The 56,226-nt window shown below is 73.3% G+C and carries 52 protein-coding genes (2 of these 52 only partly in view); 19 read left to right on the top strand and 33 right to left on the bottom strand.

Annotation, left to right across the window (positions count from 1 at the left end; genetic code table 11):
* Positions 1-4,248: the 5' portion of a HAMP domain-containing protein gene (locus E4U91_RS03095; protein WP_137305091.1), read on the bottom strand. Its footprint begins 39 nt before the window's first position; only the first 4,248 of its 4,287 coding nucleotides appear in the window; its start codon is at positions 4,246-4,248; its stop codon lies beyond the left edge, outside the window.
* A gap of 422 nt (positions 4,249-4,670) precedes the next feature.
* Here E4U91_RS03095 and E4U91_RS03090 point away from each other — a divergent pair, with 422 nt between their 5' ends.
* On the top strand, positions 4,671-5,036 hold the full coding sequence (locus E4U91_RS03090; protein ID WP_323179329.1) for a PRC-barrel domain containing protein: 366 nt from the start codon (positions 4,671-4,673) through the stop codon (positions 5,034-5,036).
* Positions 5,033-5,593 (top strand): ATP-binding protein, encoded by a 561-nt coding sequence (locus tag E4U91_RS03085; protein ID WP_241678496.1) that lies wholly within the window; start codon positions 5,033-5,035, stop codon positions 5,591-5,593. The genes E4U91_RS03090 and E4U91_RS03085 overlap by 4 nt, the downstream gene beginning before the upstream one ends.
* Before the next feature lie 71 nt (positions 5,594-5,664).
* On the opposite strand, the gene E4U91_RS03080 is transcribed toward E4U91_RS03085, so the two are convergent.
* Together E4U91_RS03080 and E4U91_RS03075 are read right to left on the bottom strand one after the other, a co-directional pair.
* The gene (locus E4U91_RS03080) at positions 5,665-6,099 is read right to left on the bottom strand and encodes an ATP-binding protein (protein ID WP_137305089.1); all 435 of its coding nucleotides are present in this window, start codon (positions 6,097-6,099) and stop codon (positions 5,665-5,667) included.
* A 199-nt stretch (positions 6,100-6,298) separates the two neighbouring features.
* Entirely contained in the window at positions 6,299-8,200 is a 1,902-nt protein-coding gene (locus E4U91_RS03075; RefSeq protein ID WP_137305088.1) for an AMP-dependent synthetase/ligase, read from the bottom strand.
* 165 nt (positions 8,201-8,365) lie between these two features.
* Here E4U91_RS03075 and E4U91_RS03070 point away from each other — a divergent pair, with 165 nt between their 5' ends.
* Positions 8,366-8,599 carry a DUF6480 family protein gene (locus E4U91_RS03070; RefSeq protein ID WP_067228907.1) on the top strand — a complete coding sequence of 78 codons (234 nt, stop codon included), beginning with the start codon at positions 8,366-8,368 and terminating at the stop codon, positions 8,597-8,599.
* A 156-nt stretch (positions 8,600-8,755) separates the two neighbouring features.
* On the opposite strand, the gene E4U91_RS03065 is transcribed toward E4U91_RS03070, so the two are convergent.
* The 6 genes from E4U91_RS03065 to E4U91_RS03040 all read right to left on the bottom strand — a co-directional run bounded on the left by E4U91_RS03065 (position 8,756) and on the right by E4U91_RS03040 (position 17,646).
* Positions 8,756-9,919: a glutamate--cysteine ligase 2 gene (locus E4U91_RS03065; RefSeq protein ID WP_137305087.1), complete on the bottom strand. Its 1,164-nt coding sequence runs from the start codon at positions 9,917-9,919 to the stop codon at positions 8,756-8,758.
* Positions 9,920-9,976: 57 nt separating this feature from the next.
* Entirely contained in the window at positions 9,977-12,178 is a 2,202-nt protein-coding gene (gene glgB / locus E4U91_RS03060; protein WP_137305086.1) for a 1,4-alpha-glucan branching enzyme, read from the bottom strand.
* A gap of 3 nt (positions 12,179-12,181) precedes the next feature.
* Positions 12,182-13,546, bottom strand: coding sequence for a maltokinase N-terminal cap-like domain-containing protein (locus E4U91_RS03055; protein ID WP_137305085.1), 1,365 nt, complete (start codon positions 13,544-13,546; stop codon positions 12,182-12,184).
* A gap of 28 nt (positions 13,547-13,574) precedes the next feature.
* Positions 13,575-15,293, bottom strand: a complete 1,719-nt coding sequence (gene treS, locus E4U91_RS03050; RefSeq protein WP_137305084.1) for a maltose alpha-D-glucosyltransferase — start codon at positions 15,291-15,293, stop codon at positions 13,575-13,577.
* Positions 15,290-17,266: an alpha-1,4-glucan--maltose-1-phosphate maltosyltransferase gene (locus E4U91_RS03045; RefSeq protein ID WP_137305083.1), complete on the bottom strand. Its 1,977-nt coding sequence runs from the start codon at positions 17,264-17,266 to the stop codon at positions 15,290-15,292. Before E4U91_RS03045 ends, treS begins: the two co-directional genes overlap by 4 nt.
* A 128-nt stretch (positions 17,267-17,394) precedes the next feature.
* Positions 17,395-17,646 carry a DUF5133 domain-containing protein gene (locus E4U91_RS03040; protein ID WP_137310643.1) on the bottom strand — a complete coding sequence of 84 codons (252 nt, stop codon included), beginning with the start codon at positions 17,644-17,646 and terminating at the stop codon, positions 17,395-17,397.
* 249 nt (positions 17,647-17,895) lie between these two features.
* Here E4U91_RS03040 and E4U91_RS03035 point away from each other — a divergent pair, with 249 nt between their 5' ends.
* Complete coding sequence (locus E4U91_RS03035; protein WP_137305082.1) at positions 17,896-18,393, top strand: pep a2; 498 nt, start codon at positions 17,896-17,898, stop codon at positions 18,391-18,393.
* A complete protein-coding gene (gene glgX / locus E4U91_RS03030; RefSeq protein WP_174867743.1) occupies positions 18,390-20,552 on the top strand; it encodes a glycogen debranching protein GlgX in 2,163 nt (720 codons plus the stop codon). The genes E4U91_RS03035 and glgX overlap by 4 nt, the downstream gene beginning before the upstream one ends.
* A gap of 97 nt (positions 20,553-20,649) precedes the next feature.
* On the opposite strand, the gene E4U91_RS03025 is transcribed toward glgX, so the two are convergent.
* Entirely contained in the window at positions 20,650-21,453 is an 804-nt protein-coding gene (locus E4U91_RS03025) for a VOC family protein (RefSeq protein ID WP_137305081.1), read from the bottom strand.
* Between the two features lie 104 nt (positions 21,454-21,557).
* On the opposite strand from E4U91_RS03025, the gene E4U91_RS03020 reads away from it, so the two are divergent.
* On the top strand, positions 21,558-21,890 hold the full coding sequence (locus E4U91_RS03020; RefSeq protein ID WP_137305080.1) for an ANTAR domain-containing protein: 333 nt from the start codon (positions 21,558-21,560) through the stop codon (positions 21,888-21,890).
* 13 nt (positions 21,891-21,903) lie between these two features.
* On the opposite strand, the gene E4U91_RS03015 is transcribed toward E4U91_RS03020, so the two are convergent.
* The gene (locus E4U91_RS03015) at positions 21,904-22,695 is read right to left on the bottom strand and encodes a SigB/SigF/SigG family RNA polymerase sigma factor (protein WP_137305079.1); all 792 of its coding nucleotides are present in this window, start codon (positions 22,693-22,695) and stop codon (positions 21,904-21,906) included.
* 127 nt (positions 22,696-22,822) lie between these two features.
* Between E4U91_RS03015 and E4U91_RS03010 the strand changes: the two genes are divergently transcribed.
* Both E4U91_RS03010 and E4U91_RS03005 read left to right on the top strand, forming a co-directional pair.
* Positions 22,823-23,002 (top strand): hypothetical protein, encoded by a 180-nt coding sequence (locus E4U91_RS03010; protein WP_137305078.1) that lies wholly within the window; start codon positions 22,823-22,825, stop codon positions 23,000-23,002.
* Between the two features lie 107 nt (positions 23,003-23,109).
* Positions 23,110-23,634: a hypothetical protein gene (locus tag E4U91_RS03005; protein ID WP_137305077.1), complete on the top strand. Its 525-nt coding sequence runs from the start codon at positions 23,110-23,112 to the stop codon at positions 23,632-23,634.
* Between the two features lie 27 nt (positions 23,635-23,661).
* Here E4U91_RS03005 and hemC read toward each other — a convergent pair whose 3' ends face one another.
* The 5 genes from hemC to E4U91_RS02980 all read right to left on the bottom strand — a co-directional run bounded on the left by hemC (position 23,662) and on the right by E4U91_RS02980 (position 29,712).
* The gene (gene hemC, locus E4U91_RS03000; RefSeq protein ID WP_137305076.1) at positions 23,662-24,597 is read right to left on the bottom strand and encodes a hydroxymethylbilane synthase; all 936 of its coding nucleotides are present in this window, start codon (positions 24,595-24,597) and stop codon (positions 23,662-23,664) included.
* Between the two features lie 61 nt (positions 24,598-24,658).
* Positions 24,659-25,435: an NPP1 family protein gene (locus E4U91_RS02995; protein ID WP_137305075.1), complete on the bottom strand. Its 777-nt coding sequence runs from the start codon at positions 25,433-25,435 to the stop codon at positions 24,659-24,661.
* 181 nt (positions 25,436-25,616) lie between these two features.
* Positions 25,617-26,597 (bottom strand): ATP-dependent DNA ligase, encoded by a 981-nt coding sequence (locus tag E4U91_RS02990; protein ID WP_137305074.1) that lies wholly within the window; start codon positions 26,595-26,597, stop codon positions 25,617-25,619.
* Between the two features lie 152 nt (positions 26,598-26,749).
* Positions 26,750-29,176: an ATP-binding cassette domain-containing protein gene (locus tag E4U91_RS02985; protein WP_137305073.1), complete on the bottom strand. Its 2,427-nt coding sequence runs from the start codon at positions 29,174-29,176 to the stop codon at positions 26,750-26,752.
* Positions 29,177-29,268: 92 nt separating this feature from the next.
* Entirely contained in the window at positions 29,269-29,712 is a 444-nt protein-coding gene (locus tag E4U91_RS02980) for a VOC family protein (protein ID WP_137305072.1), read from the bottom strand.
* Between the two features lie 166 nt (positions 29,713-29,878).
* On the opposite strand from E4U91_RS02980, the gene E4U91_RS02975 reads away from it, so the two are divergent.
* The 5 genes from E4U91_RS02975 to E4U91_RS02955 all read left to right on the top strand — a co-directional run bounded on the left by E4U91_RS02975 (position 29,879) and on the right by E4U91_RS02955 (position 32,204).
* Positions 29,879-30,253 carry a helix-turn-helix transcriptional regulator gene (locus E4U91_RS02975; protein ID WP_241678818.1) on the top strand — a complete coding sequence of 125 codons (375 nt, stop codon included), beginning with the start codon at positions 29,879-29,881 and terminating at the stop codon, positions 30,251-30,253.
* Between the two features lie 10 nt (positions 30,254-30,263).
* Positions 30,264-30,677 carry a VOC family protein gene (locus E4U91_RS02970; RefSeq protein WP_137305071.1) on the top strand — a complete coding sequence of 138 codons (414 nt, stop codon included), beginning with the start codon at positions 30,264-30,266 and terminating at the stop codon, positions 30,675-30,677.
* 100 nt (positions 30,678-30,777) lie between these two features.
* The gene (locus E4U91_RS02965; RefSeq protein WP_137305070.1) at positions 30,778-31,281 is read left to right on the top strand and encodes a MarR family winged helix-turn-helix transcriptional regulator; all 504 of its coding nucleotides are present in this window, start codon (positions 30,778-30,780) and stop codon (positions 31,279-31,281) included.
* 78 nt (positions 31,282-31,359) lie between these two features.
* The gene (locus E4U91_RS02960) at positions 31,360-31,740 is read left to right on the top strand and encodes a MauE/DoxX family redox-associated membrane protein (RefSeq protein WP_137305069.1); all 381 of its coding nucleotides are present in this window, start codon (positions 31,360-31,362) and stop codon (positions 31,738-31,740) included.
* The gene (locus E4U91_RS02955; protein WP_137305068.1) at positions 31,737-32,204 is read left to right on the top strand and encodes a peroxiredoxin; all 468 of its coding nucleotides are present in this window, start codon (positions 31,737-31,739) and stop codon (positions 32,202-32,204) included. The genes E4U91_RS02960 and E4U91_RS02955 overlap by 4 nt, the downstream gene beginning before the upstream one ends.
* An 18-nt stretch (positions 32,205-32,222) precedes the next feature.
* Here the strand turns inward: E4U91_RS02955 and E4U91_RS02950 are convergent, their stop codons facing one another.
* Positions 32,223-33,053, bottom strand: a complete 831-nt coding sequence (locus E4U91_RS02950) for an aldo/keto reductase (protein WP_137305067.1) — start codon at positions 33,051-33,053, stop codon at positions 32,223-32,225.
* Between the two features lie 139 nt (positions 33,054-33,192).
* Here E4U91_RS02950 and E4U91_RS02945 point away from each other — a divergent pair, with 139 nt between their 5' ends.
* A complete protein-coding gene (locus E4U91_RS02945) occupies positions 33,193-34,197 on the top strand; it encodes a TauD/TfdA dioxygenase family protein (RefSeq protein ID WP_137305066.1) in 1,005 nt (334 codons plus the stop codon).
* Positions 34,198-34,342: 145 nt separating this feature from the next.
* Positions 34,343-35,680: a DUF1254 domain-containing protein gene (locus E4U91_RS02940; protein WP_137305065.1), complete on the top strand. Its 1,338-nt coding sequence runs from the start codon at positions 34,343-34,345 to the stop codon at positions 35,678-35,680.
* Here the strand turns inward: E4U91_RS02940 and E4U91_RS02935 are convergent.
* From E4U91_RS02935 to E4U91_RS02925, 3 genes are all read right to left on the bottom strand, one after another.
* Entirely contained in the window at positions 35,673-36,317 is a 645-nt protein-coding gene (locus E4U91_RS02935) for a GAP family protein (RefSeq protein WP_137305064.1), read from the bottom strand. The genes E4U91_RS02940 and E4U91_RS02935 overlap by 8 nt on opposite strands.
* Before the next feature lie 331 nt (positions 36,318-36,648).
* Complete coding sequence (locus tag E4U91_RS02930; protein WP_137305063.1) at positions 36,649-37,680, bottom strand: LLM class flavin-dependent oxidoreductase; 1,032 nt, start codon at positions 37,678-37,680, stop codon at positions 36,649-36,651.
* Between the two features lie 152 nt (positions 37,681-37,832).
* On the bottom strand, positions 37,833-39,338 hold the full coding sequence (locus tag E4U91_RS02925; RefSeq protein ID WP_137305062.1) for a metallophosphoesterase family protein: 1,506 nt from the start codon (positions 39,336-39,338) through the stop codon (positions 37,833-37,835).
* A 362-nt stretch (positions 39,339-39,700) separates the two neighbouring features.
* Here E4U91_RS02925 and E4U91_RS02920 point away from each other — a divergent pair, with 362 nt between their 5' ends.
* Positions 39,701-42,103 carry a M4 family metallopeptidase gene (locus E4U91_RS02920; protein WP_137305061.1) on the top strand — a complete coding sequence of 801 codons (2,403 nt, stop codon included), beginning with the start codon at positions 39,701-39,703 and terminating at the stop codon, positions 42,101-42,103.
* Positions 42,104-42,178: 75 nt separating this feature from the next.
* Here E4U91_RS02920 and E4U91_RS02915 read toward each other — a convergent pair whose 3' ends face one another.
* From E4U91_RS02915 to E4U91_RS02905, 3 genes are all read right to left on the bottom strand, one after another.
* Entirely contained in the window at positions 42,179-43,339 is a 1,161-nt protein-coding gene (locus E4U91_RS02915) for a glycoside hydrolase family 64 protein (protein ID WP_241678495.1), read from the bottom strand.
* Positions 43,340-43,554: 215 nt separating this feature from the next.
* Positions 43,555-44,319 carry a dienelactone hydrolase family protein gene (locus E4U91_RS02910; RefSeq protein ID WP_137305059.1) on the bottom strand — a complete coding sequence of 255 codons (765 nt, stop codon included), beginning with the start codon at positions 44,317-44,319 and terminating at the stop codon, positions 43,555-43,557.
* Between the two features lie 123 nt (positions 44,320-44,442).
* Entirely contained in the window at positions 44,443-45,063 is a 621-nt protein-coding gene (locus E4U91_RS02905; protein WP_168218059.1) for an L-threonylcarbamoyladenylate synthase, read from the bottom strand.
* Positions 45,064-45,207: 144 nt separating this feature from the next.
* Here E4U91_RS02905 and E4U91_RS02900 point away from each other — a divergent pair, with 144 nt between their 5' ends.
* Positions 45,208-46,719 carry a helix-turn-helix domain-containing protein gene (locus E4U91_RS02900; protein ID WP_137305058.1) on the top strand — a complete coding sequence of 504 codons (1,512 nt, stop codon included), beginning with the start codon at positions 45,208-45,210 and terminating at the stop codon, positions 46,717-46,719.
* Positions 46,720-46,848: 129 nt separating this feature from the next.
* Here the strand turns inward: E4U91_RS02900 and E4U91_RS02895 are convergent, their stop codons facing one another.
* The 9 genes from E4U91_RS02895 to E4U91_RS02855 all read right to left on the bottom strand — a co-directional run bounded on the left by E4U91_RS02895 (position 46,849) and on the right by E4U91_RS02855 (position 55,010).
* On the bottom strand, positions 46,849-48,066 hold the full coding sequence (locus tag E4U91_RS02895; RefSeq protein ID WP_137305057.1) for a cytochrome P450 family protein: 1,218 nt from the start codon (positions 48,064-48,066) through the stop codon (positions 46,849-46,851).
* Entirely contained in the window at positions 48,063-49,301 is a 1,239-nt protein-coding gene (locus E4U91_RS02890; protein WP_137305056.1) for a cytochrome P450 family protein, read from the bottom strand. Before E4U91_RS02890 ends, E4U91_RS02895 begins: the two co-directional genes overlap by 4 nt.
* Positions 49,298-49,918, bottom strand: coding sequence for a GTP-binding protein (locus E4U91_RS02885; protein ID WP_137305055.1), 621 nt, complete (start codon positions 49,916-49,918; stop codon positions 49,298-49,300). The genes E4U91_RS02890 and E4U91_RS02885 overlap by 4 nt, the downstream gene beginning before the upstream one ends.
* Entirely contained in the window at positions 49,893-50,252 is a 360-nt protein-coding gene (locus E4U91_RS02880; RefSeq protein ID WP_137305054.1) for a DUF742 domain-containing protein, read from the bottom strand. Before E4U91_RS02880 ends, E4U91_RS02885 begins: the two co-directional genes overlap by 26 nt.
* Positions 50,249-50,671, bottom strand: a complete 423-nt coding sequence (locus E4U91_RS02875; RefSeq protein ID WP_067228206.1) for a roadblock/LC7 domain-containing protein — start codon at positions 50,669-50,671, stop codon at positions 50,249-50,251. The genes E4U91_RS02880 and E4U91_RS02875 overlap by 4 nt, the downstream gene beginning before the upstream one ends.
* Positions 50,668-52,185 (bottom strand): ATP-binding protein, encoded by a 1,518-nt coding sequence (locus E4U91_RS02870; protein WP_137305053.1) that lies wholly within the window; start codon positions 52,183-52,185, stop codon positions 50,668-50,670. The genes E4U91_RS02875 and E4U91_RS02870 overlap by 4 nt, the downstream gene beginning before the upstream one ends.
* Positions 52,186-52,428: 243 nt before the next feature.
* A complete protein-coding gene (locus E4U91_RS02865; protein ID WP_137305052.1) occupies positions 52,429-53,469 on the bottom strand; it encodes an NAD(P)-dependent alcohol dehydrogenase in 1,041 nt (346 codons plus the stop codon).
* A gap of 25 nt (positions 53,470-53,494) precedes the next feature.
* Positions 53,495-54,328 carry an SDR family NAD(P)-dependent oxidoreductase gene (locus tag E4U91_RS02860; protein ID WP_137305051.1) on the bottom strand — a complete coding sequence of 278 codons (834 nt, stop codon included), beginning with the start codon at positions 54,326-54,328 and terminating at the stop codon, positions 53,495-53,497.
* Between the two features lie 7 nt (positions 54,329-54,335).
* Positions 54,336-55,010 (bottom strand): TetR family transcriptional regulator, encoded by a 675-nt coding sequence (locus E4U91_RS02855; protein ID WP_168218058.1) that lies wholly within the window; start codon positions 55,008-55,010, stop codon positions 54,336-54,338.
* Positions 55,011-55,135: 125 nt separating this feature from the next.
* Here E4U91_RS02855 and E4U91_RS02850 point away from each other — a divergent pair, with 125 nt between their 5' ends.
* Together E4U91_RS02850 and E4U91_RS02845 are read left to right on the top strand one after the other, a co-directional pair.
* Positions 55,136-55,489: a VOC family protein gene (locus tag E4U91_RS02850; RefSeq protein WP_137305049.1), complete on the top strand. Its 354-nt coding sequence runs from the start codon at positions 55,136-55,138 to the stop codon at positions 55,487-55,489.
* Between the two features lie 169 nt (positions 55,490-55,658).
* Positions 55,659-55,994, top strand: a complete 336-nt coding sequence (locus E4U91_RS02845) for an SCO0607 family lipoprotein (RefSeq protein WP_137310640.1) — start codon at positions 55,659-55,661, stop codon at positions 55,992-55,994.
* A 36-nt stretch (positions 55,995-56,030) separates the two neighbouring features.
* Here the strand turns inward: E4U91_RS02845 and E4U91_RS02840 are convergent, their stop codons facing one another.
* Positions 56,031-56,226, bottom strand: partial view of a hypothetical protein gene (locus E4U91_RS02840; RefSeq protein ID WP_137305048.1) — the 3' portion only. Its footprint extends 299 nt past the window's final position; 196 of the gene's 495 nt are visible here — the last part of the coding sequence; its start codon lies beyond the right edge, outside the window — the gene reads right to left on this strand; the stop codon is at positions 56,031-56,033.

The raw sequence follows: 56,226 nt of genomic DNA, 5'->3' as shown, positions 1-56,226 counted from the left end.
GTGCGTGTCCACGGGCTTGGTGACGTAATCGCTCGCTCCCGAGGCGAGGCTCTTCTCCCGGTCCCCGGGCATCGCCTTGGCGGTGACCGCGACGATGGGGAGCTCCGCGTACTCGGGCAGCTTGCGGATCTCGGCCGTGGCCGTGTAACCGTCCATCTCCGGCATCATCACGTCCATCAGCACGAGCGCGATCTCCGGGTTGTTGCGCAGCGTCTCGATGCCCTCGCGGCCGTTCTCCGCGTGCAGCACCCGCAGGCCGTGCAGCTCCAGGATGCCGCTGAGGGCGTACAGGTTGCGCGCGTCGTCGTCGACCACGAGCACCGTGCGCCCCACCACCGCGTCGTCGACCACCTCGGGGGCGATGTGGTGCGGCTCGTCGGCGCGGACCAGGGCGAGCACGTCGCCCGGCTCCTCGGCGGACAGGTGCAGGGTGATGCGCTCGCGGAGCTCGTCCAGGCTGGACAGGAACTCCAGGGGCCGGCCGGCGGCCCGCGCCCGCAGGGTCTCCTCCTGGGCCAGCTCCACCCGGTGGCCGGTGTGCACGAGCACCGGCACGCTCGCGAGCGCCGAGTCGCCCTCCAGCGCCTCCAGGAAGCGGGAGGCCTCACCGCCCGGCATCGTCAGGTCCAGGACCACGCAGTGGCACGGCTCGGCGGCCAGCGCCCCGGCCGCCTCCTGCGCGCCGACCGCGGTGACCAGGTCGACCGGGAGCGGCATCGCCCCCTCGTCCCGGCCGCGCCCCAGGTCGGCGGCCACGCTCTCGGAGACCAGGGTGAGCAGCCCGCGCGGCCGCTCCTCGACCACGAGCAGCCGGCGCGGACGCGGCCGGGCCGCCGTGGACACCGGCAGGGGGCCCAGCGGGATCCCGGTCGGGACGCTGTCGGCGCTCTCCGCGCCGTCCCCGCTGCGCTCCAGCACCCGACCGCCCGCGTGGAGTTCCTCGAAGTCCCGCCGGGCGACGGGCAGGTAGAGCGTGAAGGTGCTGCCGTGCCCGGGCGTGCTGTCCACCGTGACGGCGCCGCCCAGCAGGTGGGCGATCTCCTTGGTGATCGACAGGCCCAGGCCGGTGCCGCCGTATTTGCGGCTCGTGGTGCCGTCGGCCTGCTGGAAGGCGCCGAAGATGCTCTCCAGGTGCTGCTCGGAGATGCCGATGCCGGTGTCCTTCACCCGGAACGCCACGATGGTGCCGCCCCGGATCACGCCCTCGGGCACCTCGTCGTCGCCGGCCGGCTCCACGATCAGCTCCACACCGCCCTGCTCGGTGAACTTCACCGCGTTGGACAGCAGGTTGCGCAGGATCTGCCGCAGCCGGGAGTCGTCGGTCAGCAGGTCGGCGGGCGCCCCGGGCGCGGTGCGCACCTCGAAGTCGAGGCTCTTCTGCGTCGTCAGCGGACGGAACGTCGCCTCGACGTAGTCGATCAGCTGCTTGAGGGACACCCGCTCCGGCGAGATGTCCATCTTGCCGGCCTCCACCTTGGACAGGTCGAGGATGTCGTTGATCAGCTGGAGCAGGTCGGAACCGGCGGAGTGGATGATCCCGGCGTACTCGACCTGCTTGGGGGTGAGGTTGCGGGACGGGTTCTGCGCGAGCAGCTGGGCCAGGATCAGCAGGCTGTTGAGCGGGGTGCGCAGTTCGTGGCTCATGTTCGCCAGGAACTCCGACTTGTACTTGGACGCCAGCGACAACTGCTGGGCGCGGGCCTCCAGTTCCTGCCGGGCCTGCTCGATCTGGAGGTTCTTCGCCTCGATGTCGCGGTTCTGCGCGACCAGCAGCGAGGCCTTCTCCTCCAGCTCCGCGTTGGAGCGCTGGAGCTCCTCCTGCTGCGACTGCAACTCGGCGGACCGCGCCTGGAGTTCGGCGGTCAGCCGCTGCGACTCGTCGAGCAGCTCGTCGGTGCGGGCGTTGGCCACGATGGTGTTGACGTTGACCCCGATGGTCTCCCGCAGCTGCTCCAGGAAGTCCATGTGGATCTGGGTGAACGCGGTGACCGACGCCAGCTCGATCACGCCGAGGACCTGTCCCTCGAACACGATCGGCAGCAGCACCAGCGCGCTGGGCTCGACCTCGCCGAGCCCGGAGGAGATGGTCACGTACCCGGCCGGCAGCTCGTCGACGACGATCGTACGGCGGCTGCGCGCGGCCTGGCCGACCAGCGAGCGGCCGAACGGGATCCGGGTCGGGCGGCGGTCGTCGTCGGGGTAGCCGTACGCCCCGACCAGCCGCAGCTCCGGCCTGCTCTCGCTGTCCTCGGCGAGATAGAAGGCGCCGTACTGGGCCGCCACCAGCGGCACCAGCTCGTCCATGATCAGCTCCGCGACCACCGGGAGGTCGCGGTGGCCCTGCATCAGGCCGGCGATGCGCGCCAGGTTGGTCTTGAGCCAGTCCTGCTCCTGGTTGGCCATGGTGGTGTCACGCAGGGACTCCACCATGGAGTTGATGTTGTCCTTGAGCTCGGCGACCTCGCCGGACGCCTCCACGGTGATGGAGCGGGTCAGGTCGCCCTCGGCCACGGCGCTCGCCACCTCGGCGATGGCCCGCACCTGCCGGGTCAGGTTCCCGGCCAGCTCGTTGACGTTCTCCGTCAGGCGCTTCCAGGTGCCGGAGACGCCCTCCACCTCGGCCTGGCCGCCGAGGCGTCCCTCGGTGCCGACCTCGCGGGCGACGCGGGTGACCTCGTCGGCGAACGCGGACAGCTGGTCGACCATCGTGTTGATGGTCGTCTTCAGCTCCAGGATCTCGCCGCGCGCGTCGACGTCGATCTTCTTCGACAGGTCGCCCTTGGCCACCGCGGTCGTCACCAGCGCGATGTTGCGCACCTGGCCGGTGAGGTTGTTGGCCATCGAGTTGACGTTGTCGGTGAGGTCCTTCCAGGTGCCGGCCACGTTGGGCACGTGCGCCTGGCCGCCGAGGCGTCCCTCGGTGCCCACCTCGCGGGCCACGCGGGTGACCTCGTCGGCGAACGCGGACAGCGTGTCGACCATCGTGTTGATCACGTCGGCCAGCGCGGCGACCTCGCCCTTGGCCTCGACCGTGATCTTCTGCGACAGGTCGCCGCGGGCCACGGCGGTGGCGACCTGGGCGATGGACCGCACCTGTCCCGTGAGGTTCGACGCCATCACGTTGACGTTGTCGGTGAGGTCCTTCCAGGTGCCCGAGACACCCCGCACGGTGGCCTGGCCGCCGAGGTTGCCGGCCGTGCCGACCTCGCGGGCGACGCGGGTGACCTCGTCGGCGAACGCGGAGAGCTGGTCGACCATCGTGTTGATGGTGTTCTTCAGTTCCAGGATCTCGCCGCGGGCGTCGACGGTGATCTTCTGGGAGAGGTCGCCCTGGGCGACCGCGGTCGCCACCTGGGCGACGTTGCGGACCTGGGCGGTCAGGTTGCCCGCCATGAAGTTCACCGAGTCGGTGAGGTCGCGCCAGGTGCCCTTGACGCCCTTCACGTCGGCCTGGCCGCCGAGGCGTCCCTCGGTGCCGACCTCGCGGGCGACGCGGGTGACCTCGTCACCGAATGCGGAGAGCTGGTCGACCATCGTGTTGATGGTGTTCTTCAGTTCCAGGATCTCGCCGCGGGCGTCGACGGTGATCTTCTGGGAGAGGTCGCCCTGGGCGACCGCCGTCGTCACCTGGGCGATGTTGCGGACCTGGGCGGTGAGGTTGCCCGCCATGAAGTTCACCGAGTCGGTGAGGTCGCGCCACACGCCAGCGACCCCGCCCACCTGCGCCTGGCCGCCGAGGCGTCCCTCGGTGCCGACCTCGCGGGCGACGCGGGTGACCTCGTCGGCGAACGCGGAGAGCTGGTCGACCATCGTGTTGACGGTCTCCTTCAGCTGCAGGATCTCGCCCCGGGCCGGCACGTCGATCTTCTGCGACAGGTCGCCCTTGGCCACCGCCGTCGCCACCTGGGCGATGTCGCGGACCTGGGTGGTGAGGTTGCCCGCCATCGCGTTGACCGAGTCGGTCAGGTCGGCCCAGGTGCCGGACACCCCGGGCACCTCCGCCTGCCCGCCGAGGGTGCCCTCGGTGCCGACCTCGCGGGCCACGCGGGTGACCTCGGACGTGAACACCGACAACTGGTCGACCATGCCGTTGAAGACGGTGGCGATGTCCCGGACCAGCCCCTCGCCCTCCTCGGGCAGCCGGATGCCGAAGTCGCCGTCCCGCACGGCCGTCAGCCCGGCGAGGAGCTGTCTGAGCTCCTGGTCGCCCGGTGCCGATTCGACGACCTCGGTCCTCTTGCTGGTCATGCGCAGCCTCGTTCCGCTCCCCAGGAGCCCCCGCCCCGGGGACTCGGAACCGGGCCGCCCGTGAGGACGGACGAACCCGCCTGCCGTGTGACGAAACCGCCGGTGACGGCCCCGCCGATGAGAAAAATACGCCGCAGGCTAACCCGCGGATCGGGCCCGGAACAAAGCCGCGCGTCATCTCCCGCAGCGCGCTGGACCGGGGGAAGGACGCCGCGCATGCGGTGACGGGAACAGGGTATGCGACGGGGTTTCGCCCGTGTACCCGGCATGGCCGCCCGACGGCCCGCGGAGCCGCCCCGCGCCGTGCGGGAACGGGGCACGGGGCCGCCCGGACACCGGGCGCCACGGGCGCCCGCGACCGAATGGGCCAGCCGTGTCAGGGTATTTGGTGCTGAGGGACGCGAGAAGGGAGCAGCGTGACGATGCTCGCACTGTGGTCGTACACGGTGGACAGCGGTCGGACCGAGGAGCAGGACCTGACGGGCTGGACGGTCGAGGCCGCCGACGGCACCGTCGGCCACGTGGACCGGGAGGCGGCCCCGCACGGCATGCGCCACCTGGTCGTCGACACCGGCGTGTGGGTGTTCGGCCGCAGCGCCGTGGTGCCGGTGGGCGCGGTCACCACCGTCGACCCGGCGGAGCGGCGCGTGACCCTGGCCTGCACCAGGGACCAGGTCAAGGACGCCCCGCGGTTCCGCACCGACAGCGAGACCATGAACCACGAGTACCTGTCGGCGGTCGGTGACTACTACGCCCGGCTGGCGGCCCGCGGAACCACGCCCGCGTGACCGGCGCGTCGCGTCCGCGGGACGAGGGTGGCAGGCACCCGGGCGACCTCACGGCCCGGGTGCCGTCGCCCGTCCCGCCGACCGGAGCGACCGCCGCGTCGGCCCGTGCCCACGCACGGGCGGCGGTGGAGGAGGCGTGGGGCGCGGCCGGTGAGCGGCCCCGCGAGGAGGACCTGATCGACCTGTCGCTCGTCGTCTCCGAGATGGTCACGAACGCCATCCGGCACGGCGGGGGCCTGACGGGCTTCGAGGTGTCGGTCGAGCGGGACGGTGTCCGGCTGGCGGTGAGCGACCGCAGCGACGCCGTCCCCGACGGCGCGTACGGCATCGGCGGCTTCCCCCGCACCCACGGCGGCAACGGCTACGGCTGGCCGCTGATCAACCGCCTCGCCGAAGAGGTCACCGTCCGGCACCGGCCGAGGGGCGGGAAGACGATCAGCGCGCGCGTGCCGCTGCGCCCGGCCCTCGCCCAGGACCCGACCGGACCCGCCCGAGCCCGCAGCGGGGCCGCCGGGGGTTCGTCCCCCTCCGAGGACGCCTCGGCCGGACACGCCTGATCGGCGCGCCCGGCCGTCACCCCCGCTGGCCGCTGCCGTGCCGGTTCGCACACCGGCTCTCCTGCCGGCTCTCACCACGGCAGGAACACGTGGATGTCCTTGCCCCCGTCGGTGGGCACCACGCTGACCTGTTGGCACAGCGTGTGCACCAGATGCCAGCCGATGCCGCCGGCTCCGCTGTCCGGCCGGAAGGGCCGCGGCGCGGGAAGCGTAGGGCTGGTGTCGTGGACCGTGACGTGCACCCCGTCGAAGGTGCGGCGCAGCTGCAGTTCGAAGGGGCCCGGCGCGTACTGGACCGCGTTCGACGTCAGCTCGTCCACGATCAGCAGGATGTCGTGCCAGTACTCCTCGGCGGAGGGCGGCACGGCCCGCGCCAGGCTCTTCAGGAACTCCTCCGCGGCCATCCGCGCGCCCGTCACGTCGTGCGGCTCACCCGCGAAACGGACGGTACGGGGCTGCGGTCCCCAGGAGGTCAGTTCGTCTCCCCTGTTCGGCTCGATCGCCATGTCGTGGTGCGGCCCGCGGGGCGGGCCGGCGTCCTTTCTCCTACAGAACTGTCCGTGACCACCTTCAGGGTTCCCGGGCCCGCGTGGCCTACGCGTCCTGTACGAGGGCGGCACCGTACACCAGCGGCCCCGGGCGTCACACCCGGGCCTACGCCGATGGAGTGCGTCCGGGGCGGGCGCGGCGCCGGCCGGCCCGGACTCAGCGGAACACGTCGTCCGCGTCGTCCCAGGCGAGGACCTCCTCCGGCGGCCCCTGCCGGGGCAGCGGACGGCGGACCGCGTACATCGCGTCGATCTCGGTGGCGTAGTGCTGGACGATCGAGTCGCGGCGCAGCTTCATCGACGGCGTCAGCAGCCCGTTGGTCTGGTCGAACGGCTGGGGCAGCACCCGGAAGACCCGGATCGACTCCGAGCGGGACACCGCGCTGTTGGCGGCGGCGACGGCCCGGCCGAGCTCGTCGCGCAGGGCGTTCTCCTCGCGGGCCTCGCGGCTCGGCGCGTCACCCTGGAGCATCAGCCCGCCGCGCCAGTGCGCCAGGAAGTCCGGGTCCAGCGTGATCAGCGCGCCGACGCAGGGCCGGTTGTCGCCCACGACCACCGCCTGGTGCACCAGGGGGTGCATGCGCAGCCGCTGCTCCAGCAGGGCCGGCGAGACGCTCTTGCCGCTGCTGGTGATGATCACGTCCTTCTTGCGGCCGGTGATCGTCAGGTAGCCGTCCCCGTCCAGGTGCCCGAGGTCCCCGGTGGCCAGCCAGCCGCCGCGCAGCGCGGCCCGGGTGGCGCCGTCGTCGTTGACGTAGCCCTGGAACACCGACGGGCCGCGCACCAGGATCTCCCCGTCGTCGGCCACCCGGATCTCGGTGCCCGGCAGCGCCTGCCCGACCGTCCCGGACCGCTCCCGGCCCAGCGGCTGCATGGTGAGGCCGCCGCTGGTCTCGGTGAGCCCGTAGCCGTCGTGGACGTAGATGCCGATGCCCTCGTAGAACAGGGACAGGTCCCGGTGCAGCGGTGAGCCGCCGGACGTGGCGCGGTGCACCCGCCCGCCGAGCGCGGCGCGCAGCTTGCGGTACACGGTCCGCTCGAACACGGCGTGCTGGAGCCGCAGGTCGAGCCCCGGTCCCGAGCCGCGGCCGAGGCGCTGGCGCTCGACGGCGGTGGCGAAGTCCCGCGCGGTCTGCGCGGCCCGCTCGAACAGCGCGCCGCGGCCGGCCTGTTGGGCGGCGCGCAGGAAGTTCTTGTAGATCTTCTCGTAGACCGACGGCACGGCGTGCAGGTAGGTCGGCCGGAACGACGCCAGCGCCGCGACCAGCGCCTCCTGGCTGAGGTCGGGCTCGTGGCCCATGAGGATGCCGCCGCGCACGCACAGCCCCTGGATCATCAGCCCGTAGACGTGCGAGAACGGCAGGAAGGCGAGGACCGACGGCTGCTCGCCGGGCGGCGCCGCGGTGTGCCCCCAGCCGGCGAGCAGGGTGTCGCACGGGCTCGCCAGCCCGCGGTGGCTCAGCGCACAGCCCAGGGGGCGGCCGGAGGTGCCGGAGGTGTAGGCGACCGCGGCGGTGGAGTCCGGCAGCACGATGCGGCGCAGCGAGTCCACGGTGGTGAGCGGGATGTGCTCGCCGCGCCGGGCGAGCTCGTCGAGGGCGCCGGAGTCCAGCTGCCACACGTGCCGCAGGGCGGGCAGCGAGGCGCACACCGAGCCGACCGTCATCACGCTCTGCTCGTCCTCGACGACCACCCCGACGCAGCCGGAGTCGCGCAGGATGTAGGCGACCTGGTCGCGCGAGGAGGTCGGGTAGATCGGCACGATCTCGGCGCCCACGGCCCACAGGGCGTAGCTGAGCACCGTCCACTCGTACCGGGTGCGGGCCATGATCGCGACGCGGTGGCCGGGTGAGATCCCCGAGGCGACGAACCCCTTCGCCAGGTCGACCACCTCGTCGCGCAGCTCGACGGCGGTCACCTCCTCCCACGCGGCCGTGCCCGGGCGGCGGCGGGCGAGGACCGGGAGCGTGGGCGTGCGGGCCGCCGTCTCGAAGACGCTGTCGGCGAGACCCGCCGTCAGGGGCGGGGCGGCTGGGGGAGCCATCGCGGTGTCGCGCATGCGGTGCTCCTGACGGGAACGAGGTGGCGCGCGGCCGACCTGGACCGTTGTCGGCGCTGGTCGAATCTAGCCGAGGCCGGACCACTTGTGGCCGGGAACGGGCAAGTAATCCGAGCGGATGATCCCGGGGCGGTGATCCTGCCCGGATCGGGGGACTCGGACGGCATGACGCACATCAACCCCGACCCCGAACCCGAGCGCACCACCGGACTGGAACCCGGTGGCGGCGTCCCCCCGGGCGAGACCCCGCCCGCCGAGAGCAGCATGCCGGAGGCGGGCCCGCTGGAGACGCACAACCCGACCACGGGCTGGGCCAAGGGCCCGCTGGTGATCATCATCGGGCTGTGCGTGCTGGTCGCCGCGTTCTTCCTCGCCTACGCCCTGGTCCTGGCCCTGTGAGCCCGCGTGCCCCGTGCGGGTGCGCACCGCCGACAGGGGCGTGATTCGGCCACGGGCCCGGCACCCGGTGCGCCCCGCGCCGGGTGCCGCGGGCGCCTGCCCCGGCCCGCCGGGCTGATCGGCCCGGGGCGCCGTGCCGCCGTGCGTCGCCTGTGCTCAGCCCTGGGTGCGCCGCACGCACTCCGCGACCACCTCGCGCAGGTTGCCGCCGGTGCGCTCCCACACCTCCCGCTGCACCTGGGCGCCGTTGCCGTGCGCGAGCAGCTCGGCGCAGGACGCCTCCACCCGGTCGAGGTCGCCGTGGTCGGCCAGCGCCTCCCCGACGTGGTCCAGCAGCGCCCGTACGACCGTCTTCACCGGGGCGCGGCGCATGCCGGCCGGGTGCAGCAGCTCGCCGGTCAGCCCCGAGCGGGCCGCCTGCCAGCCGGCGAGGCGCAGCAGGCTCACGCTGTGGTCCACCGGCTCGCGGCCGGCCCGCCACTCCCGCGCGGCCGTCTCGACGAGGCCCCGGACCAGGGCGGCGATCAGCACGGGGGTGCCGGGCTCCAGGCAGACGTCGGCCACCCGGACCTCCACCGTGGGGTAGCGCGGGGACAGCCGGGCGTCGAAGTAGATCATGCCGTCGTCGAGGATCGTCCCCGTGGCCACCATGTCGGCCACCCGGCGGTGGTAGCGCTCCGGCGTGGCGAACAGCTCGGTCGGCCCGGCCGAGGGCCACCGCTGCCAGACCCGGCTGCGGTAGCTGTGGTAGCCGGTCTCGCGGCCCTGCCAGAAGGGCGAGTTCGCGCTGAGCGCGGTCAGCACCGACAGCCAGGGCCGGATGCGGTCCACGACCGCCACGCCCTCCTCGTCGGAGTCCACGGACACGTGGACGTGGCAGCCGCACACCATCTGCTCCCGGGTGGCGATGCCGTACTGCTCCTCCATCCACCGGTAGCGCCGGCCCATGCCGACCGACGGCTGCACCGGCAGCGGGGACGAGGCCAGTGCGGCCACCTCGCAGCCGGTCTCCCGCGCGAGCCGGGACGCCTCCGCGCGGCACCGGACGATCTCCGCCGCCAGCTCGGCCATCGAGGACTGCGGCTGGGTGGCGAACTCCAGCATCTGCTCGTGCAGTTCCTTCTCGAAGACGTCGTCGGCGTCCCCGGCGGCCTCAGCGGTGGAGCCGCCTTCAGCTCCGTTGTCGCTGTCGGTGCCGTTCTCCTCCTGGTCCCCGGCTGCCCGGGCGGCCCGGGCCAGGACGGCGGCGGACATCGCCTTCGGATCGCCGCTGTCCGGGTCCACCAGGAGGAGTTCCTCCTCCACTCCTACGGTGCGCACGCGTTGCAGCCTTTCTCCCGCTGGTCGTACGCACCCGCTTTCCCGCCCGGGCCGGGTTCACACGGCGGGCGCCAGCCACACTGTCGCCAGCGGCGGCAGGGTGAGCCGGATCCGTCCGTCCTCCGGCTTCACCGGGTCGGGGCAGGTGACGTCGCCGCCGCCGTAGCGGGCCGCGTCGGTGTTCAGCACCTCCTGCCACGCCGTGACCTCGTCCCCCACGGCGAGGGCGTAGTCGTGGCGCACGACGGGCGAGAAGTTGCTGATCGCCAGCAGCGGCGCGCCGTCGGCGGCGAAGCGCAGGAAGGCGTACACGTTGTCCTCGGCGGCGTCGCAGGCCACCCAGCAAAAGCCCGCCGGGTCGGTGTCGCGCTGCCACAGGGCCGGGGTGGTCCGGTACAGCGCGTTGAGGTCGCGGACCAGGTCGCGCACGCCGCAGTGGTCGGCCCCGGCGCCGTAGGCCGGGTCGAGCAGCCACCAGTCGGGGCCCTGTGCCTCGGACCACTCGGCGCCCTGGGCGAACTCCTGGCCCATGAAGAGCAGTTGCTTGCCCGGGTGGGACCACATGTAGCCGAGGTAGGCGCGGTGGTTGGCGCGCTGCTGCCACCAGTCGCCCGGCATCTTCGACACCAGGGCCTGCTTGCCGTGGACCACCTCGTCGTGGCTGATGGGCAGCACGTAGTTCTCGCTGTACGCGTACACCATCGCGAAGGTCATCTCGTGGTGGTGGTACTTGCGGTGCACCGGCTCGTGGCTCATGTACTGCAGCGAGTCGTGCATCCAGCCCATGTTCCACTTCAGCCCGAAGCCCAGTCCACCGCCGTCCGTCGGCCGGGTCACCCCGTCCCACGCGGTGGACTCCTCGGCGATGGTCACCACGCCCGGGTTGCGCCGGTACACCGTGGCGTTCATCTCCTGCAGGAACGCCACCGCGTCCAGGTCCTCGCGGCCGCCGAACACGTTCGGGGACCACTGGCCGGAGTCCCGCGAGTAGTCGAGGTAGAGCATCGAGGCGACCGCGTCCACGCGCAGCCCGTCGATGTGGAACTCCTCGCACCAGTACGTGGCGTTCGCGACCAGGAAGTTGCGCACCTCGGTGCGCCCGAAGTCGAACTCGAAGGTGCCCCAGTCCGGGTGCTCGGCCCGCCGCTCGTCCCCCGGCTCGTACAGCGGGTCCCCGTCGAAGCGGGCCAGCGCCCAGTCGTCCTTGGGGAAGTGGGCCGGCACCCAGTCCATGATCACGCCGATGCCGGCCCGGTGCAGGGCGTCGATCAGGTGCTTGAGGTCGTCCGGGGAACCCAGGCGGGCGGTCGGCGCGTAGAAGCCGGTGATCTGGTAGCCCCACGAGCCGCTGAAGGGGTGGTGGGCGACCGGCATGAACTCCACGTGCGTGAAGCCGAGTTCCTTGACGTAACCGGGCAGCTCCTCGGCGAGCTCGCGGTACGTCAGACCGGGGCGCCAGGACGGCAGGTGGACCTCGTACACGGAGAACGGGGCCTCGTGCACGGGCACGTCGCCGCGGTGCGCCAGCCAGTCGGCGTCGCCCCACTCGTAGTGCGAGACGTGCACGATGGACGCCGTGTCCGGCGGCACCTCCGCGCGCCGCGCCATCGGGTCCGCCTTGAGGAACCGGCCCCCGTGGCGGGAGGTGATCTCGAATTTGTACCGGGTGCCCTCGCCGATCCCCGGCAGGAACAGCTCCCAGACGCCGGAGGCGCCCATCGAGCGCATCGGGAACGCGGTCCCGTCCCAGCAGCAGAAGTCGCCGGTGACCCGCACCCCGCGGGCGTTGGGCGCCCACACGGTGAACCGGGTGCCGGCCACCCCCTGGTGGGTCATGGGCTGGGCGCCGAGCGCCGTCCACAGCTGCTCGTGCCGCCCCTCGCGGACCAGGTGCAGGTCGAGCTCGCCCAGCGCGGGCAGGAAGCGGTACGGGTCGTGCACCTCCTGCTCCGGGCCGTCGTACGCCACCCGCAGGGTGTAGGCGGGCACCGCGTCCAGCGGCAGCACGACGGAGAAGAAGCCGTCGCCCTCGGAGTCGAGCGGCACGGGCGCGCCGTCGACCACGACGCTCACCGCCCGCGCGAACGGGCGCAGCGCCCGGAACACCACCCCGCCGGGCACCTCGTGGGCGCCCAGCACGGCGTGCGGGTCGTGGTGTTCGCCGGCCAGCAGCCGGGCACGGTCGGTCGGGTCGAGCGGCGCGGTCCGGGTCGGGACCGGGCCGGCGCCCTCGGGCGGGGACGTGTCACGCAGAGCCACGGGTCATCCTCCTCGGACGGCGAGTCGTTCGATCGCGGCCATCGGCACCGCCAGCCAGTCGGGCCGGTGCCGGGCCTCGTACAGCACTTCGTAGACCGCCCGGTCGGTCTCGTGGGCGCGCAGCAGGGCGTGCTTCTTGCGCGGGTCCCAGCCGGCCCGGGCGGCGTAGCCGGCGCAGAACGCCTCCCGGCAGCGGCGGGCCCACTCCGGGCGCCAGGGACGCCGCTGCCGGGCCGCGTAGTCGAAGGAGCGCAGCATCCCGGCGATGTCCCGCACGGGGGAGTGGGCGCTGCACCGCTCGGCCAGCGGGCGGGACGGCTCGCCCTCGAAGTCGATGACGAACCACTCGCGTCCGGCGCGCAGGACCTGTCCCAGGTGCAGGTCGCCGTGGATGCGCTGGGCGGGCGGGCCCGGGTCGCAGGAACCGAGCGCCGCGAACGCGGTCTTCAGGCCCGGGACGTAGGGCCGCAGGGCCGCCACGTGGTGCGCGGCGGCCTCCAGCCGTTCGGTCATCGCGGCCGCCAGCGGTCCGTTCTCGCCCTCGGGGCCGAGCGGGAAGGCGGCCGCCAGCGCGAGGTGCACCTCGGCGGTGGCGCGGCCCAGCGCGTGCGCCTCGGCGGTGAAGTCGTCGCCGCGGCCGAGCGCGTCGAGCGCCAGCGTCCACCCGTCCGAGGCGTCCGGCAGGAACGGCTGGAGCACGCCCAGCGTCGCCTCCTGCGGGTGCGTCGTGCGGAACCAGGCGACCGGCGCGGGCACCTGGGCGCAGCCCTGCCCGGCCAGCGCGACCGGCACCTCCAGGTCGGGGTTGACCCCCGCCTGGATGCGCCGGAACACCTTCAGGATGAACGCGTCCCCGTACACCAGGGAGGTGTTGGACTGCTCGGCCTCCAGCAGCCGGGGCGCGAGGCCCGCGGGCACCGGCGGCGCCTCGGGGTGCGCCTCGAACACCAGCGGGCCGAGGGCGCCCGGGTGCCGCATCCGCTCCAGCAGGAGCTGGGTGGAGCGCGGGTCCTGCAGCGCGTCGTACACCGTGTACCCGGCGAGCGGTCCCTCGGCCACGCGGCCGATCATCGCCCGCCCCAGCCGCGGTGACAGGTGCTGTTGCAGGCCCAGCAGCAGCTGGTAGCAGTCCCCGGTGGGGGCGGCCCCCACGGGCGGCGGGACGCTCTGGTGCCCGGCCTGGATCAGCACGTGCAGACAGCCCGGGTACAGCTCCGTCATGGACAGCAGCCGCAGGTCGGTGACCGGCCGGTCCTTGCCGGCGAACCAGCGCTGACCCGGCAGCCACTCGCGCAGCAACGCGCCCAGCGGCCCGATGGTACGGGTACCGACGGGCGTTCTCGTCATCAGCGGTGTGGTCTTCGGCATGGTGACGCGTCCTTTCCCCGGCGCACGCTCACACGCGCCGGCCGGTGCGGGATGCGACTCGGGCGAGCCGGAACCAGTAGAAGCCGTGGCCCGCCAGGGTGAGCAGGTAGGGCAGCTCGCCGATGGCGGGGAAGCGCACCCCGCCGAACAGCTCGACCGGGTGGCGGCCGTCGAAGCGGCGCAGGTCGAGTTCGGTGGGCTGGGCGAAGCGGGAGAAGTTGTGCACGCACAGCACGAGGTCGTCCTCGTACTCGCGCAGGAAGGCCAGCACCGCGGCGTTGGAGGAGTGCAGTTCCGTGTAGCTGCCGAGGCCGAAGGCGGGGTTCTGCTTGCGGATCTCGATCATGCGGCGGGTCCAGTGCAGCAGCGAGGAGGGGCTGCTCATGGACGCCTCGACGTTGGTGACCTGGTAGCCGTGGACCGGGTCCATGATCGTCGGCAGGTAGAGGCGGCCGGGGTCGCACGAGGAGAAGCCGGCGTTGCGGTCGGGGGTCCACTGCATCGGGGTGCGCACCGCGTCGCGGTCGCCGAGCCAGATGTTGTCGCCCATGCCGATCTCGTCGCCGTAGTAGAGGATCGGCGAGCCGGGCAGGGACAGCAGCAGGGCGGTGAACAGCTCGATCTGGTTGCGGTCGTTGTCCAGCAGCGGCGCGAGCCGGCGGCGGATGCCGATGTTGGCCCGCATCCGCGGGTCCTTGGCGTACTCCGCGTACATGTAGTCGCGCTCTTCGTCGGTGACCATCTCGAGCGTGAGCTCGTCGTGGTTGCGCAGGAAGATGCCCCACTGGCAGCCCGACGGGATCGCCGGCGTCTTGGCCAGGATCTCCGAGACCGGGTAGCGCGACTCGCGCCGCACCGCCATGAAGATGCGCGGCATCACCGGGAAGTGGAACGCCATGTGGCACTCGTCGCCCCCGGAGGCGTAGTCGCCGAGGTACTCGACGACGTCCTCCGGCCACTGGTTGGCCTCGGCCAGCAGGACGGTGTCGGGGTACATGGCGTCGATCTCGCGGCGCACCCGCTTCAGGAACTCGTGGGTCGCCGGGAGGTTCTCGCAGTTGGTGCCCTCGGCCGCGTAGAGGTAGGGGACGGCGTCGAGGCGGAAGCCGTCGATGCCGAGGTCGAGCCAGAACCGCAGGGCGGCCAGGATCTCCTCCTGCACGGCCGGGTTCTCGTAGTTGAGGTCCGGCTGGTGGGAGAAGAAGCGGTGGAAGAAGTACTGGCCCCGTACGGGGTCGAAGGTCCAGTTGGAGACCTCGGTGTCGACGAAGATGATGCGGGCGTCGGGGTACTGCTTGTCGTCGTCGGCCCACATGTAGTAGTCGCCGTAGGGGCCGTCGGGGTCCTTGCGCGACTCCTGGAACCACGGGTGCTGGTCGCTGGTGTGGTTCATGACGAAGTCGATGATGACGCGCATGCCGCGCTGGTGGGCGGCGTCGGCGAACTCCACGAAGTCGGCGAGGTCGCCGAACTCGGGGAGCACCGACGTGTAGTCGGAGACGTCGTAGCCGCCGTCGCGCAGCGGGGACTTGAAAAACGGGGGGAGCCACAGGCAGTCGACGCCGAGCCACTGGAGGTAGTCGAGCTTGGCGGTGAGGCCCTTGAGGTCGCCGACGCCGTCGCCGTTGCTGTCCTGGAAGGAGCGGACCAGGACCTCGTAGAAGACGGCGCGCTTGAACCAGTCGGGATCGCGGTCCTTGGCGGGTGTGTCCTCGAACTTGTCCGCTACGGGCGAGTTGACGGTCATGACGATCTGGACCCTCCGTTCAGGACGTGGAGCACGTGGGCCGGTGTGCGGCCCGGCTCCAGGCGCACGTAGTTGGACCCGCCCCAGGCGTAGGTCTCACCCGTCAGTTCGTCGCGGACGGACAGGGAGGCGCCGTACTCCAGGCCGAGGTGCGGCATGTCCAACGAGACCGTGCCCTCCTGGGTGTGGTGGGGATCCAGATTGACGACCACGATCACCGTGTCGGACCCCTCGCGCTTGCTGTAGGCCAGCAGCGCGCCGTTGTCCGTGGGGTGGAAGCGGAGGTTGCGCAGCCGGCGCAGTGCGGGGTGCGCCCGCCGCACGGCGTTCAGCCGGGTGATGAGGGGGGCGATGGTGCGGCCCTCGCGGGCGGCGGCCTCCCAGTCGCGGGGGCGCAGCTGGTACTTCTCGGAGTCGAGGTACTCCTCGCTGCCCTCGCGCAGCGGGGTGTTCTCGCACAGCTCGTAGCCGGAGTAGATGCCCCAGGTCGGCGACAGGGTCGCGGCCAGGACCGCGCGGACCTCGAAGGCGGGGCGTCCGCCGTGCTGGAGGTAGGCGTGCAGGATGTCGGGGGTGTTGGGGAAGAAGTTGGGCCGCATGTACGCGGCCGCCTCGCCCGACAGCTCGCCCAGGTACTCGGTGAGCTCCTCCTTGGTGGTGCGCCAGGTGAAGTAGGTGTAGGACTGCTGGAAGCCGACCTGGGCCAGGGTGTGCATCATCGCCGGGCGGGTGAACGCCTCGGCCAGGAAGATCACGTCGGGGTCGGCGGCGTTGATCTCGCCGATCACCCGCTCCCAGAAGACGACCGGCTTGGTGTGGGGGTTGTCCACGCGGAAGATGCGCACCCCGCGGTCCATCCAGTGCCGCAGCACCCGCACCGTCTCCGCGACCAGGCCGTCCATGTCCTGGTCGAAGGCGATGGGGTAGATGTCCTGGTACTTCTTGGGCGGGTTCTCCGCGTAGGCGATGGTGCCGTCGGGACGGTGGTGGAACCACTCCGGGTGCTTGGACACCCACGGGTGGTCCGGGGAGCACTGCAGGGCGAAGTCCAGGGCGACCTCCAGGTCCAGGGAGCGGGCCTGCTCCACGAACCACTCGAAGTCCTCCAGCGTGCCCAGCTGCGGGTGCACCGCGTCGTGCCCGCCCTCCGGCGAGCCGATCGCCCACGGCACCCCCACGTCGTCGGGCGTCGCGCTCAACGCGTTGTTGGGTCCCTTGCGGAACGTGGTGCCGATGGGGTGGATCGGCGGCAGGTAGACGACGTCGAAGCCCATCTCGGCGATCGCCGGCAGCCGGCGCGCGGCCGTGCGGAACGTGCCGTGCGGCTCCTCGGGCGTGCCCTCCGAGCGCGGGAAGAACTCGTACCAGGACCCGAACAGCGCCCGCTCCCGCTCCACCAGCAGCGGCAGCGGCGCGGACGTGGTGACGAACTCGCGCAGCGGGTGCCGGGACAGCACCTCGGCCACCTCGGGCACCAGCGCCCCGGCCAGCCGGGCCGCGACGGGCCGTTCGTCGTCCCGCAGCGCCTCGACCGCCTTGAGGACCGTGGCGCGGTCCGGCCCCTCGGGGACCCCCGCCGCCGCCCGCTCGTAGAGGTCGGCGCCCTCCTCCAGGACCAGTCCGGTGTCGATGCCGGCGGGGATCTTGATGCAGGCGGTCTTCCGCCAGGTGGCGACCGGGTCGCTCCAGGCCTCCACCCGGTAGGTCCACCGTCCTTCGGCGTCCGGGGTCACGTCGGCGCCCCAGCGGTCCGAGCCGGGGGCGAGCTCGCGCAGGGGCGTGAAGGGTCCGTGGTGCCCGTCGGGGCCGGTCAGCACGACGTTGGCGGCGACGGCGTCATGGCCTTCCCGGAACACCGTCGCGGTGACCTGGAACGTTTCTCCGACGACCGCCTTCGCCGGGCGCCCGCCGCACTCCACCGCGGGCCGGACGTCCCGGACGGGAATGCGGCCGATGGCCGGGGTCGAACTCATGGGTCTCTCACCTCCGCCGCTCGCGTTCGGGTCCGGGACTGGCCCGGGTGGGGGTCCTGCGCCGGACGGGGCCTACGGCTCCGTCCGGGTGTCCGGCGAACGCCTGGTCGGCGGACGGCCGGGCCGGGTCAACGGACGGCCGTGTCCACGAGGGCCGGCTCCTGGGGGAGAGCAGCCGTCCCGAGCGGGCCGAGGAAGTGCTCGGCGGCGTCCGCGGCCTCGCGTGCGCACCGCTTTCCCATCAGCACGCACAGGGTGTAGCCGGAGTCCTCGAACGCCGTGCGCACGGCCCGGTCGGCGGGGGACGCGAGCATCATCCGCTCCCACGTCCGGTACCGCCGCAACTGCCGGGTGACTTCGGCCTTCGAGGGCAGCAGCATGACGCCGCCGTCCGCCTGGCGAGGCTCGCGAGGTTCCATGGCTACTCATGGTGCACGGACCATGACGCCGCGTCTTGTTGGTTCTTCAACCACCTCGTTCGCCCCAGTGGCGTGCTCGTGTTGCACGAATGGAGCAAGAGCCCCACTGTGGAGGTGACTCAGAAGCGAACAGTGCTCACGCTCCGTAGGAAACCCTCCGCCCACCCGGGCGTTCCCGGAGTCAGAGTCTCGCGGTGAGGAGCCACAGAGATGAAGACCGCAGTGCCCTGCTACTACCACCTCGACGTGGAAGTCAGCCCCGAACGGGTCGGACAGGTCAGGCGCATCCTGGCCGCTCACCTCCGGTTCTGGGACCTCGACGCGTTGGTGGAGCCCGTCTGCAACGGCGCCGAGATGCTGCTGAAGGCCATCGACGAGCACGCCACCGACAAGCACACGTCGATCGAGATGTGGTGGAACGGCCAGCACCTCATCACGGCCGTCGGGGACCACGACAGCGACCTGCGCCCGGACCAGGACCTGCGGTCCTGCCTGGAACACATCGCCGAGATGAGCGACGGCTGGGGGTGCTGCGCCACCGTCGGCGGCGGGAACGTCATCTGGTTCTCGCAGCGGGCCCGCGCCGGGGAGCGCGTCCCGCTGGTGCCGGTCGCGCCCTCGCCCAGCCTGCGCGAAGGGCTCCAGGTGCCCCGGGCGGTCCCGGTGGCCGTGCTGGCCGCTCCCGTGGCGGCGGGGGAGGCGCGGTGACGCGCAGGCGCGCACGCAGCGCAGGGGTGCCCGTGTGGAGCGGGCACCCCTACCCGTTGGGGGCCGAGTTCGACGGCGACGGCACCAACTTCGCGCTGTTCAGCGAGGTCGCCGAGCACGTCGAGCTGGTCCTCGTGGACGACTCGGGCCCCGCCCGGACCGTCCCGCTGACCGAGGTCGACGGGTTCGTCTGGCACGGCTACGTGCCCGGCGTCGGCCCCGGCCAGCGCTACGGCTACCGGGTGCACGGCCCCTGGGCCCCGTCGGCGGGCCACCGCTGCAACCCGGCGAAGCTGCTGCTCGACCCGTACGCCCGGGCGGTGGACGGACAGGTCGACAACCATCCGTCGCTGTTCGAGCGGGCCGGCGACCGCCCCGACCCGGCCGACAGCGCCGGGCACACCCTGCTCGGCGTGGTCACCGACCCGGCGTTCGACTGGGGCGACGACCGGCCGCCGCGCCACCCGTACGCCGACACGGTCGTCTACGAGGCGCACGTGCGCGGGCTGACCCGCACCCACCCGGACGTCCCGCCGGAGCTGCGCGGCACGTACGCCGGCCTTGCGCACCCGGCGGTGATCGAGCACCTGACCTCGCTGGGCGTCACGGCGGTCGAGCTGATGCCGGTGCACCAGTACGTCCAGGACGGCGTGCTGCTCGACCGCGGCCTGTCCAACTACTGGGGCTACAACACGATCGGTTTCTTCGCCCCGCACAACGCCTACGCCGCCCACGGCACCCGCGGCCGGCAGGTCGACGAGTTCAAGGCGATGGTCAAGGCGCTGCACGAGGCGGGCCTCGAAGTGATCCTCGACGTGGTCTACAACCACACCGCCGAGGGCAACGAGATGGGGCCCACCCTGTCGTTCCGGGGCATCGACAACGCCTCGTACTACCGCCTGGTGGACGGCGACTGGTCGCACTACTACGACACCACCGGCACCGGCAACAGCCTGCTGATGCGCCACCCGTACGTGCTCCAGCTCATCATGGACTCGCTGCGGTACTGGGTGACCGAGATGCACGTCGACGGCTTCCGCTTCGACCTCGCGGCCACCCTGGCCCGGCAGTTCCACGAGGTGGACCGGCTGTCGGCGTTCTTCGACCTCATCCAGCAGGACCCGGTGATCAGCCGCGTCAAGCTGATCGCCGAGCCCTGGGACGTGGGGGAGGGCGGCTACCAGGTCGGCAACTTCCCGCCCCTGTGGTCGGAGTGGAACGGCCCCTACCGGGACGCCGTACGGGACTTCTGGCGCGCGGAGCCGGGCGCGCTCGGCGAGTTCGCCTCGCGTCTGACCGGCTCCCCCGACCTCTACCAGCACAGCCGGCGCCGGCCGCGCGCCAGCGTCAACTTCGTCACCGCGCACGACGGGTTCACGCTGCGCGACCTCGTCTCGTACAACGACAAGCGCAACGAGGCCAACGGCGAGGACAACCAGGACGGCGAGAACCACAACCGGTCCTGGAACTGCGGCGTGGAGGGCGAGACCGACGACCCGGCGGTGCTCGCCCTGCGCGGCCGCCAGCAGCGCAACCTGCTGGCCACGCTGCTGCTGTCGCAGGGCATCCCGATGCTCTGCCACGGCGACGAGCTCGGCCGCACGCAACGCGGCAACAACAACGCCTACTGCCAGGACAACGAGGTCTCCTGGATCGACTGGGCGCTGACCGACGAGCAGCGCGGCCTGGCCGACTTCACCCGTCGGCTGCTCGCGCTGCGCTCCGCCCACCCGGTGCTGCGCCGACGCCGCTTCTTCCTCGGCGAGACGGTCCTGGACGCCGACCAGCGCCTGCCCGACCTGGTGTGGCTGCTGCCCGACGGGCGCGAGATGAGCGAGGCCGACTGGCAGGAGCCGGACGCGCACTGCCTGGCCGCCTTCCTCAACGGCGACGCCATCGCCGAGCTGGACCAGCGCGGCCGGCCCGTCGTCGACGACTCCTTCCTGCTGCTGGTCAACGGCTTCTGGGAGCCGGTGACGTTCCGGCTGCCGGGCGCCGCGTACGGGGAGCGCTGGACGGTGTGCGTCGATACGGCGGAGCCGGACGGCGGCCCGGACGAGGTCGAGTACAAGGCCGACGCCCGGGTGCGGCTGACGGATCGCAGCCTGGTGGTGCTGTCCCGGCCCGCCCGGAAGGCGCGGTCCCCGAAGGACGGGTGACGCCCGGACGGGCGCCTGCACGAGGACGGCCGGTCGGAAGCACTTCCCGACCGGCCGTCGCCGTGCGCCGTGCGTCGTGCGGCCGCGTGGGCAGGGCTCAGCGCCGCGAGCCCCACGTCACCGTGAACTGGGCCCCGTCGGGGTCCCGCAGCACCGCCTCGTCCGCCGTCAGGTCCAGCACGCTGCCGCCGTGCTGTTCCGCGGTCCGCGCGCAGGCGGCGACGTCGGACACGGCGAAGTGCACCTGCCAGTGCGGCCGGACCCTCGGATCGGGGGCCGCCTCCAGGGCGCCGGACACGATCCGGGCCACCACGTCGCCGTTGCTGCGCAGCACCACCTCGTCGCCCTCGTAGTGCACCTCGCAGGAGCCGGGCACGTCGGACGCCCAGTCGAGGATCTGGCCGTAGAAGATCGCGGAGGCGAAGGCGTCCCGGGTGCGCAGCCGGACGAAGGCCGGCGCCGCGCGCCGCCAGGACTCCCAGTTGCCGATGAGCCGGCCCTCCCACACCCCGAAGCTCGCGCCGTCCGGGTCGGCCAGCAGGGCCGCCCGGCCCGGCGGCAGGGAGATCGGCCCCACCGCCGTCGTACCGCCGCGCTCGCGCACCCGCGCCGCCGCGTCGTCCGCGCTCGGCACCGCGAAGTACGGCGTCCAGGCGACCGCCACCTGCCACATCGTGGCGACCGCGGCGATGCCCGCCACGGGCACGTCGTCCGCGAGCGCGATGCGGAACCGCTCGCCGAGCTGCGCCTGGCGCCACCGCCAGCCGAGCACGGCGCCGTAGAAGTCCTGTGTGGCCTCCAGGTCCCGGCTGGTCAGGCTCACCCAGCAGGGGGCGCCGAAGACGGAGTGCGTGGAGACGACCCCGGCGCTGCCGGGGGCTGTGATCGGGTGGTCGTTCATCGCCCTCGCGTCCTGATCTGTCGCCGGCAACGGGGAACTCCTCCCAGTGTCGGACGGAATGCCCTCGGGGCGCCCGCCGAGAGGGCCGGTGGCACGATGGCGGGATGCAACCGGTTCCGCGCGGGTCATCCGCCGCCACGCGCCTGCGGGAGCTGCAGGCCGAGGTCGACCAGCTCAGGGAGGCGGTCTCCTCGCACGCCGTCGTGGACCAGGCCATCGGCATGGTGATCGCCCTCGGACGGGTCTCCCCGGACGTGGGCTGGGCGGTGCTCAAGGAGGTCTCCCAGCACACCAACGTCAAGCTGCGCAGCGTCGCCGAGCTGGTCCTCGTGTGGGGCCGCACCGGGCAGCTGCCCGAGGAGATCCGCACCGCGCTGGAGGACGCCGTCGACCGGCACGGGCCCGTGCAGCTCCCGGGCGCACCGGCGGCCGGCTGAACCCCGGGCGCCCTCACCGCCGCTCGGCGAGCACGTCCTCCCGCAGCTGGGCGAAGCAGCCGCTGAGCAGCCGCGAGACGTGCATCTGCGAGATCCCCAGCTGCTCGGCGATCCGGCTCTGGGTCATCCCGCCGAAGAACCGCAGGTAGAGGATGGTCCGCTCGCGCTCCGGCAGGGAGCGCAGGCACGGTGCGACGGCCACCCGGTCCACGACCGTGTCGTAGCCCGGGTCGCGCTCGCCCAGCGCGTCCTCCAGGGCGTACCCGTCGGTGCCGGGCAGCTCGGCCTCCAGCGACAGCGTGGAGAAGCACTCCAGCGCCTCCATGCCGGTGCGCACCTCGTCCTCGCTCAGCTGGGCGTACGCGGCGACCTCCGCGACGGTGGGAGCGCGGCCCGGGGTGGTCGCGGAGAGGTCCTTGAGGGCGTGCCGGACGCGGTTGCGCAAATCCTGGACGCGACGGGGCACGTGCAGCGTCCACATATGGTCGCGGAAGTGGCGCTTGATCTCGCCGGTGATCGTCGGCACGGCGTACGCCTCGAAGGCCCGCCCGCGTCCCGGGTCGTAGTGGTCGACCGCCTTGACCAGGCCCAGCGCGGCCACCTGGTAGAGGTCCTCGGTGCTCTCGCCGCGGCCGCGGAAGCGCACGGCGATGCGCTCGGCCATCGGCAGCCACGCCTTCACGAGGTCGTCCCGCAGCGCCTTGCGCTCGGGGCCGTCGGGCAGGCGGGAGAGGCGGAGGAAGTCGGCACCCGTGTCGGGGGCGTCGTCGTGCGGGTGCTGACGGGTCCTGACGGTGGTACGCATGCGCGACCCTCCCTCAGCGGAGTGCCGGGTGGACGGACCATCGCGGGTCCCTGCGGGGCCCCGCGCATGTGCCTCCGGTCCGAAGCACTGTCGGCATCATTCCCCCAACAGGGTGATATGAAACCAAATGCCGGTATTGCTCCACCGGGGTGGCGGGGCCCGTGCCGGCCGCCGCCGGGCCCTCGCCGCGCTCGGCGCCCCCACTGCGCCGCCGCCCCCGCTGATCCCGCCCGGCGACGTGATGTGCGGCACGCCCGCGCGACGCCCCCGGCGGACCGCGGGCGAGTTCTTCCAGCGCACGGCTTGATCGACGATCAAAGGGGCTGATTCCCCAGGCCACAGCGCATTCTGCTCATTTGACAGTCCGCTCGGCCCACGGATAGGAAGCAGCCGACGGACGTCGAGAGGTGGATTGTGTACGAGCCGAACGTGGTCGGGGACTGGCAGGAGTACGACGAGCATGCCGGTCTGCGTCTGCGCGTCCACGGACTCGAGCGGGCCGAACCCCCGCGCGGACGCGACGACGCCGCCGACGGACTGACCTACTTCCGGCTGCGGATCACCGTCGAGAACCGTGGCGAACGGCGCTTCACCGTCCACCTCGAGGACGGTCAGATCGACGTGCGGGTCGGCACCGAGGGGGAGAGCGCGTTCGTCGACTGGCGCAACAGCCAGTTCATCGAGGGCTTCGACGTCTACCCCCTGCGCCGGGTCACCGCGGTGCTGTTCGCCGCCGGGCCGGAGAGCGCGCTCGGCCAGGTGGACGTGCAGGTCCAGGTCCGCGTCGACGACGACTGGGCCGACCGCCGGCTGTGGACCGGCGGGCTCGGCCTGTGCGACGAGGGTGCCTGGGCCCCGGCCGGCGCCACCACGCACGACGTCCTGGCGCACCAGGTGAGCAGCTTCCTGCGCCGGCAGGCCGAGGAAGGCACCGCCTGAGCAAGGCGGTCGGCCGGTGCCCCGGTGTCAGTGCGGGATGCCGTCGATGATCTCCCGGGCGCCCTGCCGCAGCAGCGCCACCGCCACCGACGTGCCCAGCGTGGCCGGGTCCAGCGCGCCGGCCCATTCGTGGGCGTTCAGCCGGGTCTTGCCGTCGGGTGTGAACACACAGGCGCGCAGCGAGAGTTCACCGGTGCGGTCGACGCGCGCGTAGCCCGCGATCGGGCTGTTGCAGTGGCCCTGCAGGACGTGCAGGAACATCCGCTCCGCGGCCGCCTCCCGGTGGGTCGCCGGATCGCCGAGCGCGCTGACCGCGTCGATCAGCCGGGCGTCGCCCTCACGGCACTGCAGGGCCAGGATGCCCGCGCCGATCGGCGGCATCATCGCCTCGGGCGACAGCACCTCGCTGATCACGTCGGTGCGGCCGATGCGCTCCAGGCCCGACACGGCCAGCAGCAGCGCGTCCGCCTCCCCGGCCGCCAGCTTCTCCAGCCGCCGGTTGGCGTTGCCGCGGAACGGCACGCAGTCCAGGTGCGGGTGCGTGGCCGCGAGCTGGGCCACCCGGCGCACCGACGAGGTGCCGACGCGGGTGCCGTCCGGGAGTTCGTCGAGGGTCAGTCCGCCCGGGTGGACCAGGGCGTCGCGGATGTCGTCGCGCTTGAGGAACGCGGCGAACACCGTGCCCGCGGGCAGCGGCCGGTCCGCCGGCACGTCCTTGACGCAGTGCACCGCGAGGTCCGCCTCACCGGCCAGCAGCGCGGCGTCGACCTCCTTGGTGAAGGCGCCCTTGCCCTCCACCTGGGACAGGTCGCCCAACCACTTGTCGCCGGTCGTGCGCACGGGCACGACCTCGGTGCGCACGGACGGGTACAGGGCGGCCAACTCCGCCCGCACCCGCTCGACTTGGGCCAGTGCCATGGGTGAGTCGCGGGAGACGATCCGGATCACTTCGGGAACGGACATGCGGGACACGATAGACCCTCGCGGGACTTGCGGGTGACACGTCCCGCGAGGGGCGCGCGGGTCAGGCGTTGGGATCGAAGGGGATCCCCGACGGCTTCGCCGACGACAGGTGCGAGGCGAAGCTTGCATCCTTCAGGCCGAAGTTGGCGCTGCCGAAGTCGTACGCGCTCAACTTGTCGCGCAGGCCCGCCGGGTAGCCGTTCCAGCCCACCAGCGGCGGGTACTGCCAGGTGTGCTTGTGGTTCTCCGGCGGCTCGTCGTTGGAGTTCGCCAGGCGGAAGCAGTGGGTGCTGATGCCGTCCTTGTGGTAGACGACCTTCGCGTGCGTGCCCTCGAAGCGGACCGTGGAGACGTCGTGCACGGTGAACGAACCGTGGTTGGACGTGGAGACGTACTTGACCTGGCCGCTCTGCACCCACACCACGACGTGCTCCCAGTCGTGCCGGTGCCCGCCGATGCTGGTGCCCGCGAGCGCCTGGTCCTTCTCGAAGTACAGGCCGTACAGGTAGCCGCACCAGCCGTTGTTGCACTTGTAGCGCGAGTAGCTGTTGGTGTTGTCCAGGTCGGAGGCGTCCCGGCAGTTGCCGTTGAGCGCGCCGGTCGGGTTGAGGCCCCCGTTGACGGTGCCGTCGGAACCGATGGCCGGCGTGGCGTAGCAGCCGTCGGTGTCGTAGTCGAACGCCGGCTGGTACGTCAGTTCGGCCGCCTCGGCGTTGGACGGCAGGGCCGGCGGCGGTGCGGCCCAGGCGACGGCCGGGACGGCCAGGACGAGCGCGGCCGCACCGGCGAGTCCGGTGAGCCACCTCCTGCGGTGTGCCTTGAACGACGGTGACGCCACTGCGTCCTCCTCGGGTCCGGGCGCAGCCCAACGGCTGTGGGGGGAAGGGAAGTTCGGCAGTTCAGCTTCCCGGCGTTTCCCAGCGGTGCCAAGGGGTCACAGGCGTATCGGCGGTGAAGCCCAGCCCAATATTTCCCCGCGCCGCCCACGGACCCGGCGCTGCGGATTCCCTGGCACTCCGTCAGGCGAACTCCTCCGGCAGGTCCGCGGCCGACTCCTCCGGGGTGAGGTCGGGGCGCAGCCGCAGCCACGAGGGCTGGCGCAGCATGCCCGCCCGGGTGCGGGTGCTGTGCCGGACCTCGCCGACCAGCCGGGGCACCACCCAGTGCGCGCCCGCCGCCGGCGGGACCGGGTCGAAGGGGCAGGTGTCCGTCGCCAGGTCCCGCAGCAGCCCGGCCGTGTGGGCGCGCTCGGCCTCGCTCCAGCCGGTGCCGACGCTGCCGACGTACCGCAGGCCCGTCCCGGTGCGCTGTCCGACCAGCAGGGCGCCGAAGGTTCCGGTCAGCCGGCCCCGGCCGGGCGACCAGCCGCCGACCAGGACGTCCACGCCCCGCATGTTGCGGATCTTGACCCAGTTGCGGGAGCGCACGCCCGGCTCGTACGGGGAGTCAAGCCGCTTGCACACCAGCCCCTCCAGGCCGTGGGCACGCGTGGCCTCCAGCGCCTCCCGGCCGTGTCCCACGAGCGCGGCGGGGGTCGACCACAGGGGACCGTCCAGGCCCAGCGCGAGGAGCTCCGCCCGGCGCTGGGCGTACGGCAGCCGCAGCAACGGGCGGCCGCCCAGGTGCAGGGCGTCGAACAGCACCAGGTGCACCGGCGCCCGCGCCGCGAGCCGGGCCGCGCGGGCGGGCGCGTGGGCGAGCCCCATCCTCGACTGGAGCAGCTGGAAGTCGGCCCGCCCCTGCGCGTCCAGGGCCAGCACCTCACCGTCCAGCACGGCGGCCGTCCCGCCGAGCGCCGCCCCCAGCGGCCGCAGCTCCGGGTAGGCCCCGGTGATGTCGTCCCCCGAACGGGACCGCAGGACCAGCCCGCCGTCCCCGGTCAGGTACACCACGGCCCGCTGACCGTCCTGCTTGGTCTCGTAGGCCCACCGCTCGTCCTGACCGGGGGGCGGCAGCGTGCCGGGGGTGGCGAGCATGGGGGCGATCAGCGGCAGTTCCACGGCTCACATGTCGACACCCCCACGCCCCGCCACGCCCGCACCGGGGCGGTTTCCCCTGAACGGGCGTCAGCCGCGCCGGGACGGCGGGCGGTTGCCCGCGTCACCGCCCCGCGTCACCGCCCCGCGTCATCGCCCCGCGTCATCGCCCCGTGTCACCGCCCCACGTAAGCCGCCAGGTGTTCGCCCGTCAGGGTCGTGCGGGAGGTCACCAGGGCCGTCGGGGTGCCCTCGAAGACGACGCGGCCGCCGTCGTGGCCGGCGCCGGGGCCCAGGTCGACGATCCAGTCGGCGTGGGCCATCACCGCCTGGTGGTGCTCCACGACGATGACGGACTTGCCCGCGTCGACGAGCCGGTCGAGCAGGCCCAGCAGTTGCTCGACGTCGGCGAGGTGCAGGCCCGCGGTCGGCTCGTCGAGGACGTAGACACCGCCCTTGTCGGCCATGTGCGTGGCCAGCTTCAGGCGCTGCCGCTCGCCGCCCGACAGCGTGGTCAGGGGCTGGCCGAGGGTGAGGTAGCCGAGGCCGACGTCGACGAGCCGGCCGAGGACCGCGTGCGCGGCCGGGGTGCGCGCCTCGCCGCTGCCGAAGAACTCCTCCGCCTCGGTCACCGACATCGCGAGCACCTCGCTGATGTCCCGGCCGCCCAGGTGGTATTCCAGCACCGACGCGTCGAACCGCTTGCCCTCGCACTCCTCGCAGGTGGTGGAGACGCCCGCCATCATCGCCAGGTCGGTGTAGATGACGCCGGCGCCGTTGCAGGTGGGGCAGGCGCCCTCGGAGTTGGCGCTGAACAGGGCCGGCTTCACGCCGTTGGCCTTGGCGAACGCCTTGCGGATCGGTTCGAGCAGCCCGGTGTACGTGGCCGGGTTGCTGCGCCGTGAGCCGCGGATCGGGGTCTGGTCCACGAAGACCACGCCCTGTGAGGCGGGGATCGAGCCGCGCACCAGCGAGCTCTTGCCCGAGCCCGCGACACCGGTGATCACGCAGAGCACGCCCAGCGGCAGGTCGACGTCCACGTCCCGCAGGTTGTGGGCGTTCGCGCCGCGGATCTCCAGCGTCCCGGTGGGTTCGCGCACGGAGTCCTTCAGCGCGGCCCGGTCGTCGAAGTGCCGGCCGGTGACCGTGCCGCTGCTCCGCAGGCCCTCGACGGTGCCCTCGAAGCAGACGGTGCCGCCCGCCGTGCCCGCGCCCGGACCCAGGTCGACCACGTGGTCGGCGATCGCGACGACCTCCGGCTTGTGCTCGACCACCAGCACGGTGTTGCCCTTGTCGCGCAGCCGCAGCAGCAGGTCGTTCATCCGCTGGATGTCGTGCGGGTGCAGCCCGGTGGTCGGCTCGTCGAAGACGTAGGTGACGTCGGTGAGCGAGGAGCCCAGGTGCCGGATCATCTTGGTGCGCTGGGCCTCGCCGCCGGACAGCGTGCCCGCGGGACGGTCCAGCGAGAGGTAGCCGAGGCCGATCTCCACGAACGAGTCCAGGGTCTGCCCCAGCGCGGTCAGCAGCGGCGCCACCGACGGCTCGTCCAGCGCGCGGACCCAGGCGGCCAGGTCGCTGATCTGCATCGCGCAGGCGTCGGCGATGCTGACGCCCCCGATCGTCGAGGAGCGGGCCGCCGCGGTGAGCCGGGTGCCCCCGCAGTCCGGACAGGTGGTGAAGGTGACCGCGCGGTCCACGAACTCGCGGATGTGCGGCTGCATCGCCTCCTTGTCCTTGGCGAGCATCGACTTCTGGATGCGCGGCACCAGCCCCTCGTACGTCATGTTGATGCCCGCGATCTTCATGCGGGTCGGCTCGCGGTACAGGAAGTCCTGCAGCTCCCGCTTGGTGTACGCGCGGATCGGCTTGTCCGGGTCGAAAAGGCCCGACTCGGTGTACAGCCGGTAGTTCCAGCCGCCCGACCTGTAGCCGGGAACGGTCAGCGCACCCTCGTTCAGCGACTTGGAGTCGTCGTAGAGCTGGGTGAGGTCGAGGTCGGTGACGGCGCCCCGGCCCTCGCAGCGCGGACACATCCCGCCGGTGATGCTGAAGCTGCGCCGCTCCTTCACCTTCTGCCCGCCGCGCTCGACGGTGACGGCACCGGCCCCGCTGATCGACGCGACGTTGAAGGAGAACGCCTTGGGCCCGCCGATGTGGGGCCGCCCGAGCCGGCTGAACAGGATCCGCAGCATCGCGTTGGCGTCGGTGGCGGTGCCCACCGTCGAGCGGGGGTCGGCGCCCATCCGCTGCTGGTCCACGGTGATCACGGTGGTGAGCCCGTCGAGCACGTCGACCTCGGGGCGGGCCAGCGTCGGCATGAAGCCCTGCACGAAGGCGCTGTACGTCTCGTTGATCAGCCGCTGCGACTCGGCGGCGATGGTGTCGAAGACCAGCGAGCTCTTGCCGGAACCGGAGACCCCGGTGAACACGGTCAGCCGGCGTTTGGGGATCTCGACGCTCACGTCCTTGAGGTTGTTCTCGCGGGCGCCGTGCACCCGGATCAGGTCGTGGCTGTCGGCCACGTGCGCCGCGGACGCCCCGGTCGTGGCCCCCGCGGTCCGCGAGTCCTTCGCCGCCGCTGTGCTCCTCGTGGTCGTGCTCATCGTGTCTCCCTCCGTGGGCGGGGCCGCCCCCGCGCTCCGTCCGGCGTCGCCGCGTCCGATCCGACCAGCTTGTCGAGCAGTATGGCCACCGCTCATCCGGGCAGCAGGCCGATGCCCGGCGCGCCGGCGCCGATCTCGGTGATGCGGACGAGGTTGCCCGCGGGGTCGCGGACGGCGCAGTCGCGGACGCCGTACGGCTGCTCGGCCGGCTCCTGGACGACCTCGGCGCCGCGCGCCCGGAGCCGGGTGAAGGCGGCGTCCAGGTCGTCGGTGGCCAGGGTGATCCGGGCGTAGGTGCCCTTGGCCATCATCTCGGCGATGGTGCGGCGCTCGTCGTCGGTGACGCCGTGCGTGGCGCCCGGCGGCTCCAGCACGATCGCCGTGCCGGTGCGCCCCGGGGGGCCGACCGCGATCCGGCGCCGCGCTCCGCTGCCGACGTCGGCGCGGACCTCGAAGCCGAGGGCGTCACGGTAGAAGGCCAGCGCGTCGTCGGGGTCGTCGTGGGGGAGGAAGGTCCACTGCACGATGAACTCCATGCCGACCACGCTAGGAGCGCCGCCGCGGCCGGCGCTTCTCCGATCCTGACCGGTCTGCACGGATCCGCCTCGACGGACGGTCCCGTCGGCGGCGCCGTGCGAGACTCGGGGGGTGAAACGGCAGAGCCTCGACGACCTCGTCCGGCTGCGGCGGGCCCGCGACCGGATGGACCGCGACTACGAGCAGCCGCTCGACGTCCCGGCGCTCGCGCGCGAGGCGCTGATGTCCCCGGGCCACTTCTCCCGCAGCTTCCGCGCCGCCTACGGCGAGACGCCGTACAGCTACCTCATGACCCGCCGCATCGAGCGGGCCAAGGCCCTGCTGCGGCGCGGCGACCTGACCGTGACCGAGGTCTGCTTCGCGGTCGGTTGTACGTCGCTGGGCTCGTTCAGCTCGCGGTTCACCGAGCTGGTCGGCGAGAGCCCGAGCGCCTACCGGGCCCGCGACCACGAGGACGGCGCCGCCATCCCCGCGTGCATCGCCAAGATCCACACGCGTCCGGTCAGGAACGGAGAAGCGGGCCGCCCCGCCGGGCCGTAGCCTCGGCGGCATGGACATCAAGCTTTCCCAGTGCTTCATCGCGGTCGACGACCCCGACGCGGCGGTCGCCTTCTACCGGGACGTGCTCGGTCTCGAGGTGCGCAACGACGTCGGGTTCGAGGGGATGCGCTGGGTGACCGTCGGGTCGCCCGAGCAACCGGACGTGAACATCGTCCTGGAGCCGCCCCTCGCCGATCCCAACGCCTCGCCGGACGACCGGCGCACGATGGCGGAGCTGATGGCCAAGGGCCTGCTGCGCGGCGTCATCTTCACGACGCCCGACTGCGACGCGACCTTCGAGCGCATCAGCGGCGCGGGTGCCGAGGTGCTCCAGGAGCCGATGGACCAGCCCTACGGCATGCGGGACTGCGCGTTCCGCGACCCGGCGGGCAATCTGCTGCGCTTCACCCAGCCGCTGAAGTAGGGCCCGTCCGGCCGCGCGAGAACAGGGCCCGTCCGGCCCCGCGTGCGGCACGACGGGGCAACTTACTTGCCTTACGCAACGAGATGGTACGGTCGGCCGCATGCCGCCCGACCCCGACGACCCCGACCCCGGCCCCGTCGTGCCCCCCGCCCCGCCGGAAGTGATCGAGATCGAGCGCGCGCTCACCCGCGTCACCTACCTGAGCACGCGGGCGCGCCGGCACGAGCGGCTGAGAGCCCTGGCCGGCGTGCCGCTGGACCGGGCGGCCGTGGCGCTGCTGCGGCAGGTCGCCGACTGCGAGCCGCTGCGGCCCGGGGAGCTCGCCCAGCGGCTCGGGGTGGAGGCGTCCCACGTCACGCGCACCGTGCAGCAGTTGGAGAGGTCGGGGCACGTCACGCGCGTGCCCGACCCGGACGACGGCCGCGCCCAGCGCATCGAGCTCACGGACGCCGGACGGCAAGCCGTCGACCGGGTCCGTGCGGCCGGCGTCGGCGGGATGCAGCGGGCGCTGTCCCACTGGTCGCCCGAGGAGCTGCACCAACTCGCCTCCCTGTTCCACCGGATGGTCGACGACTTCCTGGCGTACGACGCCGACGAGGGGTGAGCCGGCGCGCGGGGGTCGCTGCCCGAGGGGTGCGTACCGTCCAGTAATATCGCGCGCCTGGTCGTCCGAGGAGGAACCGTGTCACGGTCCGAACGCTCACCCCTGCTGCTCGCGGGCCTGCTGGCCGTCGCCGGCGCCGCCCACTTCGCCTCCCCCCGCCCCTTCGACGCGATCGTGCCGCAGGCCCTGCCGGGCACGCCCCGCGCCTGGACCTACGCCAGCGGCGCCGCCGAGCTGGCGCTGGCGGCCGGCCTCGCCCTGCCGCGCACCCGGCGCGGTGCCGCGCTGGCCACCGCGGCCTTCTTCGCCGGAGTGTTCCCGGCCAACGTGAAGATGGCGCTGGACTGGCGCGACCGGCCCGCCCCGCAGAAGGCCGCCGCCTTCGCGCGCCTGCCGCTGCAGGTGCCGCTCGTGCTGTGGGCGCGGGGCGTCGCGGCGGGTACGGAGGGCCGGTCGTGACCCGGGCGCCGCAGGTGGGCGACCGCGTCGAGGACTTCTCCCTGCCCGACGAGACGGGCACCGTGCGCACGCTGTCGGAGCTGCTCGACGACGGGCCGGTGGTGCTGTTCTTCTACCCGGCCGCGCTCACCCCGGGCTGCACCGCCGAGGCCTGCCACTTCCGGGACCTGGCCGCCGAGTTCGCCGAGGCGGGCGCGCGCCCGGTCGGCATCAGCGGGGACCCCGTCGACCGCCAGCAGGAGTTCGCCGGGCGCCACACCCTCGGCATGCCGCTGCTGTCCGACGAGGACGGCGCGGTCCGGGAGCGGTTCGGCGTGAAGCGGGGCTTCTCCCTGGCGCCCACCAAGCGGGTCACCTTCGTCATCGGGCCGGACCGCACGGTCCTGGAGGTCGTGCGCAGCGAACTGCGCATGAACACCCACGCGGACCGCGCGCTGGCCGCGGTGCGGGCCCACCGCGGCTGACACGCCGTACCGGGTGCGTCAGAACTCCTCGTGGGTCTCGGGGTCCCCGCCCAGCCGCCGGTGGGCGCGCCCGCCGATCGCCGCCAGCTGGTCGGCGTCCAGCTCGAAGCCGAACACGTCCAGGTTGGCCCGCTGCCGCTCGGGGTCGGCCGACTTCGGGATGGGCAGGGCGCCGAGCTGGACGTGCCAGCGCAGGACCGCCTGGGCCGGCGTCACGCCGTGCGCCTCGGCGACGGAGGCCACCGCCGGGTCCTCCAGCAGCTCCGAGCCCCGGCCCAGCGGGCTCCAGCTCTCGGTGACGATGCCCTTGGCGGCGTGGAAGGCGCGCAGCGCGTCCTGGGGGAAGAGCGGGTGCAGCTCGATCTGGTTGACCGAGGGCAGTACCCCGGTCTCCTTCTCCAGCCGCTCGATGTGCCCGGCGGTGAAGTTGGAGACGCCGAGGGAGCGGACCAGGCCGTCCTCGCGGAGCTTGATCATGGCCCGCCAGGAGTCGACGTACCGGTCGACCCGGGGGAGCGGCCAGTGGATCAGGTACAGGTCGACGTAGTCCACGCCGAGGCGGCGGCGCGACTCCTCGAAGGAGGCGAGGGTCTCCTCGTAACCATGGTGGCGGCCCGGGAGCTTGGTCGTCACGACGATCTCCTCGCGGTCCACGCCGGCGTGCGCGAGGCCACGTCCCACCCCGGTCTCGTTGCGGTAGTTCGTCGCCGTGTCCACCAGGCGGTAGCCCAGGCCGAGCGCCTCGGCGACCGCCCGTTCCGCCTCGGCGTCGTCCATCGGCCAGGTGCCGAGGCCGACGGCCGGGAGCGTCGTGCCGTCGTTGAGCGTGTGCGTGGGGATGCTGATCACGTGCGGCCTTCCCTTGACGGTGTCGTGCACCCCCAGCCTCCGTGACGGCCCCGCGATCGATCAAGCGGACGGGTGGTCGCCACCGGCGCCGATCACTGACACGATCCAGTCGACCCGTACCGACGATCACGGAGCGCGCATGACGACGGACCGGACGACGCAGGGGACGACGGCGCAGGGGACGACGGACTGGGAGACGGCCGCGAAGGCGGCCGGGATCTCGGTGACACCGGCCGCCGGGCACATCGGGGCGGACATCGAGGGCGTCGACCTCGCCGGCCCCCTCGACGACGCCCGCGTCGCCGCGGTCCGGGCGGCGGTGCTGCGCTGGAAGGTGGTCTTCTTCCGCGGGCAGCGCCTGGACCACGCCGGGCACGTGGCGTTCGCGCGCCGCTTCGGGGAGCCGGTCGTGCTGCCCCGGCGCGGCAGCGCGTCACCGGCCGCCTTCCCCGAGGTCGAGACGACCGCCGACCGGCTGGAGCTGGGCGGCCGGTTCGGTATGGAGCACGAGGAGTGGCTGGGGCGACGCCGGCACACGCTGCTGCGCGGCTGGCACTGCGACCACGGCGCCCGCGTCGACCCGCCGGCCTTCACGATCCTGCGCGCCGAGACGGTCCCGCCGTACGGCGGCGACACCACCTGGGCCAACCTGGCCGCCGCGTACGCGGGACTGTCCGCGCCCGTACGGCGGTTCGTCGACGGGCTGCGCGCCGAGCACCGGCTCGGGGTGGGCTACCAGCCCCGCCCCGGCGACGACGCCTATGTGCGGCACCTGCTGGAGCGCCAGGTCGCCTCCGTGCACCCGCTGGTGCGCGTCCACCCCGAGACGGGCGAGCGCGTGCTGTACGTCAACGGCTACTACGTCGAGCAGATCACCGACCTGTCCCGGCCGGAGAGCCGGGCGGTGCTCGACATGCTGCTGGAGCAGGTGGTGCGGCCGGAGTACACCGTCCGCCTGCGCTGGGAGCCGGGCAGCGTCGCCTTCTGGGACAACCGGGCCACCGTCCACCTCGCCCCCTCCGACACCGCCCACCTGGACTTCCCCCGGACCATGCACCGGGTGATGCTCGCCGGGGACGTACCCGTCGGCGTGGACGGCCGGCCGTCCGAGCCGGTCGTGGGGACCGCGCCCGGGCGGTGGTGAGCCGGGTCGTGCCGTTCCCATCGGCACGGCCCGGCCGCCCCGTCCCGTCCGTGTCGCCCGTTCGGCGGACCCGCCGCGCGGGGGACGGGTGGCGCTCGTAGCGTCGGGCCCGGACGGAATCCGCCGGAGCACCTGGGAGAAGCCGATGACGGACGAGTCGATGGAGCAGCTGGCGACGGAGGCCTGGCTCTACGGGTACCCGCTGGTCACCGCGGCCGTGACGAAGGCCGTCATGACGGCGGTCCCGGCCCGGGACGACGGGCGCCGCAAGGCGCCGGTCAACCAGTTCTGCTACATGCGCACCACCCCGGACGCCGACTTCACCGAGGTCGTCTCGCCGAACGCCGACACCCTGTACTCCAGTGCCTGGCTCGACCTGTCCGAGCAGCCCCTGGTGCTGACCCTGCCCGACTTCGGCGACCGCTTCTGGATGGTCCCGATCCTGGACGCCTGGTCCGACGTCTGCGCCGTCGTCGGCCGGCGCACGCACGGCTCGTCCGCGGGCCCGTTCCTGATCGCCGGGCCGTCCTGGTCGCAACCGACCCCGCCCGGCCTGACCCTGCTGAGGTCGCCCACCGCGGTGGGCTGGATCATCGCCCGGTACGCGACCAGCGGCCCGTCGGACTTCCCGGCCGTCAACCGGCTCCAGGACGCCACGCGGCTGGTTCCCCTGTCGGAGTGGACCGGCGACCCGGACGACCACACCCCTCCCACCGATGTCCCCGTCCCCGCCGGGGCCGACACCACGACGATGCCCGTCGACCAGGTCCACGCCCTCGGCGGCCGCGCCTACTTCACCTTGCTGAACCAGTCGATGGTGGACAACCCTCCCAACCCCGCCGACACACCGCTCCTCGGCCGCCTCGCGAAGATCGGCGTCGCGCCCGGCGCGAGCCTGGAGGAGCTGTCCGCCGAGGAACTCGCCGCCCTGGACGCGGGCGCGCGGCGCGGCCCGGAGACCCTGCACGACCTGTTCACCCGGGCGGAGTCCGCCAACGTCGGCGGCTGGACCGTGCACCGCGGCCTCGGGGACTACGGCACCGACTACACCAAGCGCGCGCTCATCACCCGGTTCGGGTACGGGGCCAACCTCGACGCCGACGCCCTCTACCCGCACGCCACCACCGACGCCGACGGCCGGCCCCTGGACGGCGCCCACACCTACGTCCTGCACTTCGACGCCGGGGCGACCCCGCCGGTCGACGGCTTCTGGTCCCTCACGATGATGAACGAGCGCCAGCTGTTCGCCGACAACCCGCTGGACCGGTACGCGATCGGTGACCGCAGCGGCATGCGCACCAACCCCGACGGCTCCCTGGACATCCACGTCCAGCACGAGAACCCGGGGCCCGACCGCGAGAGCAACTGGCTCCCGGCCCCCGCGGGCAGCTTCAACGTCTTCCTGCGCCTGTACTGGCCCCGGCAGCCCGCCCTCACCGGCGACTGGACCCCGCCGGCGCTGCGCCGCACCGACGTCAGCTGACCAGTTGGAAGATGCTCGCGCCCGTCAGCCACAGGCCGGCGAGGAGGCAGAGCGTGACGAGCAGCTGCTCCTGGTGCCTGCCCAGCCAGGCCCGCAGGGCGTCCAGCCGGGCTCCCGCGGCCGCCGGCGCCCACACCGCGTACATCTCCATGACGATGAGGCTGAGCGTGGCGAGCAGGCAGTACCCGGTCAGCGCGAGCCAGTCGCCGACGCTGGAGAGGTGCGCCTCGAGGACCGTGGCGGCCCCGGCGCCGACCAGTCCCCAGGGCTGCACCAGCCAGGCCAGACCGGCGGCCGAGATCCAGGAGGCGTTGTCGATCCGGGCGGCCCAGCGCGGTGGGCCGTGCGGGCGGGGCGGGCGGCGCCGCCGGTGCGCGCCGTACAGCACCAGCGCCAGGCCGATGGCGAGTTTCGCGGCGATCCCGGCGGTCGAGGGGGCGCTGTTCCGGGCGGGGGGCTGGCCGCCGGTCAGCAGCACCACGACGGCGATCACGGCGATCAGGTTGGCCAGCCACGACAACAGGAATGCCAGGCCCAGGCGGACGCCGCGCCGCGCGGAGAGCAGCAGGATGAAGGCGCTGTTGTGCAGGGGCCCCAAGGTGATGGCCGTACCGATCACCATCAGGTCGAGGACCATCGGACCAGTCACTCCCGGGTGTCGGGGCCGTGCACGACCCGGACGGGGGCGGGGGCCGAACGGCAGGGGGAGCGGGCCGTCAGGGTCCCGCGCCCCGACTGTGCAGGGGGCGGCCCGACGGGTCAAGCAGGCCACGCCCGTGCCGCCGGCCCCATGACACGGATGCTCCCCCTGAGGTGCTCCGTCCCCGTCGGAACGTCGATGCCGAACGTCCTTCGTCACCGACCGGCATGCGGTCGTCCCGCGGACTTCCTGGAGAGCCTCTTCTCGCTCCACGGCGTCGACGCGCCCTTCCCCGACATGGACGCCGACGCCGCCGCCGGGTCGAGTCCTAGCCGTCCGCCGGCTTCCACCCCAGGGCCGGGCCGAGCACCGTGGCCATGTCGGTGAGGATCTGGACGTAGTCCTCGTGCTCGAAGTCGAACGGCAGCGCGAACGCGACCTCGTCGACCTCGCGGAACGCCGCGTGGGCGTGCAGCCGCTCGGCGATCTGCGCGGAGGGGCCCACCAGGTCCGGCGCGAACAGCAGCCGCCCCGGGCCCTGCGGGGTGGTCGTCCTCGGCAGGCGGCGGGCGGCGTACTCCTCGTACTTCGCGCGCTGTCCGGGCGTGGCCGAGTCGGTCGGGACGACCACCAGTCCCTGCGACACCCGGGCCGCCTCGCCGTCGGGATGGGCGGCGCGGAAGGCGCGCACCAGGGACAGCTGGATCTCGGCGAAGTCCCAGGGGCCGTCCGGGGACTCGGCCTTGACGACGCTGCTCGTCAGGAGGTTCATGCCGTGCTCGCCCGCCCAGCGCGCGGAGCCGAGGCTGCCGCCGCCGTACCACATTCGCCCGCCCAGGCCCGGCGCGTGCGGCTGGACCCGGTCGGAGAACACCTCGAAGCCCTCCGTCCCCCTGAACGCGCTCGCCGGCTCGCCGCGCACGAACGCCAGCAGCCGCCGCACCCGCTCGTAGGAGAAGTCCTCGGCGTCGGCGGTGTCCGGGTACAGCGCGTCCCGGACCCGGTCGTAGTGCATCGGCGGGCCCACGCTGACGCCCGGGTTGAGGCGGCCGCCGGACAGGAGGTCGACGGTGGCCAGGTCCTCGGCGAGCCGCAGCGGGTTCTCCCAGCCGAGCGGTGTCACCGCGGTGCCCAGTTCGATGCGCCGGGTGCGCTGCGAGGCGGCCGCGAGGACGGCCACGGGTGAGGAGATGCCGTACTGCAGGTGCCGGTGGCGCAGCCAGGCGCTGTCGAAGCCGAGCCGCTCGCCGAGCTCGATGATCTCCAGCGTGGTCTCGTGCCCGCGGCGCGGGTCGGCCTCGTCGAACAGGCCGATGGTCAGGAAGCCCAGCTTGCGCAGGGGGCGGGGGGTGGACGGCACGGGCTCCTCCATCGTCCACGGCACGGGCGCGCGTGCCGTTCACGTCTTTCGCCGTCGATCGTACGTTCCGATCATGACGGCGGTGTGAAGCGTGCGGACGGGCCCGCCGGGCCCCGGGGCCGAACGCGGCGGCGGGCCCCGGGACACGGCCGTCAGACCAGCGGGATCAGCACCTCGTCCTCCACCGGCGGGTCGATCTCCTGGGCACGGTTGCCCGTCGCGGCGTGGCAGCGCAGCCGGACCGCCTCGGGGGAGACGTCCAGGCGCAGGAAGCACTTGAAGAACGGCGGGCTGTAGGTCGCAGAGCCGGGTGAGAACAGCTGTGTGTAGATCTTGCGCACCGGCAGCCGGAACCGGGCCCGGCGGTCGGGGCGCCGGCCCGCGCCCAGCAGGCTCGCCACCAGCCGGGTGCGCCAGGTGACCCGGGTCCCGGGCGCCGGGGCACGGGCGGGTTCGACGCCCAGCCGCCGCGCGATCACCGCGGCACCCTCGTCCTCGGTGAGCGTGAAGAAGCGGCGCAGGTGCAGCCGACGGCCGTAGAGGCGGCTGTAGAACGCCAGGGAGTCGCCGCGCAGCGGGTAGCAGCGGAAGTCGTCCTCGCCGACCCCGGCGACGTCGACCCGGGGGATGGTGTGCGTGGCGTGGGTGAACGCGCCGCCGCCGCCCGCGACGACGTACTGGAGCGTGCGGCCGTCCGCCAACCGCACCGGGTAGCGCTGGTAGTTGTGGATGTCACCGCCGATCGCGAGCACGTAGCGGTGCGCGGGGTCGCGGACGATCTCGTCGACGGTGCCGCCGCCCTCGATCTCGCAGGGGTGGTGCTCACCGTCCACGTACAGCGGTGAGCCGGTGACGAGGATCTTCGGGCGCGGGTCCCGGGAGACCTCGCGCAGCCAGGCGCCCTGCGCGGCGTCGAGCGTGCCGAGCAGACCGGTGTCGATGCCCACGATCCGCACGGGACCCGCGTCGATCGCCCAGTACGGCCCCGGCTGCACGGCCCGTTGGCCGGGCGCGGAACGCTGCGCGCGGGCCGCGTCGAGGCGCCGGCCGTCGCCGGGGCGGGGCCGGTGCCACAGCAGGTGGCGCAGCCACGCCCGGCCGGGTGGGCGCGGCGCGGGCTCGGCGGGCAGCGGCGGGGCGTCGTCGCAGAACACCCGCATGAATGCGCCGAGGCCCTCGTACCAGTCGTGGTTGCCGGGGACGGCGTAGATCGGCGCGGGGTAGTCCCGGTACGGCCGGAAGAACTTGGTGTCGTAGTCGTCGGCGCTGCCCACCGGGTAGATGACGTCACTGGCGACGACCGCGAACGCCGTTCCCTGACCGACCGTCAGGAGTCCGGGTATGACGGCGTACTGGGGCTCGTCCCCCTCACCCGTGTCGCCGAGCACCATGAAGGAGAAGCGGTCGGGGTCGTCCCGGCGGATCACCTTGTCGGCGGGCGCCCCGGCCGCCGCGCGCTGCGCCACCCACCGGTCGCGGGTGCGGCCCGTGGGATCGCCGAACCAGGAGGCCAGCACACCGTTGCGCGCGGCCCACAGCAGGCGCGGATTGAGCCAGGAGATCTTCTCGACCCGCTCCGGCACGAGGTGCCGGTAGACGCCCCGTTCGGCGTCGCCCCAGCCGGCACCCGCCGCGGTATCGCGTGAGGAATCGGACACCGGTGCACCGTAACAACGATCACGCGGGTGCGGAACGGCGGGGCGGGGCACGGGAGTCGGCGGCCGCGGGCGGCGCGCGCACGGCCCGTCGGTGCGCACAGCGGACTCAGAGCTGCCGCAGAGCGGACGCAGAGACGTCCCCTCGGTATCGGGGCTCCCGCAGAGGGATAACCCTTGATCCGGTGGCGCCGGACTGACATGGAACTGTCAAGGCTGTCATCCTCCCTCCGAACTGCCGCACCGCGCGGCGCGTTCCCTGCACCCAGGGACGGACCCGCACAGGTCAGCTCGTCCCGGACAGCACACCCGGCTGCCCGGTCTGTCACCGGCCGCGCCCCGCGGCCGCCGCAGTAGGAGTACGAGTGAGACGCATTCCCCGCAAGCGGACCGCGGTCGGAGCAGCCCTGCTCTCCACCGCAGCTCTCCTCGCCGTCGGCCTCCAGTCGGCCCCGGCGTCCGCCCAGCCCGCGGCCCCCCACCCCAGCCCCCTGCGCGCCGGCGGCCTGCCCGCCGACCTCACCCCCGCCCAGCACGCGGCGCTCGTCAAGAGCGCTCAGGCGGACACGGCGAGGACCGCGCAGGGCCTGGGCCTCGGCGCTCAGGAGAAGCTCGTCGTCAAGGACGTCGTCAAGGACAACGACGGCACCGTCCACACCCGCTACGAGCGCACCTACGCAGGGCTGCCGGTCCTCGGCGGCGACCTCGTCGTGCACACGCCCCCGGCCTCCCAGGCCGCCGGCACGGTCTCCACGACCTTCAACAACAACCGCCGCACGGTGAAGGTCGCCTCCACCACGGCCACCTACTCCAAGTCCGCGGCCGAGGCGAAGGCGCTCACGGCCGCGCGCTCGCTCGACGCGCAGCGGCCCGCCGCCGACAGCGCCCGCAAGGTGATCTGGGCGGGCAGCGGCACGCCCCGGCTCGCCTGGGAGACGGTCGTCACCGGCCTCCAGGACGACGGCACACCGAGCCGCCTGCACGTCGTCACCGACGCGACCACCGGCGCGGAGCTGTTCCGCTTCCAGGACGTCAAGACCGGCACCGGCAACACCCAGTACAGCGGCTCCGTCAGCCTGAACACGACCCTGTCGGGTTCGACGTACCAGCTGTACGACACCACGCGCGGCGGCCACAAGACGTACTCGCTGGGCGGCGGCACCTCCGGCACCGGCACCCTGATGACCGACGCCGACGACGTCTGGGGCAACGGGTCCGGCTCCAACACCCAGACCGCGGGCGCGGACGCGGCCTACGGCGCCCAGGAGACCTGGGACTTCTACAAGAACACCTTCGGGCGCAGCGGCATCCGCAACGACGGCGTCGCCGCCTACTCGCGCGTCCACTACAGCAGCGGCTACGTCAACGCGTTCTGGGACGACAGCTGCTTCTGCATGACCTACGGCGACGGCACCAGCAACACCCACGCACTGACCTCGCTGGACGTGGCCGGCCACGAGATGAGCCACGGCGTCACCTCGAACACCGCGGGCCTGAACTACTCGGGCGAGTCCGGCGGCCTGAACGAGGCCACCTCGGACATCTTCGGCACCGGCGTGGAGTTCTACGCGAACAACTCCTCCGACGTCGGTGACTACCTCATCGGCGAGAAGATCAACATCAACGGCGACGGCACCCCGCTGCGCTACATGGACAAGCCCAGCAAGGACGGCGGCTCCGCCGACAGCTGGTACTCGGGCGTCGGCAACCTCGACGTGCACTACTCCTCGGGCCCGGCGAACCACATGTTCTACCTGCTGTCCGAGGGCAGCGGCAGCAAGACCATCAACGGCGTCACGTACAACAGCCCCACCTCCGACGGCGTCGCCGTCACCGGCATCGGACGGGCCGCGGCCCTGCAGATCTGGTACAAGGCGCTGACCTCGTACATGACGTCCAGCACCAACTACGCCAGTGCCCGCACCGCCGCGCTCAACGCGGCCGCCGCGCTGTACGGCACGGGCTCCACCCAGTACGCCGGGGTCGGCAACGCCTTCGCCGGCATCAACGTCGGCGGGCACATCACCCCGCCCAGCAGCGGCGTCACGGTGACCAACCCGGGCAGCCAGTCCTCGACCGTCGGCACCGCGGTCAGCCTGAAGATCACGGCCAGCAGCACCAACAGCGGCGCGCTGACCTACGCAGCGAGCGGTCTGCCCGCCGGCCTGTCGATCAACAGCTCCACGGGCGTCATCTCCGGCACCCCGACCACGGCCGGCACCTACAGCACCACGGTCACGGTGACGGACTCCACCGGCGCCAGCGGCACCGCGTCCTTCACCTGGACGGTCGGCACCGGCGGGGGCGGCGGCACCTGCACCTCCGCCCAGCTCCTCGGCAACCCCGGCTTCGAGTCGGGCAACACCACCTGGACGGCCAGCAGCGGGGTCATCACCAACGACACCGGCGAGGCGGCGCACGGCGGTTCGTACAAGGCGTGGCTCGACGGCTACGGCTCGACGCACACCGACACGCTGTCCCAGTCGGTCGCGATCCCGGCCGGCTGCAAGGCGACGCTGACCTTCTACCTGCACGTCGACAGCGCGGAGACCACCACCAGCACCGCGTACGACAAGCTGACGGTGACCGCCGGTTCGACCACCCTGGCGACCTACTCCAACCTCAACAAGGCCACCGGGTACACCCTGAAGACCCTGGACCTGTCCTCGTTCGCGGGCTCCACGGTCACCCTGAAGTTCACGGGTGCCGAGGACTCCTCGCTCCAGACCAGCTTCGTCGTGGACGACACCGCCCTGACGACCGGCTGACCGACCCCGTACGGCACGGAGCCCCACCCCGCGATGCTGCGGGGTGGGGCTCCGTCATGTCGGCGGGGCGGGAGGTCAGTTGAGCGGGTCCAGCGTCAGGTACGCCTGCTGCGGCGCCCCGTCGTGGACCAGCGACTCCTGGTTGCCCACGTCGTCGAAGGCGAACGCGTACGCCTTGCCGTCGGCCATCTGGGCGTGGATCTTGCGGGCGTAGTGGTTGGTCACCGCGTCCTGGTAGAAGTTCGCGGTCGTGGTGTCGGGCTGGTTGGGGTTGACCAGCAGCGTGGAGCGGTTGAAGCCCGCGCACAGGGTGCGGGAGATCGGCCCACGCACCTGGTCGTTGGGGGCGTCCAGCAGCTTGTGGCAGCCGAACACGCTGTCCGCGTCCGGCTTCTGGAAGCTCGTGACGACGGCGCCCGAGGTGTTGGTGAAGTTCATGACCCCGCCGGAGACCCGACCGTAGTACTTGGTGCCCGGCTGGTTGCCGAACGGGGTGACCGTCAGCGTCGAGGTTGCGTACTTCTGCCAGACGCGGTTGATGTAGTCGTCCATGACGGACGCCGGCAGCGCACCGGTCTCCAGGCCGTGGCCGGGGGAGAGGGCCCGCAGCACGGTGCCGTCGGACCGGGTCTGGATCAGGTTGGCCCAGCCGCCGGGCTGGCCGCGCAGCGCGCTGTAGAAGCCGTTGTAGCCGCCCGACTTGAGGTGGCCGGTGTTCACGGTGCTGCCGTCGGAGCGCTGCACGCCGACCGCGTAGGGCACGGAGAACATGTCGACCTGGGTGCTGTTGATCCACAGCCCGTCGTTGTTGAGCGTGTACTCCGACCAGTTGAACAGGATGTTGCGGTTGGGGTCGCTGGGGTTCTGCACGGCCGGCTGCACCAGCCCGCCCGTGGCCAGCTGGAACACCAGTTTCTGCCCGTAGGAGAAGTAGATCCGGCCGGAGAACTTGGGGATGCGGATCGTCTTGGACTGGCCCGCGGCCGGTCCCGGGATGGACGCGTCCGGGGCCGGCACGGGCGGTACGCTGCCCGCCGGCCACGGGTGGAACGTGCCGCTCGCGTCCGCCCAGCCCTGCTGGCCCGTGCTGAGCAGGGTGCCGAGGGTGTAGACGTACACGGCGTCGCCGCGTCCCGAGTTGTTGGTGATCTTCAAGGGAATGGTGTCCGGGACCGCGGCCTGGGCCGGGTGTCCCAGCGAGAGCAGCGCGCCGACCAGAGCGGTTGCTCCGGCCACCGCCGCGAGTCGGTGCCTGAGACCTCTGAGCACTCTCCACCTCCGTGCGGGAGACCTGTGGGGTTGGTCCGAAGGACGGACCGGTGGGGACTGGTCCGTACCTGTTTTGAGAGCGCTCTCAGAGTTGCGCTCAGTTGTGGCCATGTCAATGTTCAAGACGTGAAGAAGCGCCCGCGGCGAGTGGGCCGCGAGCGCTCGTGGAGGGAGGCGTTCCCTCAGAAGGTGCGGGCGAGCAGGTCCAGCAGGGCCGCCCAGTGCCGGTCGTCGCCGTCCTTGTCGTACGCCGAGGTGTCGGCCTGGGTGTAGCCGTGGTGGGCCCCGGGATACACCTCGCAGCGGTGGCGGACGCCGGCCGCGGTCAGCGCCTCCTCCAGCCGCCGCTGCTGCTCGGGCGGCATCGAGGCGTCGGCGTCCGCGTGGCCGAAGTACACCTCGGCGGTGACCCGGTCGGCGACCAGGTGCGGGCTGTCCGGCGCGTCCGTCGCCAGCCGGCCGCCGTGGAAGCCGGCCATCGCCGCGACCCGGCCGGGGTGGGCGCCCGCCGTGTAGAGAGCCAGCCGGGCGCCCATGCAGTACCCCGTCACGGCCACCGGGCCGTCGGCGACCAGCGGGTCCTCCTCCAGCCGGCGCAGGTACGCGTCCGCGTCCCGCACGACGAGCTCCGGCGTCAGCGCCTGCATGACCGGACCGATCGCCTGCCAGATCTCCGGACGGGCCTCCGGGTCGATGAACCCGGGCAGGTCGAAGACGGGGCTGCGCCCGTGCCGGTAGAACACGTTCGGCACCAGCACGGCGTAGCCCTCGCCGGCGAGCCGGTCGGCCATCGACCTCAGGTGCGGGCGCAGCCCGAACGCGTCCTGGTACAGCAGCACGCCCGGGTGCGGACCTGGCCCGTCGGGGTGCACGAAGTACGCGTCGGCGACGCCGTCCCCGGTCCGGACGTCGACGTCGGTTCCCTTAATTCCCTGGGGGGAGGTCATGGGGGTGCCTCTCTGCGGTGGTCACGGTGGTCACGGTGGGACGGGCGCCCGCCCGGCGCGGGCGGGCGCGCCCCGACATGGTTGCACGTACCACTCATCGGTCCGCGCGCCCCCTGCTGGAGCTCACTCGAACCGTGCGGGGTCCCCCGCTCCGCGCCGCACGATCTCGGCCTCCCCGCTGGAGAAGTCGACGACCGTCGTCGGTTCGGTGCCGCACTCGCCGGAGTCCAGCACGCCGTCCACCACGTGGTCGAGCCGGTCCTTGATCTCCCAGCCCTGGGTCATCGGCTCCTCCTCGCCCGGCAGCAGCAGCGTGCTGGACAGCAGCGGCTCGCCCAGCTCCGCCAGCAGCGCCTGGGTGACGACGTGGTCCGGGATGCGCACGCCCACGGTCTTCTTCTTCGGGTGCTGGAGCATCCGCGGCACCTCCTTCGTCGCCGGGAGGATGAAGGTGTAACTGCCGGGCGTGGACGCCTTGACGGCCCGGAACACGTCGTTGTCGATCCGCACGAACTGGCCGAGCTGTGCGAAGTCCTGGCAGACCAGCGTGAAGTGGTGCCGGTCGTCGAGGTGGCGGATGCTCCGGATCCGCTCGATCCCGTCCCGGCTGCCCAGCCGGCAGCCCAGTGCGTAGCAGGAGTCCGTCGGGTACGCGATGAGCGCGTCGTCCCGGATGGCGGCCGCGACCTGGGCGATGGTCCGCGGCTGGGGGTTGTCGGGGTGCACGTCGTAGTACTTCGCCATCCGTCGAGCTTATGCGGTCACCCCTGCCGGGGCGCGCGGCCACCCCGGCACGGGCGCCCGCGGCCGGTCCTGGGGTAACGTCGCCGACCGATATGACGGGTTCGGGACGCCGGACCGCACGACGCGACGAGGAGCGGGACCCACATGGCCGGCCGGGACGACGCACCCCGCCCCACGGACGCCGCCTGGGCGGAGCAGCTCCTCGACCACCTGCGCCCCGGCGCCGACGTCGGCCCGGTCGTCGACTGGCTCGCCGCCGCGACCGGCGCCGCCGTCTGCCTCTACGACGACACCGGCACGGTCCTGGCCGGCACCGCGCTGCCCCTGGAGCGCCGCCTCCTCGCGGACATCGCCGTAGGCCGCCTCGCCTCCGCCGCCGCGCAGGACGGCCGCCGGCACGTCCGGCTGGTCCGGGTGGCGCTCCCGCCGCCCGCCTCCGCCGGGGTCCTCGCCCTCGCCCGCACCGCCCCGTTCGACCGGCGGGCCTCCGACGTCGTCACCCGCACCGCCACCGTCCTCGAACTCCTGCTGCGCGCCCGGGAGACCGCCGCCGCCGGGCACCGCCTCGAACGCGCCACCGCCGACCTGCGGCTGGCCGTCCTCCAGCTGCTGATGGTCGAGGACGTCGTCGCGGCCCGCCGCGTCGCCGCCGGATTCTGGCCCGGCCTCCTCGACACCGACACCGCCTGCGTGTACGTCATGGAGACCGGCCCCGGCGACCGCGACCGGCTCGCCGAGGAGTGCCGTACGGCGACCGGGGAGCGGGCCCTGGTGGTGCGCTGCCCCGCCGTCGACGCGCACGTCATCGTCGTCGCCCCGCACGACGCGGCGGGCGCCCGGCTGCGGGCGCTGCTGCGGCGGCGCCCCGGCACGTACCTCGGGGGCAGCGCCCGGCAGGGCCTCGCCCGCACCGCCACTGCCTACGGACAGGCCGTCAGCGCCCTCGCCGTCGCCCGCTTCCGCCCCGGCCGGGCGGCGGTCCACGCCGAACGCACGCACCCCGAGCGCCTGATGGACCCCGCGGCCCTGCGCGCCTGGACCGCCCGGCTGCTGCGCCCGCTGGACACGCTGGCGCACCACACCCGCGCCGAACTCCTCGCCACCACCCGGCTGGGCCTGGAGTTCACCGCGATCAGCGCCGCGAAGGTGCTCGGCGTCAGCCGCAACACCGTGCGGGCCCGCATGGACCGCGTCGAGGGCCTGCTGCACGCCGACTTCTCCGACCTGACCGTCCGCGCCGCCGTCCACCTGGCGCTCACCGCGCACATGGCCCGCACGGACGACGCCCCGGCCCCCGCCGCCGACGGCGCGGACGCCGCCCGCCTCGGCGACCTCCTGGCCGGACCCGCGCTGCGCACCTGGGCGCACGACCTGCTCGGCCGTCTCGACGGCGACGCCCGTGACCTGCGCCGCACCCTGCGCGCCTGGATCGCCGCCGACGGCAACGCCGAACGCGCCGCCGGACGCCTCGGGGTGCACGCCCAGACCGTGCGCGACCACGTGCGCGGCGCCGAACCCGTCCTGGAACGCCAGCTCCTGGCCTCGGGCAGCGACCTGTACGAGGTCGTCCTCGCCCACCTGGCCGCCCGCGACCTGGCCGTGCCCGCCCTGCCCCGGACACAACCGGACCTTCCGGGCGCACCCGTGCACCGGTGAGTCCCGCCGGCCGCCGAACGGGCACGGACACGGTTCACAAGCCCGCCGCGGAGCACGTAAGTTCGAACCGCCGCGGGGGCGCCGCGACCGGAACGGGGGACCGGTCGGGCCCCCCGCCGCCGTACCGGGTCAGCCGTGCAGCCGGACCGGGATCTCCTGCCAGCCGAACGCGATGAACGACGGCACCTGCGTCAGCTCCCCGCCGGCCAGGCGCAGGCCCGGGAACCGCTCGAACAGGGCGGGCAGCGCGGTCAGCGCCTCCATCCGGGCCAGCGGGGCGCCGATGCAGCGGTGCACGCCGATCCCGAACGCCAAGTGGTCGTCCGCGCCGCGCGCCGCGTCGAAGACGTCCGCGTCCGGGCCGTGGTGCGCCGGGTCCAGGCCCGCGGCGGCGTACGTGGTGATGATCGCGTCCCCGGCCGGGACCGTCACGTCGCCCACCGTCAGGTCGGTGACGGCGAACCGCAGCGGCAGCGAGGCGATCGACGGGTGCACCCGCAGCGTCTCCTCCACGACCGCGTCCCAGGTGAGCGCGCCGCGCCGGACCGCCGCCAGCTGCTCGGGCCGGCGCAGCAGCGCCACCACGGCGTTGCCGATGAGGTTCACGGTCGTCTCGAACCCGGCGCCGATGACCAGCAGCAGCGTGTGGACCAGTTCCTCGGCGCTCAGCCGGTCGCCGTCCTCGTCGCGCACCCGGATCAGCTCGGTCGTCATGTCGTCGCCGGGGTGCTCCTGCTTGTGCGCGACCAGGCCGCCCAGCACGGTGCCGATCTGCCCCTGCACGAACGCCGCGTGCTCCGGGCTCGGGTCGGAGGTGTCCATGATGGCCGCGATGAGCCGCGCGGTGGCGTCCCGCATCCCCTCGGGCACGCCGAACAGTTCGCAGATGATCCGCATCGGCAGCGGGTGCGCGAAGGCGGCCTTCAGGTCGGCCTCGTCCCCGCCCGCCGCGAGCCCGTCCAGCAGCTCGGCGGTGATCACCTCGACCCGCTCGCGCAGCGCCTCGGTGCGCCGGTGCGTGAAGCTCGGCGCGACCAGCTTGCGCAGCCGCGCGTGGTCCGTGCCGTACGTGGAGAGCATGTTGACCACGCCCACCCAGCCGAGGATCCAGCCCCAGGACGGGTGGTCGCCGATCTCGGGCCACAGCCGCCAGTGCCGGCGGGGGTCCTTGCTGACCCGCGGGTCGAGGATCAGCTCCTTCAGGACGGCGTGGCCGGTCGGCGCCCACGCCGGGATGCCGCCGGGCAGCTCCACGGGGACGATCGGGCCGAGCGCCCGTAACCGGGCGCTCTCGGCGGGGATGTCGGCCCCGAACGGGTCGAGGGCGATGCGGTCGGTGACGGTCACGACTCAACTCCAGGGTGGTCGGGGGAGCGGGGGGTGAAGCGGACGGGCAGGGCGGTCAGCGACCGGTGGAACGGACCGGGCCGCCAGCCGAGGCGTTCGCGCGGCAGCACCGGGTCCAGGTCGGGCAGCCACTGGGTGAGCTGCTCGATCGCCTCGGTGACGATGAGCAGCGTGTGCTGCTTGACGGGACAGGCGTGCGGGCCCGCGCCCCAGGACAGGTGGGAGGCGTCCCCCGGGTGCCGCCCGCCGGTGTCCGCCTGCTCCGCGAAGGACGTGAGCGCGCCGAACGACACCACCACCGGCACCGCGTCGCGCAGCCACACCCCGTGGCAGGCGACGGGCTCACGGGCGTAGTAGATGCCGTAGTTGGTCAGCGGCGTCTCGTGGTGGAGCACCTCCACCACCGCGTCCATGACCGGCCGGGCCCCGCTGGTCAGCGTCGAGTAGTAGACCGGGTTGCCGAGGATCCGCGACAGCGTGTTGGACACCAGGTTCGCCGTCGGCTCGTAGCCGGCGCCGAGGGTGAGGAACACCTGCCAGGTGACCTCCTCGGGGGTGAGCCCCGCCGGGTGGTCGAGGAGCCGGCTCGGCAGGTCGTCGCCGCGCCGCTCGGCCTTGGCGGCGATCAGCTCCAGCACGTACCGGGCGTACTCCGCCTCGCCCTCCGCCGCTCCCGCGCCGCCCTCCATCATCCGGCCGAGCGTCGCGTCGAGGCGGTCGCCGGCGCTCACCGGCATCCCGAACAGGTCGTTGAAGACCAGTGCCATCAGCGGCCGCGAGAAGTCCGCGACCAGGTCCGCCTCGCCGCGCGGCCCGATCCGGCCCACCAGCAGCCGCACCGCCCGGTGCACCCGCGCCCGCAGGTCGTGCGGCTCGAGCAGGTCGAACACGTCGAGCAGCGTGGTGCGGTAGCGCACGTGCGCACCGCCGTCGGCGAACAGGGCGTTGGGCCGCCACCGCATCATGCCCAGCACCGGCGAGTCCGCCGGTACCGTCTCCTCCCAGGCGCGCGGGTCGTGCGAGAACCGCTCGGTGTCGCGCAGCACCTCCAGCGCCGCCCGCCGCTCGGTCACGACGTACGCCGGGACGCCGGGCGCCAGTTCGGCCCAGCCGATCGGGCCCTGGGCGCGCAGCGCCGCGTAGTAGCGGTGCGGGTCCGCGGCGAACCCGTCCTCCCACAGCCGTACGGGGGCCGAGCGGGAGAAGTCGTGCCGGTCCGGGGGGTACGCGGTCACCGGGACACCGCCTCCTGCGTGGCGATCAGATGGTCCACCAGGGCGAGCAGCGCGTCGACGGAGGAGTTCGCGTCCCGCGCGTCGCACGTCACCATCGGGGTGCCCGGCTCCAGGTCCAGCGCCCGGCGCAGCTGCGCCTCGCCGTAGTGGCGGGGTGCGTCGGGGAAGGCGTTGAACGCCACCGCGTACGGCAGTCCGCTCTCCTCGACCAGCCCCAGCACGTCGAACGACGCGTCGATCCGGCGGCTGTCGACCAGCACCAGCGCGCCGAGCGCGCCGTAGGCGATGTCGTCCCACAGCGAGCGGAACCGCTCCTGGCCCGGCGTGCCGAACAGGTACAGCACCACCCCGCCCGCCAGGCTCACCCGGCCGAAGTCGATCGCGACCGTCGTGGTCGTCTTGTCCCGCACCCCGGCCAGGTCGTCCACGCCCGCGGACGCCTCGCTCAAGTGTTCCTCGGTGTGCAGCGGCCGGATCTCCGACACCGAGTCGATCAGGGTCGTCTTGCCCACCCCGAACGGCCCCGCGACCAGGATCTTCACCAGGTCGCGGGCCGTGTCGGGCAGGTGGATGCCGTCGGCGGGGGAGGCGCTAGTGCTTGAGGGCGCGGAGGCCATCGGCCACTCTCTTCAGCAGGTCGGGTGCGAAGCGGTCGGCGGGCGGGATCGGCGCACGGGCGAGGAGCAGGTCCCGGTCGGCCAGGTCGGCGGCGAGGACCCGGACCGCGGAGACCGGCAGCCGCAGCAGGGCCGCCGCCTCCACGAGGGCCAGCGCGCCGCCCTCCAGGACGTCCAGCAGGGCGAGTGCGGCGGCGGGCAGCCCGGCGGGCACCGGCGCGTCACCGCGGGTGAGCACCGACAGCCGCTCCAGCTGGGGGCGGCTCGGCCGGGCCACCCCGCCGGTCGACAGGTACGCGGGCACCAGGGGACGTCCGGCCGGGCGGCCGGTCATGCCGTCGCGTCGTCGTCGGCTCCCCGGACCGCGGCCGCCATGGCCTTCTCGCCGAGCCGCGCCACCTGCGAGTGCACCCGGTGCGCCAGCAGGTCCAGGCGGACCTCGCCGTCGCCGTAGGCGGCCACACAGGTGCCGTGGTCGGTGGGCACGATCAGCACGTAGCCGAGGTCGGACTCGACGACCACCTGCCGCACCTCGGCCCGCTCGGCGTCGGCGAACGCGGCCGCCGCGGTCCGGCAGGCGCCCTGCACGGTGCTGGTGATCGCGGCCACCCGCTCGGCCGACGCCTGCGACAGCGCGTCGGTGTGGCCGGTCACCAGCCCGTCGCGGGTCAGCATGACGGCGGCCAGGACGTGCGGCACCTGGAGGATCGGCTCCAGGACCCAGGCCGTGTCGCCCGTGTTGCGGCTGGTCATCGAGCCGCTCCCCCTTCGTGGTCGGTCGGTTCGTGCGCTGCGCTGCGGTCGGCGCGCGGGTCGTGGTCGGCGGGTCCGGCGCCCCTGCCGCCCTGCTCGGGCGTCCCGTCGTCGGGCTGCTCCGCGGGGTCGGGCGCGGCGGACCGGGCGGCCGCGGTGCCCGCCTGGAGCGCGCCGAGCGCGGCCGCGGCGTCCTCCGGACGGCGCGGCGGACGGATCTCTGCGGCGACCGGCCGGGGCGCGGCGGAGGCGGTACGGCGACGTCGCCGAGGCAGCCCGTCCTCGACGGCGGCACCCTGGTGCCCGGCCGCCCCCGACTCGGTGCGCTCGGCGTCGTAGCCGTGGGCCGGAGCGGGGGCAGGGACCGGGACCGGCGTTGGTCCCGAGCCCGAGCCCGAGTCCGAGCCCGGGGCCGGTGCGGCCGGCCGGGCCGGGGCGGGCCGCCGGGTGGTGCGCGGGGCGCTCGCCGCGGGCGGCTTCTCGTCCGGGTCGAGGCGGCTGAGGAGGTGGCTGCCGACCCGCAGGACGGCCCGGACGCCGCCGTACGGGGAGGCGGAGGAGACGTCGACCCGCAGGTCGAACTGCCGGGTCAGCCGGCCGATCGCGGCCAGGCCCATGCGCGGCGGATCGCCCAGGTCGGTGAGCAGGATCGGGTCGTCGCCGGCCACCAGGCGCTGGGCGCGCCGGCGCTCGTCCTCGGTCATGCCGAGGCCCGCGTCGTCGATGGTCACGCACACGCCGTGGTGGACGTGCTCCAGGCTGACCACGACGTCGGTGTCCGGGGCGGAGTGCCGCAGCGCGTTGTCCAGCAGCTCGGCGACGATGATGGCGACCGGTTCCACCGCGTGCGAGACGAGGGCCGTGCCGGGTTCCAGGTGGTTGTGCACGGTGACCCGGTGGTAGCCCGCGAGCCGGGCCTGGCCGCCGGTGACCGCGTCGACCAGGTGGGACTCCTCGCGGGCGAGGCCCACCCAGGCCCCGCACACCACGGCGGCGACCTGTGCGCGCCGCAGGGACTGCTCGTTCTCGTGGTCGAGCGCGAACAGGGTCTGCGCCAACTCGGGGTCGTCATAGCGCTGTTGCAGTTGGCGCAGGGCGTCCTGGAGCCGGTACAGCGCCGCCTGGATCTCCCGGGTGGCCCCGCGCATGCCCGCCTGGGCGGCGGCGTCCACCCGGGTGCGCTGGGCGGCCACCTCGCTCTGCACGGCCACCAGGACGTCGTCCAGCGCCCGCCCCAGCGGGGTGTCGGCGGTCAACGGCTGCAGCGGGCCCGGCACATCGAGGTGCCGGTGGGTCACCTGCCCGGCAGCGGCGGGCACCCGGCGCGCGGCCAAATGCTCGACCTCCGAGGTGAACGCCCGCAGAGAGCCGTCGAGTTGGGTGCGCAGCGCCGCGATCTCGGCGCGCCGGCGGGCGTCCCGGCGCCGCAGCCGCACCAGTTGGCCCCCGAGGGCGAACGCGGACAGGGTGCCGAGGGCGAGGCCGCCGGCGGCCAGATCCGGTAGAGCGGTCATCGATGCGGTTCCAGGGGATCGGGGCGGTCGGCGTTCCGGTCGGGAGTCGGGCAGGCAAGGGCGCGGGGCCCGTCGGACGGGCGCTCCGGAGCACAGTACACACCGTCATCGACCGGTCTCGCACGGTCGCCCGGCACTTCGCTCCGAATCCGCCCGTCTTCTGTTCGCTTCTGCGTCGACTGTCGGAATTGCCGTACGGGGCGGGCGAGTTGAGCTGCCCGGAAAACGCCGCCTCCTGGGGCGTCAGCCGTTCGGCAGGATCACCGCACGGCCGTTGACCGCTCCGGCGTGCAGCCGCTCGTACGCGAGCGGCGCGTCGTCCAGCGAGAACGTCTCCGTGTGCACCGACACCGCACCGGCCCGGGCCAGCGCCAGCACCTCGATCAGCTCGCCGCGGCTGCCCCAGTAGGGGGCGTGGACCGACACCTCGAACGGCAGGTGACCGAATCCGACCGGCAGGGCCCCTCCGCCGATCCCGACGATGGCGACCTCGCCCTCGACGGCGGCCACGGCGCCGGCGGTGCGCACGGTGGGCTCGGCGCCGACGAAGTCGAACACCGCCTGCGCACCCAGCCCGCCGGTCAGTTCACGGACCGCGCCGGCCGCCGACGCGTCGGACAGCACCGTCTCGTGGGCGCCGACCTCGCGGGCCAGGCGCAGCTTGTCCTCGCTGACGTCGAGCGCGACCACCCGGGCCGGGCTCAGTGCGCGCAGCAGCTGGATCGCCACGTGACCGAGCCCGCCGGCGCCGATGACGACCGCCGTGCTGCCCGGCACCAGCGCGGGCAGCGCCCGCTTGATCGCGTGGTACGGGGTGAGCCCGGCGTCGGTCAGCGGGACGGCGGCCACCGGGTCGAGCCCGTCCAGCGGCACCAGGTGGCGCGGGTCGTCCACGAGCAGGTACTCGGCCATCGAGCCCGGCCTGCCGAGCCCCGGCGGGTGGATGCCCAGGGCCTCGGCCCGCAGGCAGTAGTTCTCCTTGCCCTCCGCGCACTTGGCGCAGGTGCCGCAGCCCCAGGGCCCGTAGACGGCGACCGCGTCGCCCTCGCGCACGCCGGTCACGCCGGCGCCAAGCGCGGCGACCGTGCCGACGCCCTCGTGGCCGAGGGTGAGCGGCAGTTCGTAGGGGAAGCCCTCGGCGGGCCAGCCCATCACCGCGATGTCGGAGTGGCAGACGCCGGCCGCGGTCACCTCCAACAGGACCTGTCCGGGCCCCGGTTCGGGGTCGGGGACGGTGACGACCTCGGGGGGTGCGCCGATCGTGCGGTACTGGAGTGCCTTCATGGTGTTCTCCTCCTCCTCGGCTCGCTCAGACGGCCGTGTAGGCGCCGTCGACCAGGTGGTAGCTGCCGGCCACGAAGGAGGCGCGGTCCGACAGCAGGAAGACGATGAGCTCGGCGACCTCCTCCGGCCGGCCGAGGCGCCCGGCCGGGTGCAGCCCGACGAGTCCGTCGTAGGCGGCCCGGTCCATGCCCTTGAGCAGCGGGGTCTCGATGAAGCCGGGGCCCACCGCGTTGACGCGGATGCCCTTCGCCGCGTACTCGGCGGCGGCGCTCTTGGTCAGGCCGACGACGCCGTGCTTTGCGGCGACGTAGGCGGGGGAGCCGGCGAAGGCGACGGAGCCGAGGATGGAGGCCACGTTGACGATGGCGCCGCCCCGGCCGGCCGCCTCGATCGCGGGCAGTTCGTGGCGCAGGGAGTAGAAGACGCCGTCCAGGTTGGTGCGCACGACCCGGTCGTACGCGGCGATGTCGTACTCCCCGGTGGGCGCGCTCGGGCCGCCGATGCCGGCGTTGTTCACCGCGAGGTCCAGGCCGCCGAAGGTGTCGACGCCGAACCGCACGGCCGCCTCGACGGACTCCGGCCGGGTCACGTCCACGGCGACGGCGGCGGCCTCGACGCCCTCCGCCCTGAGGTCGGCGGCGGCCTTCTCGGCGCCCTCCTCGTTGAAGTCGGCGAGGACGACCCTGGCGCCGCCCGCGCCGAGGCGGCGCGCGGTGGCCAGGCCGATGCCGGAGGCGGCGCCGGTGACCAGGGCGGTCCTCCCGGCGAACTCGGCGGCGGGGTCGGGCAGGCCGGACGCGGAGGCGGTGGGGCCGGTGGGGGAGGCCGGGCCGGTGGGGGAGGCGGGGGTGGTGCTCATGGTGCTCTCACTGTTCGGTAGTGCCGGGGGAGACCGCGGCCGCGGCCTCCCCGATCAGGGCGTCGTAGGCCCGCTCCACCAGGGCGGCGAGGTCTGCGGCTCCCGAGTCGTGGTCGCCGTCCGCGCGACGCGCCCACAGGCGCAGCGCGGCGGTGAGGACGCCGGCCGCCGCGTCCACCACGACGGCCGGGCGCACGTCCCGGACGTCGTCGGTGCCGAGGCGTTCGGCGACGATGCGGATCGAGTCCTCCTGGGCGTCGACACGGATGCGCTCGTAGGCGGCGAACAGGGCGGGCTCGCGGTCCAGCAGGGCCAGCAGCCGGCGCATCTCGGGCCGGACGTGCCAGGCGGGGTTCTCGCGGTCGTCCAGCCAGAGGCGCACGGCGCGGCGGTAGGCGAGCAGGGGCGGTTCGCCGGCCGGCCGGGCGCGCAACAGGGCGTTGATGCGGTTGCCGTCGCCCCGCACGAAGTCCAGGGCGGCGTCCTCCTTGCCGGTGAAGTACCGGCTGAAGGTGCGGCGCGTGACGTCGGCGCGGTCCGCGATCGCCTCGACCGTGGTGGCGGCGAGCCCGTGCTCCAGGATCAGCTGGAGGGCGGCGGCGGCCAGTGCGCCGCGCGTCTGCCGCGCCTTGCGCTGCCGCCGGTCCTCGGCGGCGTGGGCGGGGGGCTGCGGTTCCTTCATGCCTCCGAGGCTACACCTCGAAATGTCCCAGTGGGACATGTGTCCCTATGGGACATTTCAATGGGACGGCCCGGCGGATGCGGATCGGCTTCATGAGCACGGCGCTGTTCTGACAGGGTGACGGCATGGAACGCGTACGTGGAATCGGTGGCTACTTCCTGCGGGCGGCCGACCCCGGGGCTCTGACCGCGTGGTACCGGGACTGCCTGGGCCTGGACGCCGACGAGCACGGCCTGTGGCACCAGGCGGCCGGGCCGACGGTGTTCGCCGCGTTCGAGTCCGGGACCGACTACTTCGGGTCCCCCGCCCAGCAGACGATGCTCAACTTCCGGGTCGCCGATCTGGACGCGATGCTCGCGCAGTTGCGCGCCAAGGGCGCGGACGTGGCCGAGGAGACGCAGGACGTGGAGGGGGTCGGCCGGTTCGGCTGGGTCACCGATCCCGAGGGCAACAGGATCGAGCTGTGGCAGCCCGCCTGAGCCGGTGCGGACCGCCCTGACGACCGACCCACCTGCTGCCCCAACTCTCCTGGTACTCGGAAGGGTTGGGTGTTCCGGTCGATGCATCCTGAGTACGCGTACTCAGGGCTTCGGGACCTCCGCGAGGCGATCGTGGAGGCACACCGAACGACTGGAGAAGACCATGCGGATGTCCCGCCGCGCGCCCCACACCGCCGCCGCTCCTCGTACCGGCACGGTCCGTGCCGTCGCCGCCGTCCTCGCGAGCGCGGCGGCCCTCGTGGCGCTGACCGGCTGCGCCGGGTTCGAGTACCGGGAGCACATCTGCTCCGACGGCGAGTACCCCGCGCTGAACGTGGGCACGACCGGTTCCACCTGCGTCCCCGACGGGGAGGCGCCCCCGGCGGGGTACGTGAAGTACCCGCGGGGCAAGGTGCCGCAGGAGGTCGACGACAAGTGGGACACATACTGGCGCACCCACACCGTCGACGAGAACGGCCGAGTCGTCGACGCCCCCGCGAACTGACCCGCACGACCCGCCCGTGGGGTCACTCCGTCCCCGTCACGTCCCGGGCTGCGGGAGTTCCGCCCCGCGCCGGGAAGAGGGCGTCCACACGGCGAGGCTGCCGTTGGCCTGGCGGAGCGCCAGCTCCAGCGTCGAGGGCCGGTGCAGCGCCCCGCTCCCGTCCGGCGGCACGAGCCACTCCAGGGAGCGGGCCGGCCGGTACGGCGGCGGTACGGCGACCCAGGCGCCCCGG

The organism is Streptomyces lasalocidi, assembly GCF_005280215.1.
Classification (GTDB): Bacteria; Actinomycetota; Actinomycetes; order Streptomycetales; family Streptomycetaceae; genus Streptomyces; species Streptomyces longwoodensis.
Note: the sequence above shows the minus strand (reverse complement) of the source record. Positions and strands in the feature narration are given on the sequence as shown.

What these genes read in the sequence shown, in the direction of transcription:
- E4U91_RS03090 (WP_323179329.1), top strand. Translation starts at nt 4,671, where the DNA reads ATGCTCGCACTGTGGTCGTACACGGTGGACAGCGGTCGGACCGAGGAG.
- E4U91_RS03080 (WP_137305089.1), bottom strand. Translation starts at nt 6,099, where the DNA reads ATGGCGATCGAGCCGAACAGGGGAGACGAACTGACCTCCTGGGGACCG.
- E4U91_RS03075 (WP_137305088.1), bottom strand. Translation starts at nt 8,200, where the DNA reads ATGCGCGACACCGCGATGGCTCCCCCAGCCGCCCCGCCCCTGACGGCG.
- E4U91_RS03070 (WP_067228907.1), top strand. Translation starts at nt 8,366, where the DNA reads ATGACGCACATCAACCCCGACCCCGAACCCGAGCGCACCACCGGACTG.
- E4U91_RS03055 (WP_137305085.1), bottom strand. Translation starts at nt 13,546, where the DNA reads ATGCCGAAGACCACACCGCTGATGACGAGAACGCCCGTCGGTACCCGT.
- treS (WP_137305084.1), bottom strand. Translation starts at nt 15,293, where the DNA reads ATGACCGTCAACTCGCCCGTAGCGGACAAGTTCGAGGACACACCCGCC.
- E4U91_RS03045 (WP_137305083.1), bottom strand. Translation starts at nt 17,266, where the DNA reads ATGAGTTCGACCCCGGCCATCGGCCGCATTCCCGTCCGGGACGTCCGG.
- E4U91_RS03040 (WP_137310643.1), bottom strand. Translation starts at nt 17,646, where the DNA reads ATGCTGCTGCCCTCGAAGGCCGAAGTCACCCGGCAGTTGCGGCGGTAC.
- E4U91_RS03035 (WP_137305082.1), top strand. Translation starts at nt 17,896, where the DNA reads ATGAAGACCGCAGTGCCCTGCTACTACCACCTCGACGTGGAAGTCAGC.
- E4U91_RS03025 (WP_137305081.1), bottom strand. Translation starts at nt 21,453, where the DNA reads ATGAACGACCACCCGATCACAGCCCCCGGCAGCGCCGGGGTCGTCTCC.
- E4U91_RS03020 (WP_137305080.1), top strand. Translation starts at nt 21,558, where the DNA reads ATGCAACCGGTTCCGCGCGGGTCATCCGCCGCCACGCGCCTGCGGGAG.
- E4U91_RS03015 (WP_137305079.1), bottom strand. Translation starts at nt 22,695, where the DNA reads ATGCGTACCACCGTCAGGACCCGTCAGCACCCGCACGACGACGCCCCC.
- E4U91_RS03010 (WP_137305078.1), top strand. Translation starts at nt 22,823, where the DNA reads ATGCCGGTATTGCTCCACCGGGGTGGCGGGGCCCGTGCCGGCCGCCGC.
- hemC (WP_137305076.1), bottom strand. Translation starts at nt 24,597, where the DNA reads ATGTCCGTTCCCGAAGTGATCCGGATCGTCTCCCGCGACTCACCCATG.
- E4U91_RS02985 (WP_137305073.1), bottom strand. Translation starts at nt 29,176, where the DNA reads ATGAGCACGACCACGAGGAGCACAGCGGCGGCGAAGGACTCGCGGACC.
- E4U91_RS02980 (WP_137305072.1), bottom strand. Translation starts at nt 29,712, where the DNA reads ATGGAGTTCATCGTGCAGTGGACCTTCCTCCCCCACGACGACCCCGAC.
- E4U91_RS02975 (WP_241678818.1), top strand. Translation starts at nt 29,879, where the DNA reads ATGGACCGCGACTACGAGCAGCCGCTCGACGTCCCGGCGCTCGCGCGC.
- E4U91_RS02970 (WP_137305071.1), top strand. Translation starts at nt 30,264, where the DNA reads ATGGACATCAAGCTTTCCCAGTGCTTCATCGCGGTCGACGACCCCGAC.
- E4U91_RS02965 (WP_137305070.1), top strand. Translation starts at nt 30,778, where the DNA reads ATGCCGCCCGACCCCGACGACCCCGACCCCGGCCCCGTCGTGCCCCCC.
- E4U91_RS02945 (WP_137305066.1), top strand. Translation starts at nt 33,193, where the DNA reads ATGACGACGGACCGGACGACGCAGGGGACGACGGCGCAGGGGACGACG.
- E4U91_RS02940 (WP_137305065.1), top strand. Translation starts at nt 34,343, where the DNA reads ATGACGGACGAGTCGATGGAGCAGCTGGCGACGGAGGCCTGGCTCTAC.
- E4U91_RS02935 (WP_137305064.1), bottom strand. Translation starts at nt 36,317, where the DNA reads ATGGTCCTCGACCTGATGGTGATCGGTACGGCCATCACCTTGGGGCCC.
- E4U91_RS02910 (WP_137305059.1), bottom strand. Translation starts at nt 44,319, where the DNA reads ATGACCTCCCCCCAGGGAATTAAGGGAACCGACGTCGACGTCCGGACC.
- E4U91_RS02905 (WP_168218059.1), bottom strand. Translation starts at nt 45,063, where the DNA reads ATGGCGAAGTACTACGACGTGCACCCCGACAACCCCCAGCCGCGGACC.
- E4U91_RS02900 (WP_137305058.1), top strand. Translation starts at nt 45,208, where the DNA reads ATGGCCGGCCGGGACGACGCACCCCGCCCCACGGACGCCGCCTGGGCG.
- E4U91_RS02885 (WP_137305055.1), bottom strand. Translation starts at nt 49,918, where the DNA reads ATGGCCTCCGCGCCCTCAAGCACTAGCGCCTCCCCCGCCGACGGCATC.
- E4U91_RS02880 (WP_137305054.1), bottom strand. Translation starts at nt 50,252, where the DNA reads ATGACCGGCCGCCCGGCCGGACGTCCCCTGGTGCCCGCGTACCTGTCG.
- E4U91_RS02875 (WP_067228206.1), bottom strand. Translation starts at nt 50,671, where the DNA reads ATGACCAGCCGCAACACGGGCGACACGGCCTGGGTCCTGGAGCCGATC.
- E4U91_RS02870 (WP_137305053.1), bottom strand. Translation starts at nt 52,185, where the DNA reads ATGACCGCTCTACCGGATCTGGCCGCCGGCGGCCTCGCCCTCGGCACC.
- E4U91_RS02865 (WP_137305052.1), bottom strand. Translation starts at nt 53,469, where the DNA reads ATGAAGGCACTCCAGTACCGCACGATCGGCGCACCCCCCGAGGTCGTC.
- E4U91_RS02860 (WP_137305051.1), bottom strand. Translation starts at nt 54,328, where the DNA reads ATGAGCACCACCCCCGCCTCCCCCACCGGCCCGGCCTCCCCCACCGGC.
- E4U91_RS02855 (WP_168218058.1), bottom strand. Translation starts at nt 55,010, where the DNA reads ATGAAGGAACCGCAGCCCCCCGCCCACGCCGCCGAGGACCGGCGGCAG.
- E4U91_RS02850 (WP_137305049.1), top strand. Translation starts at nt 55,136, where the DNA reads ATGGAACGCGTACGTGGAATCGGTGGCTACTTCCTGCGGGCGGCCGAC.
- E4U91_RS02845 (WP_137310640.1), top strand. Translation starts at nt 55,659, where the DNA reads ATGTCCCGCCGCGCGCCCCACACCGCCGCCGCTCCTCGTACCGGCACG.